Raw genomic sequence first — 56876 nt, 5'->3', positions numbered from 1 at the left:
CCAGCCGGTCAAAGAGGCTGCCGCTGCGCCGGAGACGGCCGCGGCCGGAGGAGGAGAGCTGGCCGCACTGGCCAACCGGGTCCGTACGCTGGAGGAGCGGCTGGCCCAACTGATGCAGGGACAGGCGCACGCGAGCGCCCAGCCGCGAACGGAAGAGCCGCGCAGGGCGGAACCGCGCCGTCCGGCTGCCGCCGCGGGAAGTTCCCGCACGCCGATGAACAAGGTACGAGAGGTGGCCAAGGCGGTTGATGAAGCACTGACCCGGCAGGTGCGCGGGCAGTGGAGCCAGATTTTGGCCGATGTCAAAAAGATCAAGATTCAATATCAGGCCTGGTTGGTGAACGGGCAGCCGGCTGCTGCCGGCAGCGACGCCGTCGTCGTCACCTTTACCAGTCCCATTCACTGTGAGAAAACCATGGAGCCGGAATTGAAGGGCGTCGTGGAGCGGGTGATGCTGGGCGTTCTGGGGCGGCCGCTGCAGCTTCTCTCCGTGATGGAGGAAGAGTGGCAGAGCGTTTGCCAGCAGGCCGGGCAGGGAGAACAGCCCGCCCAGGAAGAGCAGGATCCGTTTGTCGCCGAGGCGATTCGCCTGGTCGGCGAGGGACTTGTCGAAGTGAAAGAATAAGCTGAACCGGCAAAATGAAGGAGGACACCCCGATGAAAAACATGCAACAAATGATGCGACAAGTGAAAAAGATGCAGGAAGAGATGCAAAAGGCGCAGGAGGCCCTGAAGGAAAAAGTGGTGGAAAGCTCTGCGGGGGGCGGTGCGGTAACCGTCAAGGCGAACGGCCACAAACAGATTGTCGACATCGCGATCAAGCCGGAAGTGGTCGACCCGGATGACGTGGAAATGCTGCAGGACCTCGTGCTGACCGCTGTCAACGACGCGCTGCGACAGGCCGATGAAATGATCGCCAAGGAAATGGGCCGATTTACCGGAGGATTGAATATTCCGGGTCTGTTCTAAGGAGTACGAGGCGATGTTCTATCCCGAACCGGTATCCAAATTGATCGAAGGCTTTATGAAACTGCCGGGCATCGGGCCGAAAACGGCCAGCCGCCTGGCGTTTTACGTGCTCAACATGAAAGAGGACGACGTGCTGGATCTGGCCAAAGCGCTGGTCAACGCCAAACGGCAGCTCCACTACTGCTCCGTCTGCAACAACATCACCGATATCGACCCCTGCCACATCTGCCGGGACAAGCGGCGTGACGCTTCCATCATCTGCGTCGTGCAGGAGCCCAAGGACGTGGTGGCGATGGAAAAGACGCGGGAGTACGACGGGTACTACCACGTCCTGCACGGAGCGATTTCCCCCATGGACGGCATCGGGCCGGAGGACATCCGCATCCCTGACCTCTTGAAGCGGTTGAGCGACGATCAAGTAAAAGAAGTGATATTGGCGACCAACCCGAACATCGAGGGCGAGGCCACCGCCATGTACATCTCCCGGCTGATCAAGCCGTTTGGCATCCGCGTGACGCGGATTGCGCACGGACTGCCGGTGGGCGGCGATCTGGAGTACGCCGACGAGGTGACGCTGACGAAGGCCCTGGAAGGTCGCCGGGAATTGTAGGACAAGAAAAAGACGGGGACTCCCTGTCTTTTTTCGTGTTCGCAGGAGATGGGGAGCGCGAGGACTTTTTTGTCCGGACAAGACATAGATTGAAGTAGGAGTGTGAGGAGATGCTGACAGGACCGGGGATGTCGCTGTGGGGCGGGACGGAGAAGCGCAGGTCTGCGCCTTGGGCGATCCCGCTGTTTGTCGGGTACTGGATCGTGTTTGCCGCCGAATTGATGATGCTCCGCTTTGAACGCGGACCGGATGGCCGGTGGATCGTGTCGACTGCAGAGGTTCCTGAGCTGTGGCTGTCGCTGACGGTGCTGGCCGTGGCGGTCTTCAGCTTTTTCGCGGCCATCGGCTTTGCCGTCAACGTCTGGCGGGACAGACGGCGGACGGCCTGGCTGCGGCATCGCCCCGCACCGGCGTGGGCGGATTTGCTGCATGTCGTCGCCTGGCTGCAGGTGTTTCACGCCTGCACGTTGCTGCTGTACGGCCTGGTACTGCCGCACCCCGTGTTTCCCGAGGGATCGGTCGGCAGCTTTTTCGAGTCGGCGTCGCTTCAACTGTTTATCCTGGTCGTGGTGCCTTTGTGGTTTCGCGGCCGGATGGACGAGATCGGCGTCTGCCGTCCCCGCCGCATCGGGCGCATGATCGCCGCGTTGGTGGTGGTGCTGCTGCTGATCACGCGGGTGTTGGACGCGGTCGTCACCACCCCGGTGGCCGACTGGTTCCACCTGTCGCTGGACTCGGAGCGGGAGCAGCAAATCGAACAGGAAATCGTTCAGGCCAAAGACGGCGATATGTGGGCGGTCGCCGCATCCGTGCTGGTCATCGGCATCCTGGTGCCGATTGCCGAGGAACTGCTGTTCCGCGGCGTGATTCAGACCTGCCTGGTTCGGCGCTGGGGCGCGTTTGTCGGCATTGTTCTCAGCAGCCTCTGGTTTGCGTTGATGCATGTGGATGTCGCCCTGCTGGCTCCGCTGTTTGTCATCGGCCTGTGCCTGGGCTACCTGCGGCATCGGTTTCAGTCCATCTGGGGGGCTGTCGTGCTGCATGTGATCAACAATCTGACCGGTGTGCTGCACTACTTTCACTGAAGGGTCGTGGGAGAAGTGAGTTTGTGGGGAAAACCGCGAGCGGCCGTCCATTGGGGGCCGGAGGCGTTGGACGAAGCTGTCGACCGCGCCCGGTTGGATTGGCAGCACGCCCGTCATCTCATGGAAATCAGCGAGCCGGACAACGGGCTGGAGGATGCCATTTACTATTTGCAGTTGACGGAAAAGCGCTACATGTTCCTGCTCGCGCAAGCAAAACGGGAGCGGGAACGCCGGCACGCGCAGGGAGGATGAGTCATGAGTACGGGATGGGTCATCGCCTTGATTGTCACGGGTCTGTTGTTGGTGATTGCCGCGAGCAGGTCGGTCATGGGGCCGATCCGCTGGGCGGGGTTTGTCGCCGTGCAGCTGGTCATCGGCGCGGTGCTGCTGTTTTTCGCCAATCTGGTCGGAGAACTGGCCGACTTCCACATTCCGATCAATCCGGTGACGGCGCTGCTGACCGGGCTGCTGCGGCTGCCGGGTCTGGCCGCGCTGATCATCATCAAACTGTGGGTGATGTAGGCGGTCAGCCGTCGGTCAGCAAAAAGGCGACGCTGCCGCTCTCGTACTTGACCCGGCAGTGCGGAGGCTGGCGCAGCGAGGCCAGCAGCGCAAGCAGGCGGGGCAAGCCCAGCACGGCTGTTCCCCAGAGCAGCGCCATTCCGTACGGCAGCGGCACCCAGACGAAGACGGCGGCCGCCAAAAACAGGCTGCCGGCGAGAACGGTCGCCTCCGCCCCACGGTATGCGCGGAGCGTAACGGGATGGCGGCAGCCGGCGCCCCACCAGGGAGACACGAGCAGGTCCGGCGTGGTTTGCGGGTGGTGCGAACGCAGGCGGGCGTAAAGCCGGAACAGGCAGAGATGGCCTGCGGCGATGGCTGGGAGCACGGCCAGCGTCACCACCAGGCGATCAGCCGGAATCTTCAGCCAGAGAGAGGCGGCGACCGGAAACAGGCCGATCAGCAGGAGCTGGAACAGCCAGCCCGCCAATCGCCAGCGAAAGCGGCGAAGCAGTTTGTAGCTGTAAATGGTTTGCTCTTTCATCACGTCAATGACCTCTGCGATTACATGTGTACGAGCGGGGTCAGACCCGATCCGGGTCCGGGGAGAACCAGGCTTTGTCCAATTGACAGGGCCGTGTTCTCCCTATATAATTCTCGCTGAGAATGATTATCATGATTAGGGATTCTTTTTCGGTTTTCCCCTATTATCTCACAATCTGCGGGCGCCGGAAAAGCTTCCGAACCGGAAGCGCGTTTGCCGTCGCTCGCTCATTCACGAACAGACAAGAACGTTCGAGTCGGTGGCCGTCAGCCATCGGCTTTTTCTGCAAGGAGCCACCTGCCATGAAAAACGTTTTGGTTACGGGCGGAGCGGGCTTCATCGGCTACCACACGTGCCGCTTCCTGCTGGAGCAGGGGTACGCTCTTGCCGTGGTCGATCAGCTCCATCCCTATTACGATCCGTCCCTCAAACGGGCGCGGATCGACGAACTGCGCCGCCACGGCGACTTTTCCTTTTACCGGACCGATATTCTCGATGAAGCGGCCATGCGGGAGGTCTTGTCCCGGCAGAGGCCGGATGCGGTGATTCACCTCGCCGCGATTCCCGGCGTGCGGGGGTCTTTGGAGCAGCCGCTGACGTACGTGGACATCGATGTAAAAGGAACGGTGCAACTGCTGGAACTGGCCCGGCAGTTCGGCGTCGGCCGCTTTCTGTTCGCCTCGTCGTCGTCCGTTTACGGGGAGCGCGCCCTGACCCGCCCGCTGCGGGAAGAGGAGGCGGACCTGGCCGTCTGCTCGCCGTATGCGGCCAGCAAGCTGGCGGCGGAAGTGTTTTGCCGGACGTACGCCCATCTGTACGGGATGGCGGTCACCTGCCTGCGCTTTTTTACCGTGTACGGACCGCACCAGCGGCCGGACATGGCCATCTCCCGTTTTCTGCGGCTGCTCGCGGACGAGCAGCCCTTGCCGCTGTACGACCCGCACTCCATGCGCGATTACACGTATGTGGACGACATTGTGGACGGGATCGGGGCGGCATTGGCACACATGGACGGCTATCAGGTCTACAACCTGGGCAGCGGCCGGCCCGTCGGCCTGCTCGAACTGGTGCAGACGCTGGAGCATGTGACCGGCAAAAAGGCCCGTATTGAGATTCGCGGCGCCCAGCCGGGGGATGTGACCGGCACCTGGGCGGACATCGCCAAAGCGCGCGGGCTGCTGGGATGGACGCCGCAGGTGACGCTGCAGGAGGGCTTGGAACGGTACTACCGGTGGTGGCGAAAACAGTGAGGAAGAAGATCGTTCGGGCGGTTGGCTGGCTGCTGCTGGTTGTTTCCGGTTATCTGATCGCAACCCGCATGGAGGTGTCGGCGCTGATCGACGGCGTCCAAAAGCTGGCCGCCCATCCCGGCCTGCTGCTGACGATGACCGTCTGTTACGGAGCCGCCTTCTGGCTGCGCAGTTGGGCATGGCAAAAGCAGACGGTCCATCGGGTGCCGGTCCTACGCTTGTGGTACTACCATCACATCGGGCTGCTCTTGAACCATCTGCTGCCCGTGAAGGCCGGCGAGCTGGCGCGCATGGCCCTCTTGCGCCGGCGCGAAGGATTTGCGTGGAGCGCGGCGGTCGTCAGCGTGGCCGGCAACCGGTTGATGGACATGGCCGGCCTGGCTGCCCTGGCGGCGGCCGCGCTGCTGTTGATCGCTCCCCGGCAGATCCAGCTCTGGTACGGGGAGAGGCTTGCCTGGGCCGTCGCCGTGTCGGCGGCTGCGGCTGCAGCCGTACTGGCCGGTTCGCGGTACGCGGAGCGCCGCTTTCCGGCTGTCGCCCGCTATCGCCGGGCGTTTTTTCAAGGGCCGCACGGGCTGACCGCCTTTTTCCTGACGGCGGCCGGCTGGCTTTTGGAGGCAGCGGTCGTCTGGTCGGTCGTCAGGGCGCTTGGTGGGCAGTTGGAAACGGCGTCCGCCCTGTTGGTCCACGTGCTGACGATTATCGGGCAGACCTTTCACGTCACGCCGGGCGGCATCGGCACCTACGAAGCGGTCATGGCCTCCCTCCTGCACGAGACGGCGGGCCACTCCCTGGCGTTTGCCCTGCAGGTGGCGATTTTGTCGCACGGATTCAAGTTTTGTTATTCGTTTGTCGCGGGCGGGCTTGCCGCCTGGCGTCTGTCGCTATCGCCCCTGGCGCTGTTCCGGGAGGCCCGCGAGGCGAGTGAGGAGGGTGACCATGAAAAAAGCGTCGACATTTGAAAAGATCGCCGCTCGGTGCTGGAATGTGCTAAATGAAGGAAAGCCGTTTACCCCCGTCTTTGTGACCGGCATCTTTCTCCTGTACCACTGGGAGTCGTGGGGGCTGTCGTCCTTTTGGGCGGATGCGGCACTCGCGCTCCTCTGGACGCTGCCGCTTTTGGCTGTCTACTTTTTGTACGATTTTCCGCTGCGTTTGCGGTTCTTTCTGTGGCTGCCGCTGCTGGCGGCCTGCGCGCTCTTTGCCCAGGCGGGGGTATGGCCGCTCATATGGCTTGCGATCGGCATGTACTTTTTCTTTACGGTCATCTTCTGGGGCACGATCTACTACCATCTGCGCATCGGCACCACGCTGTGGAACTTTACGCGGTTCTGGAAGCTGGTGTTGAAAAACAGCGACTCCACCAGCGGCAACGCGCAGGAACAGATTCCGAAGTTCCTGACGGCCCTGTTGGTGATGGAGTGGTGCTGCCGCTCGGCGGCCGAAGCGGGGATTGCCGGTCCGGGCCTTGCGCCGCTGTTCTTTGCGGCAGCCGTCGGGGTGTACGCTTTTCTCATCCACCGCTGGCTGTTCACCTGGAAACCGGTGGAAATCCCCACCTACACCCACAATGTCCAACCGTCCAAGCCATTGGCGAACAAGGTGTATATGATAGTAATAGACGGCTGCAACAAGGACCGGCTGGCTCAGGCGAAAACGCCGTTTCTGGACTGGCTGAAGCAGACCGGTACCGAATACGCCAACATGGAGACGGTCTATCCGGCGCGCACGGTGGTCTGCTTTTCCTCCATGTTTACCGGCACCTATCCGCGCGAGCACGGCATTTCCAGCAACATGGTGTACAAGCTGGGCGTGAAAACGGAAAGCCTGTTCGACAGTCTGCGCAAGATCGGGAAGAAGGGCGTGATGCTCGCCTGCGCCCATTTGGTCGACGCATTTGGCGAGGACGTGGAGACGTTTACGGCGGTGATGAAAAACGACGTCGCCGATCCGACGATCATGCGCCGGGCGCGGCAAATCGTCGAGGAGAGCGACCCCGACGTACTGGTCGTGCAGCTGATCGCGACCGACCAGACCGGTCACAGCCGGGGCGTCTTTTACGATGAATACCTGGAAAAAATCGCGGAGGCGGACGCGCTGATCGCCTCGTTTTACGAGTGGCTGCGGGAGCGGGGAAAACTGGAAAACGCGGCGTTTATCGTCTGTGCCGACCACGGCCAGTCGGACGGCATCGGCGGTCACGGCCACCTGGACGAAGGAGAGCGCTACGTACCGTTTATCATGCACGGTCCGATGATCAAGCAGGGCGCCGTCATCCGGGAGTGGAACTCGCTGGTGTCCGTCGCTCCCACGATCGCGTATCTGATGGGGGCACCGTATCCGGACAAATCGCGCGGCCCCGTGCTGGTGGACGCCCTCCGCACGCAAGGTTACGACACGGGAGAGAACATCCATGAGGCAGCAGGCCCTTCTATACATTGTGATACCGGCAAAAAATGAAGAGGAAGCGATCGGCGAAGTGATCCGCAACGTGCCGCGCTCCTTTTTCCCCGGATTGACGGTGAAAGTGCTGGTGGTGGACGACGGCTCGACCGACGGGACGGTGGACGTGTCGCTGGCAGCGGGAGCGGACGAAATCTACACGATGCCGATCAATACCGGCCTTGGCGCGGCCGTTCGCGCCGGACTGCGGGAGGCGTACGAGCGGGGCGCCGACTATGCCGTCATGATCGACGCCGACAACGAGTATCCCGCGGAGCAGATTCCCGAACTGGTCGCGCCGCTCCTGGCGGGGGAAGCCGATTACGTCATGGGCTCCCGTTTTATGGGTACGATAAAAGGGATGAAATGGCACCGCCGCCTCGGCAATTACCTGTTTACCGCGCTGCAGATGATCCTGCTGCGCCGGTTTATCTCCGACGGTCAATCGGGGATGCGGGCGTTCAACCGGGCAGCCCTGGCCGATCTGGAAATCATTCACGACTACAACTACGCGCAGGTGATGACGCTCAACCTGGTGCGCAAGGGCTACCGGATGAAAGAGATTCCCATCCGCTATCAGGTGCGGACGACGGGCCGTTCGTTTATCCGCTTTGTGCCCTACGTCACCAAGGTGCTGTCGGCGGTCTGGCGGGAGATGCGCCGGCCGGTCTCTCCCCGCCAGCCTGACTCGTAAACAGAAGGCATGCCCGGATCAGAAGGCATGTCCGGCCTGGCGGGCGCGGTCGAACAGGGGAGCGGCGGCGGGAAAAGGAGGCAGTACATGAGGTGTCCAGCAAAGGTGTGACGGTGCTCGTACAGGTGTCGGAGAAACCGCTCCCTGACGCGCTGGTGCGGGAGTTGGCGGCGATCGGCATATCCGTCGCGCCGGCCGAAAACCGGAGACGGACAGCGGCCGGGGCGTGCGGCTTCCTGGTCGCGGGGGAGTCGGATGCCGCGCGGCTGTCGACGGGCCTGGCCGAGTGGGATCGTCCCGGACTGCTGCTCGTATACGGCGACCGGGTTGCGAACACAGCGGCGGAAGTGCTGGCGGCCCAATATCCCGGCTGGGAAGTGGTGCGCCTGTATCGCTTTGCCGGCGGCGAGCGGGCGCTGGTCGGCGGAGATCCCAACAGCCCCTGGACCCGCATCCTCTGCCGCCAACTGGCGGAGCATGACGTGATCGCGATGGTGTGCGGGATGCGCGAAGCGGAGGAGGTCATCCGCCAACTGCCGCGGTTTCTGGCCTGGAAGGAGAGGTTTTACCTCCGGCTGGGAGAGAGCTGCGACCGGCGCGGCGTCCGGCTGCAGACGGTCGCGCGTGCGTTGGGCATGGACAGCCGCGTCGGCCAGGGCTGGCTGGATCCGCAGCGGAACGATCGTGCGGCGCTGCGAAGGTGGCTGGTCCGCCAGTGCCGCTTCGTCATGAGCAAGACGAACGTGCGCCGCGTCGCCTTGTGGGGGCCGACGAGCCTGTGGCAGCAGATGCCGCCAGGCTGGCTGGCGGACAAGGAGGTGCGGCTGTACATTCCCCGGGACGAGCAAATTCCGAACGGTGAAAGCACTGCAGGGGAGCGGTGCGCCACCTGGCAAACAGCGCTTGCCCAGGCCGATCTGCTGGTCGTCGCCTCGCCTGACCCCGACCTCATGGAACTGCCCCTGTCCGAGCTGATCAGGCAGATGCGCCAACCCATCGTCGTCGATGCCTGCGCCTGCTTTCCGCTGCCGGAAGCGGAGGCGCTGCCGATGATCTACCGAACCATCGGGGAAAAGACGAACGTTTGGGAATGGAGTTGATTATAATGGGGTATAATGGTTGGTAGATTGAGGAAAAGGGCAGGCGTTTGCACAATGGAAAGAGTCGCTCAGCGATGTATCGTCTGTGAAGAGGAACGGACGGACGGAATCGCCATCTGTGAGCAGTTTATCTGTCAGCATTGCGAACAGGAAATGGTCAATACGGACGTGCAGGATAAAAAATACACGTTCTTTATTCATCAGATGCGGCGCATCTGGCTCACGGAAGACGCGTAGACACGTTCGGCCAAAAGGCATCGGCACCCCCGATGCCTTTTTCCGTTCCGCGGGTGCAAATCGTGTTACAATAAAAGGTACTCTGAAAAAAGGACGTGAATGACCGTGCGGGAAAGAAGCGCCGACTTTTGGGAGAGGCAGCGGCGGGCTCCCTTGTACGAACAGTTGGTACGGCACGCCATGCGCCGTCCCCATCCGTTTCACGTGCCCGGTCACAAGATGGGGCGAAGCTTTGACCATCACGGCAGAGAGCGGTTTGGGCCCGTGCTCGAACTGGACATGACGGAGATCACCGGCATGGACGACCTGCATCAGCCGGAGGGCGTGATTGGCGAGGCGCAGGCGTTGGCGGCGGAGGCTTTCGGCGCGGAGGAGACGCGCTTTCTCGTCGGCGGGAGCACGGCGGGCAACATCGCGCTGATCATGACCGTCTGCCGTCCGGGAGACAAGATCCTCGTCCAGCGCAACTGCCACAAGTCCGTGTTTCACGGCATCATCCTGGCGAGGGCGACGCCGGTGTACATCGTGCCGGCGGTGGATCCGGCGACCGGCACCGCCGTCGGACTGCGGCGGGAGGACGTGGAACGCGCCCTGCAGGCCCATCCCGATGCCAAGGCGGTCTTTTTGACCAATCCCACCTACTACGGCATGGGGATTGATGTGGCCAAGATGGCGGCGGCCGTCCACCGGTTTGGCGTGCCGCTCCTCGTCGATGAAGCGCATGGGGCCCACTTCGGCTTTCACCCCGCGTTTCCCCCTTCCGCCATGCAGAGCGGAGCGGATGCCGCCGTGCAGTCCACCCACAAAATGACCGGAGCGCTCACCATGTCGTCCATGCTGCATATTCAGGGCGAGCGGATCGACCGGGAGCGTCTGGCGCGCAATCTGGCGCTGATACAGTCGTCCAGCCCGTCGTATCTGCTGATGGCTTCGCTCGACCTGGCGCGCCGCCACCTGGTGACGGAAGCGGCCCGGGAGTGGGAACGGCTGCTGCCGCAGTTGGACAAGCTTCGAGAGCGGCTGGGTCGCGTCTCGTGGGTGGAGCTGGCGGGGCCAGTGCCAAACAGCGTCTGCGCGACATGGGATCCGCTCAAACTGCTGCTGGTGCTGCGCTCCGCCGACGCGGACGGATTCGAACTGAAGCGGCTGCTGGAGGAACACGGCATCTATCCCGAACTGGCCGAGAGCGGCCTCGTCTTGCTGGCCGCCTCCGCCGGGACCTCCGCGGATGATCTCGACGCGCTGGCCCGGCTGCTGGAATCCGTCTCCCCCGAGAGACGGCCGGGAGCGGTGCGAATGGTGGAGCCGGGCGTGGTGGCGTCCAGCTTTTTGCGCGAACAGGCGATGCCGATGCACGAAGCGATAGACGCCCCCCACGAGGCGGTGGCACTGGAACAGGCGCTGGGACGGATCGCCGCGGAAATGGTGATCCCCTATCCGCCCGGAATCCCGCTGCTGGTGCCGGGTGAGCGCATTGACGCCGATTTGCTGGAGCTTTTGCTGGAGCTTCGCAAGGGACAGACCCGCTTCCACGGGGTGCAGGACGGCCGGCTGCAGACGATACGGGTAATTGATGAGAGACAACGAGTGTGAAAGGAGCATGTGTGTGACAACGAAGGGAAAAGGCCGGTTTATTACCGTCGAGGGAGGCGACGGAGCGGGCAAGTCGACCGTCATCGCCCGCCTGTACGACGAACTGCGGGCGCGGGGACGGGACGTGATCCTCACCCGCGAACCGGGCGGCATCGAGATCGCGGAGAAGATCCGGTCGATCATCCTCAATCCGGAGCACGTCACCATGGACAAGCGGACGGAGGCGCTGCTGTACGCGGCGGCACGGCGGCAGCATTTGGCTGAAAGGGTGCTGCCGGCGCTGGCGGCGGGGAAGCTGGTCCTGTGCGACCGCTTCATCGACAGCAGTCTAGCGTACCAGGGGTATGCGCGCGGCCTGGGCATCGACGAAGTGTTTGCCATCAACCGCTTTGCCGTGGAAGACTGCATGCCCGACCTGACGCTGTTTTTCGACGTGCGGCCGGAAGTGGGTCTGGCCCGCATCAACGCGACCAAGGGGCGGGAGGTAAACCGGCTCGACATGGAAGACCTGCGGTTCCACGAAAAAGTGCGGGAAGGATACCGGTTGGTGATGGAGCGCTTTCCCGAGCGGTTTGTCGTCATCGACGCGGAACAGCCGATGGACCGGGTCTTTGAAGAGGCGCTGGCTGCGCTGGAGGCGCGTCTGCAAGGTTCGCGTCTGTAAGGTTTAAGTACCGTCCGGGTATGTACATGCTGTATACTATGTTTTAGAAGAATATCGTTACACCGTCCAGCCTTTCTTCATACAATGAAGGAAGACAGGTACCCCCAGATACCAAACGCGTGCGGAAAGGGTGAGAGCCGATGAAGATGGTGGTTGCTGTTGTTCAGGACAAAGACAGTGGTCGTCTGTCGCAGCAGTTGGTGAAAAAAGGATTTCGTGCCACGAAGCTGGCCAGTACGGGAAGCTTTTTGCGTGCCGGCAACACGACGTTTTTGATCGGAACGAGCGACGAAAACGTGCCGGAAGTGATCGAGATCATTCAGCAGCACTGCAAGTCCCGCAAACAGATGGTCACGCCTGTCTCGCCGCTGAGCAATGCCGTCGATTCGTTCATGCCGTATCCGCTCGAGGTGCAGGTGGGCGGTGCCGCCGTGTTTGTGCTGGATGTCGAGCAATTCCATTCGTTCTAGGCGTCTGATGGAAGGGGACCCCCCTCCTTTTTCAGCCAGCTTTCGTTTATACTGAAGGAAGAAAACGATCGGACAGGGGACGGAGGGAGCGGCATGAAAATCGGAGACGGGCCCAGGCCAAAGGTGGATCTGCTCAAGGCGGCCGACATGCGCAAAGGGCCGCAGGTGGAAAGAACGAATTTCGGGGAACTGATCAAGGGCGAGGACCAGCGCATGTCGCAGGAGCGGCTGACCCGGCTTTTGCAGGACATTGACAGACAGGGACAGATTTTGGCCCGTTCCCGCTCCATCCGCGACTTCTACCATTACAAAAATCTCGTCAAGCAGTTCATGGAAGAGGCCGTCAAGCACGGCATCGCGCTGGACGACAGGCGGGGTGTAAACCGCCGGGGACGCAGCCGGCTGTACAAGATTGTCAAGGAAGTGGACGCGGAACTGCTCAAGCTTGCCGACGAACTGTTAAGCGATCAGGCGCCGATGATCGACCTTTTGGCCCGCATCGGCGAAATTCGCGGCATGCTGATCAACTTGTACTTTTAGGTGGAACAAGATGACATGGACGATGTTTGCGCAGCAGCCGCGTGCGGCGGAACTGCTGCATCATAGTCTGCAAAACGGGCGGCTGGCGCACGCTTACCTGTTTGCCGGTCCCAAGGGTGCAGGAAAAAAACAGATGGCCCTGCATGTGGCGAAGTCTCTTTTTTGTCCGGAAAGGGAGGCGGACGCCTGCGGGGCCTGTCTCACATGCAGGCGGATCGAGGCGGGCAACCATCCCGACGTGCTGCTGATCGAGCCGGACGGGGCCTCGATCAAGATCGACCAGATTCGCGCCCTGCAAAAGGAGATGGCGATGCGGGCGGTGGAATCGGCTCACAAGGTGTACATCATCGAGCACGTGGACAGGATGACCACCCAGGCGGCCAACAGTCTGCTCAAGTTTTTGGAAGAACCGCCGGCCGGAGTCGTCGCGCTGCTGCTGACGGAGCACAGTCACGCCATTTTGCCGACCATTCTGTCGCGCTGCCAGATTGTCCCGTTCACGCCGCTGTCCGCCGACGTCATCGCCCAGCAGCTGCAGGCGGAAGGCGTGCCGGCCGGGATCGCCCGGGCGGCTTCCCACATCACGACAAATCTGGAAGAAGCTCGTGTGCTCAGCCAGTCAGATTGGTTTGCACAGCTTAGAAATCTAGTGATACAATTGGTGCAGGAGTGCAAACAGCGCAATGCTGCTGCGCTCTATACCATTCACGATTTGTTGCAAAAAAGCGACAAAATAAAGGAGGAACTGCCCCTCTTTTTGGATTTGCTCATCCTTTGGCTGCGCGATATCCTGTACGTGCAAGTAGACAGGCATGCCCATCTCATCAACAGCGACCAACAGGATGTGCTGCAAGGACAAGCCCTGGTCTGGACGAAAGCCGAGCTCTTGCATGGGATCGATCTGGTCATGGAAACGAAAAATCGGATAGAGCGAAACGCCAACGCACAGTTGGCCCTTGAGCGGTTGGTTCTTCAAATCCAGGAGGGATAACCTTTGTATGAGGTTGTGGGCGTCCGCTTTAAAAAAGCGGGCAAAATATATTACTTCGACCCCGACCGACTGCCGATCGAAAAGGATTCGCACGTCATCGTGGAAACGGCGAGAGGGGTCGAATACGGCAAAGTGGTGATCGGCCGCAAACAAGTGGCCGACAAGGATGTCGTACTGCCGCTGAAGAAGGTCATCCGGATGGCGGACGAGCGGGATGCCAAGCAGGTGGAAGAGAACAAGCAGGCCGCCAAAAACGCGTTTTCCATCTGTCAGACCAAAATCAAGGAACACAAGCTGGAGATGAAGCTGGTCGACGTGGAGTACACGTTTGACCGCAACAAAATCATCTTTTATTTTACCGCCGATGGGCGGGTGGATTTCCGCGAACTGGTCAAGGACCTGGCCTCTGTCTTCCGCACCCGTATCGAACTGCGCCAGATCGGCGTGCGCGACGAAGCGAAAATGCTGGGCGGCATCGGGCCCTGCGGCCGGCTGCTCTGCTGCTCTACGTTTTTGGGCGACTTCGAGCCGGTGTCGATCAAGATGGCAAAAGACCAAAACCTTTCGCTGAATCCGGCCAAAATCTCCGGTCTCTGCGGCCGGCTGATGTGCTGTTTGAAATACGAAAACGACAACTACGAAAGCACCCGGGACGAAATGCCGGACATCGGCGCGACGGTGACCACGCCGTTGGGCGAAGGGCGTGTCGTCTCCGTCAACGTGCTCGACCAGTCCGTTCAGGTAGAGCTTTCGGAAAACAAGCGCGTCATCGAATTTGCGCTCGATGAGATTGTCGTGGGTCATCCGACGTTTGACTAACGAGAGAACAGAGCAGGTTAGATTTGGGTAGCGGGGATGAGGTGAGCAAGTGGACAAACGGGAAATCTTCGTCAAGATGGCCAGCATCGAGGAACGAATTGGCGATCTGTATCGGGAAATTGGCGAATTGAAAGACGTCATCGTTGTCTTGATGGAGGAAAACGCCCAATTACTCGTGGAGAACCAACACCTTCGCAATCGGCTGGACAAGAAGACAGCCAGTCCGCCGCCGGAACCAAAAGAAACGGTCAAGCAGGAAACCGCCAAGAAGAAAGTGGTCGGAGAAGGCTATGACAATCTGGCGCGGCTGTATGCGGAAGGTTTTCACATTTGCAACGTTCATTTCGGCAGCCTGCGCAAAGAGGGAGATTGCCTGTTCTGCCTCTCCTTCCTCAGCGGCGGTGTTCACAAATAACAGGATAGCATGGCCTTTTTGTACCGAAGCGACCTGAGCATTGCGGCAGGTCGCTTTTTGCAGACAACGTGCAGAGGCCGTTACAGACTGATGGTGGAAAAAGGAGTATGGAACAACGGATGCAACCGGAAATCAACGTGCCGCTCTACGAGACGGAGCGCATTGACGACCTGCTCACCCATGAAATGAAAATCATCCAGAGCCGTGAAGTATTTTGCTTCTCCATGGATGCGGTGCTGCTGGCCCGCTTTGCGTCGGTGCCCAAACGGGGACGGGTGCTCGACATGTGCACGGGCAACGGCGCGATCCCGCTGATCATGACGACGCGGTCGCCGGAAGCGGTGTTTGAAGGCATCGAGATTCAGGAGCGGCTGTATGACATGGCCAGTCGGAACGTCAAGCTGAACAGGCTGGAATCGCGCATCACGATGCACCACGGCGACGTGAAGGACGCCGTGCAGTTGTTCGGGCACGGCAAGTTTGACCTGATTACCTGCAATCCGCCGTACATGCCGGCGACCAGCGGCGAGAAAAACGTCAGCGAACACTTTGCCATCGCCCGCCACGAAATCTTGCTGTCGCTGGAAGACGTCATTCGGGTGGGCAGCCAACTGCTGAAAAACGGCGGGAAGATCGCCCTGGTGCACCGCTCGACGCGCCTGGTGGACATCATCACGCTGATGCGCCAGTACGGCATCGAGCCGAAGCGGATGCGGCTGGTCTACCCGCGCCGCGACGCCGAGCCCAACATGCTCCTGATCGAGGGGATGCGAAACGGCAGGCCGGAACTGCGCATCCAGCCGCCGCTGATTGTCTACGAAAACGGAGAGGAATACTGTGAAGAACTGCAGGAGATCTATTTCGGAAAGCGGGATTCCCTCGCATAAAAGCCACTTTGTCTACATCCTGCGCTGCGCGGACGGGACCTATTACACCGGGTATGCCACGGAATTGGCCCGCCGCATCCGGGAGCACAACGAGGGCAGAGGGGCCAAGTACACGCGGGGCCGAGGGCCGGTGGAGCTGATGTATTGGGAAGAAGGGACGGACCGCTCGTGGGGAATCAGGCGGGAGGAAGCGATCAAACGCCTGACCCGCTCTCAAAAGGAAGAACTGATCGAGGAAGGTGGTCGTAAGTCATGAACGTCCAGCGCAGTTTCGCCGACGAACAGACGGGAGTCCTCTACCTGGTGGCCACGCCCATCGGCAACCTGGACGACATCACGGTTCGCTGTCTGGAGACGCTGCGGGCCGTCGATGTGATCGCCTGCGAAGACACCCGGCAAACCCGCAAGCTGCTGAACCATTTTCAGATTGAGAAGCGGACGGTCAGCTACCACGAGCACAACAAGGAGGCCAGCGGCAGCGGTCTCTTGCAATGGCTGGCGGAAGGAAAGCGGATTGCCCTGGTCAGTGACGCCGGTCTGCCCGCCATCTCCGACCCGGGGGCCGATCTGGTGCGGGATGCCGTGGCGGCCGGCTTTCCCGTCGTTCCTGTCCCCGGCGCAAACGCGGCGCTGACCGCGCTGATCGCCTCCGGCCTGCCGACGGACCGCTTTGTGTTTTGCGGCTTTTTGCCGCGCGACAACAAAGACCGCCGGGAAGAACTGCAGCGGCTGGAGCGCTATCCGGAGACGCTGCTGTTTTACGAAGCGCCCCATCGCATCGTGAAAACGCTCCAGGCGATCCGGGAAGCCTGGGGCGATCGCCGGGCCGTGCTGGCGCGGGAGCTGACCAAGCGCTACGAAGAGTTTGCCCGCGGCACGCTGGGGGAGCTGATCGACTGGCTGGCGGCGGGGGAGGCGCGAGGCGAGTACTGCCTGATCGTGGAAGGATACCGCGGCGCGCCGGCCGCTCCGGAAGAAGAAGCGGCCTGGTGGCAGCCGCTTGACATCCGGGAGCATGTCGACCGCTACTGCGAACAAGGCATGAGCAAAAAGGAAGCGATCAAGAAGGCAGCGGACGACCGGGGCCTGTCCAGGCGGGACGTCTACAATGAATACCACCGCGATCCGGAAGCGTGATCGCATGAAAAAAGGCCGGGGAGTCATCCCCGGCCTCCATCGTCTTACCGGCAGCGCTTCGTACAAAGCGGCTCTGTATGGTTGAGCGGACGATTAACGCTTGACCGCAGGGAGTTCGTTCAGGCAGTCCTGGCAAATGATTTTGCCTTTGAAATAGGAGACCCGGTCCGCATTGCCGCAGAAAATACATGCAGGCTCGTACTTTTTCAGGATAATGCGCTCTCCGTCCACGTAAATTTCCAGCGCGTCCTTTTCGGCGATGCCCAGGGTGCGGCGCAGTTCAATCGGAATCACCACGCGGCCCAGCTCGTCCACTTTACGTACAATCCCCGTCGATTTCATCATGAATCGTCTCTCCTCTCACAATGTTGCCCAGTGTCGTTTATTGTGCAAATCGGATTATTAATCGTCAATATTCGACAATTTCCGTTGTTCTCATCATACCAGCGATTCCCAAAGGTGTCAATATGATTTTTACAAATCTTTGAAGCCACATCTGGCGCCGGTTTGACAGACATGTACAGCATCATTGTTTGCATGTGCTCGACATCAATATTTATCGGTATATTGGAAAAAAGTAACTGGAAGCGCATAGGGGCGAATTCGTCACTTTATGTCGAATGATAGAGAAGGTGGTTCGACAAAAGTGGCCTTTTTTCCCCTTGATTCCTTTTTTTGCCCTTTTGCCCGTCAAGCGTCTGTCCCGCCACAAAGTTGCAGGCGGGTGGTTTACAAAATGAGGCGGTTGTGTACAATAGAGGGTGAATCAGGTATTTCATAGCGAACGACGATGACGGGAAGAGTAGGCTTGCCATCCTTATGACAGAGAGCCGGGGTAGCTGCGAACCGGTATAAGCGATCAAGCCGAACATGGCCCCCGAGTCTCGCGGATGAACCGCCGTTTCCGGCGCCAAGTAGTCTGCGACGCAAGCCTGCGTTACGGGTGAGTCAGCAGCAGTCTGACTCGACAAGTCCGCTGTTCGCGAGAAGGCGGAGCATTTGGGTGGTACCACGAGAACAAGGCTCGTCCCAATCTGGGGCGGGCTTTTATTTTTTAACGTATGTCAGGAGGGTTTTGTTGCATGAAACCGACGTACTACATTACCACGCCGATTTACTATCCGAGCAACAAGCTGCACATTGGCAACGCCTACACCACCATTGCCGCCGATGCAATGGCGCGCTACAAACGGCTGCGCGGCTACGACGTCTACTACCTGACCGGTACGGACGAGCACGGGCAAAAGCTGCAGGAGCGGGCGGCCGAAGACGGTAAGCAGCCGCTTGAATTTATCGACCCGATTGTCGACTGGATCAAGGATCTGTGGGCAAAGCTGGACATCTCCTACGACGATTTTATCCGTACGACCCAACCGCGCCACAAGGAAGTCGTGCAAAAGGTGTTCAAACGGCTGCTGGACCAGGGAGACATCTACCTGGGCGAATACGAGGGCTACTACTGCGTACCGGACGAGGCGTTCTGGACCGAGACGCAGTGCAAGACGGACAAAGGCTACTTCTGCCCGGACTGCGGCCGCGAAGTGAAAAAGGTGAAGGAGAAAAACTACTTCTTCCGCCTGTCCAAGTACCAGGACAAGCTGCTGAAGTTCCTGGAGGAGAATCCGGACTTCATCCAGCCGGAGTCCCGCCGCAACGAAATGATCAACAACTTCCTCAAGCCGGGTCTGCAGGACCTCTCCGTCTCCCGCAGCAGCTTCGACTGGGGCATCAAGGTGCCGGACGATCCCGAGCACGTCATCTACGTCTGGATTGACGCGCTGACCAACTACATCTCCGCGCTGGGCTACCTGTCCGACGACGACAGCAAGTTTCGCAAATACTGGCCGGCGGACGTCCATCTGGTGGGCAAGGACATCCTCCGTTTCCACACCATTTACTGGCCGATTCTCCTGATGGCGCTGGACGTGCCGCTGCCGAAAAAGGTGTTCGGCCACGGCTGGCTGCTGATGCCGGACGGAAAGATGTCCAAATCCAAAGGCAACGTGATCGATCCGAAGCTCCTGATCGACCGCTACGGCTCCGACGGCGTGCGCTACTTCCTGCTGCGGGAAATCAACTTCGGCCAGGACGGGGTCTTTACGCCGGAGTCGTTCATCCAGCGGCTCAACTATGACCTGGCCAACGACATCGGCAACCTGCTGAGCCGCACCGCGACGATGATTGAAAAATACTTCGACGGCATCGTGCCTGCTCCGCAGGAGGCGGGCGAACCGGACGACAGCCTGATCGAACTCGCCACCAAGACGAAAGCGCTGGTGGAGGAGCACATGGACGAAATGCGCTTCAGCAATGCGCTGGCCCACATCTGGGAGCTGATCGGCCGGACCAACAAGTACATCGACGAGACCATGCCGTGGAACCTGGCCAAATCCGACGAGACCAAAGGCCGCCTGGCCACCGTCATGTACAATCTGGCGGAATGCATCCGCATCGTCTCCATCCTGATTCAGCCGTTCATGACGAAAGCCCCGGCGAAAATCTGGGACCAATTGGGCATCCTCGACAAGCCGGAAGCACTGACCTGGGAGTCCGCCGGCGTCTGGGGAGGCCTGCCGGTCGGCAGCACGGTCAGCCGCAAGGAGCTGCTCTTCCCGCGTCTGGACGTGCAGGCAGAGCTGGCGTTCATCGACGAATCCACGGCGGAAGCGCGCCGTCAGGCAGAAGAGAACAAGCGAAAACAGGAAGCGTTGAAAGGAGAAGCATCCGTGAACGAGACAACCGCGAACCAAACCGAAGCACAGGCAAACGACAAACCGGCGGACGCGAAAGAGGAAATCACGATCGACGATTTTGCCAAAGTGGAACTGCGCGTGGCGCAAGTCGTCGAGTGCGTGAAGCACCCCAACGCCGACAAGCTGCTGGTGCTCCAGTTGGACCTCGGCTATGAGAAGCGCCAGGTGGTTTCCGGCATCGCCAAGTACTACACGCCGGAAGAAATGATCGGCAAAAAGGTGATCCTGGTCGCCAACCTGAAACCGGTGAAACTGCGCGGCGAACTGTCGCAGGGCATGATCCTGGCCGCGTCCGCAGGCGATCAACTGACGCTGGCGACCGTCGATCCGAGCATGCCGAACGGAGCAATCGTGAAGTAGGGAAAGGAAGGTCGATCCCGTGTTATTCGATACGCACGCGCACCTCAATGCCCGGGAGTTTGACGAGGATCGTGAGGACGTGATTGCCCGCGCGCGGGAAAACGGCGTGAGCACCATCGTCAACATCGGCTTCAACGCCGAGACGATCGCCACCTGCCTGGAGCTGGCGGAGCGCTACGACTTCATCTATGCCGTGGTCGGCTGGCACCCGCAGGACGCCAAGGACATGACCGACGAGCATCTGGAGTGGCTGGAGGAGCTGAGCCGCCACCCGAAAGTGGTCGGACTGGGAGAAATGGGTCTGGATTACTACTGGGACACCTCACCGCGGGACGTGCAGGCGGAGGTGTTCCGCAAGCAGATCCGCCTGGCCAAAAAGCTGGGCCTGCCGATCATCATTCACAACCGGGACGCCCACCAGGACGTCATCACGATTCTGAGGGAGGAGAAGGCGGCCGAAGTGGGCGGCATCATGCACTGCTTTTCCGGGAGCTGGGAGACGGCCAAAATGGCGCTCGACATGAACTTCTACATCTCGTTCGGCGGTCCGCTCACGTTCAAGAACGCGAAGCAGCCGAAGGAGGTGGCGGCCAAGGTGCCGCTCGACCGTTTGCTGATCGAGACCGACTGCCCGTACCTGACCCCGCACCCGTATCGCGGAAAGCGAAACGAGAGCGGGTACGTCCGCTACGTCTGCGAGGCAATGGCCGACATCCACGGCCTGTCCTACGAGGAAATGGCCCGGATCACCGCCGAGAATGCCCGCCGGCTGTTCCGGCTGGAGGCCCGTACGGAATAACCGTGTCCAAAGCCGCATCACCATGACGAAAGCCCTTCTGTGATCGCGCATCAGCGCATCGCAGAAGGGCCCTGTTTTTTTCAAAACAAATCCCGGCTTGTTCTTTGCGCACATCCGGCGGCGTTTTCCGGCAGGCGGCTGAGCGTTTCCCGCCAAGCCAGGTTCTCCCGCCGTTTTGCCCTGCATACCATAGTCCATATGTCGAACGATTCCATTCTCCTCGACAGAGATGCTCGACACAAACTTGCTTCCATTCGCCATTCGCTTTTTGCTAGGCTGGTAGCAATCATCATTTGGATCTAGGAAGGGGGCAATTTGACAAACCGGAGAAAGTAGCATACAATCAAGACCGACCTTGTTCAGAACTGGCCAATTTCCAAAATATTGGTGCGATTTCATCACCCTTGCCTGACCAGACAGGAAAAGCCTTGTGCTTTTCTAGGAAAAAGGAGTGTGGGAAATGGAGTTACGCACGGTATGGGAACGGCAGAAGAAGCGAGCGATTGCCGTACTGGGCGGTCTCGCTCTGGTGCTGGTACCCATGATTGGCTATTTTTCTGCCCAAGCAACGCAACCGAAGCAGGTCACGTTTACCTTGGACGGCGTCACCCAAAAGGTGGGGACCAAGGCGCAAACCGTCGAGCAGTTTTTGGAAGAACGACACATTGCGGTGACAGACAGCGATTACCTGCAGCCAGACGCAGACACCAAAATCACCAACGGAACAACCATTACCTTACATACACGCTGGGCAATCCCTGTCCACGTGGACGGGCAGACAAAAGTCGTGCAAACGCTCAGCCGTGACGTCGCCGGCGTCTTGAAGGACGCGGGAATCACGCTGGGCAAACAGGACCGGGTGGAACCGGCACTGACAGCGTCTCTCTCCAAAGACTCGACGATCTCCGTCACGCGCGTCAGCGAACGGATCGTCACGGTGGAGGAGCGCGTGCCATACCAGGAAATTCGCAAAAGCGATGGTTCTCTGACAAAGGGACAGACCCGCGTACTGCAAAGCGGGCAGGAAGGGAAGGCCATCGCGCACTACAGACTGGTCACGGAAAACGGCAAAGAAATATCCCGTGAACTGGTAAAACGAGATGTCATCACACCGAAAAAAGACCGTATTGTCGCGGTGGGAACGGCCGCATCCGTTCAAGCCGACACGTCAAAACGGGTCGTTGCCGCAGCGGGGTTGGTCTCCCGCGGCGGCAAAGTGTTCCGGCCGAAACAGGTACTGAACGGGGTTACTTTGACCGCCTACTCTCCGGCAGGAGGAGGCAAACCCGTCGGCTCGCCGGGTTATGGCCGCACGGCTACCGGTGTCAAGGCGAAAGCCGGGCACACCATTGCCGTCGATCCCAAAGTCATTCCGCTGGGATGGTGGGTGTTTATCGACGGAATCGGGTATCGTCGGGCGGAGGATACGGGCGGAGCGATACACGGTCACAAGATCGATGTGTTCGTCAGCACCGAAGCGGAAGCGGTCCAGTTCGGCCGCAAGCGAAATCGCACGGTCTACATTATCGGACCGCACAAGCCTTAGGGACAGGAGCCTGCGCTCCTGTCTTCTGTTTGCTGTCTTACCAATATGACGGGTGGGGAGCGGAAACGTTTCAGCCACACGGACAGAAACGGAACTTGTTTTTGGTGTACACTAATACCATTCCAACACGGTAGGAAAGCGGGAGCAGCGACATGAAGATCAAAGAAGTCATCGTCGTGGAAGGGCGGGACGACACGGCCGCCATCAAGCGGGCCGTCCAGGCGGACACGATCGAGACGGGCGGGTCTGCCATCAACCCGAAAACGATCGAAAAGATTCGCCTGGCCCAGCAAAAACGCGGCGTCATTATTTTTACCGACCCCGATTACCAGGGAGAGCGGATACGCAAGATCATCAGCCGGGCGGTGCCGGGCTGCAAGCACGCGTTCATCACCCAGGAGGACGGGACGAAAAAAGGGGACATCGGCGTGGAGAACGCTTCCCCCGAGGTGATCGTCCGCGCGCTCTCCGAGGTGCGTACCGAGATGGCCGATCAGGCCGGGGAGATCACGCCCGACGACATGATCGCTTACGGATTGACCTCGGGTCCGGATTCCAAGGAGCGGCGAATCAAACTGGGCGAACGGCTGGGCATCGGGTACGCCAACGCCAAGCAGATGCTGCAGCGCCTGAACGCCTTTCAAATCAGCCGGGCGGAGTTTCTCGCCGCCATGAAGGCCATTGACGAAGGAGGGGAGCAGCCATGACCCGAGCCGTCGGCAAAGATATCGCCACGCCTACGCGGACCAGGGAAATCCTGGAGAAGTACGGCTTTTCGTTCAAGAAAAGCCTGGGCCAAAACTTTTTGATCGACACCAACATTCTGCACAACATCGTGGCGGCGGCCGAACTGGACAAGGGGAAGGCGGCGCTGGAGATCGGTCCCGGCATCGGCGCGCTGACCGAACAGTTGGGCAGAGCCGCCGGCCGTGTCGTGGCGGTCGAAATCGACCAACGGCTGCTGCCCATCCTGGCGGAAACCCTGGCTCCCTATGAAAACGTGGAAGTGGTGCACGGAGATGTGCTGGAGCTGGATCTGCGGGCGCTCCTGGCGGACAAGCTGGCCGGCTACGAACAGGTGAGCGTCGTGGCCAACCTGCCGTACTACGTGACGACGCCGATCCTGATGAAGCTGCTGGAGGAACGGCTGTCGCTGGAGCATATCGTGGTGATGATCCAGAAAGAGGTGGCGGACCGGATCGCTGCCAAGCCGGGTACCAAGGACTACGGCTCGCTCAGCGTCGCCGCGCAGTTTTTCGCGGAGACGGAAGTGGCGATGGTGGTGCCGGCCAGCGTTTTCATTCCCCGGCCCAATGTCGATTCCGCCGTGATCAAGCTGACGATCCGCAAGCAGCCTCCTGTCGAGGTGGACGACGAAGCGCTGTTTTTCCGCGTGGTACGGGCTTGCTTTGCGCAGCGGCGGAAGACGCTGCTCAACAACCTGATGAACGGTTTGTTCGACAAAACTCAAAAAGACGATGTGGTTCGGCTGCTGGCTGAGCTGGGGATCGACCCCGGCCGCCGCGGCGAGACCCTGGGCATCGAAGAATTTGCCCGGCTCGCCAACGCCATCCGTCGCAGCAATCTGATGCCGCATCGAACATGAGGAACGCCCCTTGGAAACAAGGGGCGTTCGGATTGTTGGGACAGTCTCTTTTTTCGTCGAAAGGGGACTGTCTCAGCCATCTGAGGGCACGATGATAATGGGACGGAAGTCGGTCGGGAATTTTTTTGCCGGACGTGCCTGTCCCCGGACAAGCCATGCGACAAAAATCCGCTGATTTCACGAAAAAAACACCGTTGACAAGAACTGATTTTGGTTGCTATAATTTTTTATTTCTTTGACAAAATAAGCATAGACTGTTATAATGGAATCAAGCGAGGTGGATGGAACAATGGCAAGAAACGCGTTACTTGACATTAAACGCAGTTTAGACGAGCACATTGGCGAACGCATCCTGCTGAAAGCCAATGGCGGTCGCCGCAAAACCGTCGAACGGACGGGCATCCTCGAAGAAACGTACCCATCTGTATTCGTTGTAAAGCTTGATGACGACCAATTGTTTGAGCGAGTTTCATACAGCTATGCTGACATCTTGACGGAAACAGTAGAATTGACAGTGTGCCGTGACAACGAGCACATTCGCATTACTTTTGTACAGCAGTAGAGCCCTGGCGGCTCTGCTGTTTTGTTTTTGCCTTCCTGTCGTCCCCGGTCCGGTGTACTCGATATCATATACGTCCGGCGCCATTTCTGTGTCGGTTGAATCGAGACAGCGGCCGGGTTTTTTTGCCCGGCCTCGCGCATACTAAGGCTGTCAACGGGAAAAGGAGGATGTTATGGGTCGCAGACGAGGCATCATGTCTGAAGCGTTCAAGATGGAGTTGGCCAAGGAGCTGGGGTTTTACGACACGGTGAAAACCGAAGGCTGGGGCGCCATCACCACGCGCGATGCCGGGAATCTGGTCAAACGCGCGATTCAGATCGCCGAGGAAGCGTTAGCCAAACAGAATGCCAAATAAACTCGTTGACGGGCCGGGGTAACCCGGCTTCTTCCTGTGTTTTGGTTTCGCGGCGGTTGCTCCGCATTGCCTTTTTGTGATAGAATATTCAGAAAAAATACACGCGTGTCACTAGGCGAACTAGGCATGAGCGAACGGAAGCGGCAAGGGGCGAGTCCTCCTGCTCCGGACGCTCATGCTTTTTTCAGGAGGTGAAAGCGGGCAGCAGACCGGGAACAGGCGAGGGTTACGCACCAAACAGATCGATCAGCGACAGGAGGAATGGGAAGCATGTGGAAAAGAAAGGGAATCGTACGGGGAACAGTGACCGTTCTTGTCATCTCTGCGGCGCTCTATACGCCAGTTTCGGCCCAAACGGAGGCGGTATCTCCCGAGCCGCCGCCATCAGCGTCTGCGGAAGCGCCGGCGAGCGTCATCCAAAACGACGAGCCCACATCCGTCCGCATCAATCAGTTGGTCGACACGGCCATGTACTACTACTGGCACGGCGGCGACCTGCAGCAAGCGGAAAAGGAAATCTTCAAGGGCATCACCCTGAAAGGCAAATACGATGTGGTCGAACACGCCTTTCGGGAAGCGACGATCCTCGATCCGTACAATCTGGATCTGAAGTTTTCACTGGCGTCGACGCAGGTCATCCAGAAAAAGCTGCCCGAAGCCCTGCAGACGTACCGGCAGATCCTGCGCCTGGACCCTGACAATTTCAACGCCACCCTGCTGTTCGCCGTCTACTCCAAGGCGAACGGAGACGAGCGGGCGTTTCAGGAGGCCGTGTCCAGGCTGCGGACGATCGATCCGCAAAGGACGGCCGCCTATCTGGAAAAGCTGCGGGCGACAGACGAGATCCTGGCCGGCAGGCTTAATACCGCGGTTCCGACCGGGCTGCCGCAAACCCGGCACGCGATCGTGATCCTGGGCTACGCGCTGGCGGACGACGGTTCGATGCGCCAGCCGCTCGTGGACCGGCTGAAAACGGGCCTGGCGGTCGCCAGACAATACCCGCTGGCCAACATCATCGTTACCGGCGGAGTGCCGAAGCAGGGCGTCACCGAAGCGGATGCGATGAGCCGGTGGCTGGTCTCTCAAGGGATTGACCAGGACCGCATCCTCCTGGAGAACAAGTCGACGGACACGGTGGAAAACGCCCTGTTTACGACGGCGATCCTGGAGCGGGAAGGGATCCGCGACGTCACGCTGGTGACCAGCGCGAGCCATATGAGACGGGCATTGACCGTCTTTCGCGAAGCCGGCGAATTGTACGCGAAGATGAACGGCGGCAGCGGGAGCGTCAGATTTAGCCATGCGGCCAGCCTGGATTACCCGACGATCGAGGAGGCGCAGCAGGTGACGAAAGACGAGCGGCTGGTCACCTACCGTGACCTGCTGAGAGCGTCGGGCATCTGGGCGTATCCGGGAAAACAGCGATAGAAGGCTTTTCTTCCGTCCAACTGGCATGGCAGAGAACCCCTGTGCTACAATAAGAGACTAGGAAATCTGAACGTAGGCAGAGGTGAACAACATGCGTATCTCGGTCAAAGCGCCCGCCAAAATCAACCTGACTCTCGACGTGCTGGCCAAACGGCCGGACGGTTATCACGAAGTGGAAATGGTGATGACCACGGTGGACTTGGCGGATCGCGTAGACCTGACCTTGCGCCAGGACGGCGCCATTACGCTGGACTGCTCTGCCAGTTTTGTACCGGACGACATACGCAACCACGCCTACAAGGCGGCGGTGCTGCTGCGTGAACGCTATCAGGTGCGCCAGGGCGTACATGTGTATATCGACAAACAGATTCCCGTAGCCGCCGGACTGGCCGGGGGAAGCAGTGACGCGGCAGCCGCCCTGCGCGGCCTGAACAAGCTGTGGAACCTCGGGCTGAGTCTGGACGAGCTGGCCGCCATCGGGGCGGAAATCGGATCCGATGTGCCGTTTTGCGTCTACGGCGGTACGGCACTCGCCAGGGGGCGGGGCGAGCAGATCACCCATCTGCCGGCTCCCGCTCCCTGCTGGGTCATTTTGGCGAAACCGCCGATCGGGGTCTCCACCGCTGACGTGTACGGCCAGTTGCGCGTCCAGGAAATCGCCCGTCATCCTTCGACGGAACAGATGATCAAGGCGATTCGCGAACAGGATTTTTCGCTGATGTGCCGCTCCATGGGCAACGTGCTGGAAGAGGTGACGCTGGCCATGCACCCGCAAGTGCGGCAGATCAAGGAGCTGATGGAGCAGTCGGGAGCGGACGGCGTGCTGATGTCGGGGAGCGGCCCGACCGTGTTTGCTCTCGTACAAAAGGAAGCGAAGGTGCACCGTATCTACAACGCGCTGCGCGGGTTTGTCAAAGACGTGTTCGTCGCCCGCATGCTGGGGATGCCGGATGGGGAAATGCTTGCATGAACCCGTATGGAAATGATACATTAGCACCATAATATTCGGTTTTTTGGAGGAAGAATCATGAAGAAAATGCGCAGAAGTGCGCGTCTGGTCGACATGACGCAGCACTTGCTCGCCCATCCCCACACGTTGATTCCACTCACCATGTTTGCCGAACAGTACGGGGCAGCCAAGTCGTCCATCAGCGAAGACCTGTCCATTATCAAGGAAGCGTTTGAGAGCCAGGGTGTGGGCGCGCTGCGAACGGTAGCGGGAGCGGCCGGCGGAGTGAAGTACATTCCCCAGATGAAGACGGAACACGCCCTTCACTTCATGCGCGAACTGATCGGCCATTTGGAAAATCCCGACCGCCTGCTGCCGGGCGGCTACCTGTACATGTCCGACATCCTCGGTCATCCGGCCACCATGGCCCGGATCGGCAAGCTGTTTGCCACCGCCTTTGCGGAAAAGAACGTGGAAGTGGTCATGACGGTGGAAACCAAGGGGATTCCGCTCGCCTACGCGACGGCCGCTTATCTGAACGTGCCTGTCGTGATCGTCCGGCGCGACAACAAGGTGACGGAAGGGTCCGTGGTCAGCATCAATTACGTGTCCGGCTCGAGCAAGCGCATTCAGACGATGTCGCTGGCCCGCCGCGCGCTGGCCGAACAGTCCCGCGTCCTGATCGTCGACGATTTCATGAAGGCCGGCGGCACGATTCGCGGCATGATCGATCTCCTGCAGGAGTTCCGCGCCACCGTGGTGGGCTGCGGCGTGTTGGTGGAGACGGCTGACGTCACGGACCGCCTCGTGGACGAGTACGTCTCGCTGGCCAAGCTGCGCGATGTGGACGTCAAGGGCAAGCAGATCGAGATCGAGCTGGGCAGTTATTTTCACGAGAGAGAGGAGTAATGGACAGATGGCGATTTCATTTGTTTCGACGGACAAGGCGCCGGCGGCAATCGGTCCGTACAGTCAGGCGGTCAAGGCAGGCCCGTTCCTGTTTGCTTCCGGCCAAATTCCGCTGCGCCCGGACGGCACCCTGGTCGAAGGGGATATCGTGGAACAGGCGCACCAGGTGTTCGCCAACATCAAGGCGATCCTGGCCGAAGCCGGGCTGACGCTCTCCGACGTGGTGAAAGCGACCGTGTTTATCAAGGACATGAACGATTTTGGCCGGCTGAACGAAGTGTACGCCGAATACTTCGGCGATCACAAACCGGCCCGCTCCACGGTGGAAGTGGCCCGTCTGCCGCGCGATGTAAAGGTGGAAATCGAAGTCGTTGCGTACACGGGAAAATAAAAAACAGGGATGAGAAGCCCGACACCAGGCAGTGTCGGGCTTGTTTTTTCCAGTTTATTCGGCAGGGGAGATAAAATTATAGTTTTTTTTGCAAAAATTCGGTAACCCAGCAGGAATATTTACCCAGAGCGTGGAATTACTCCTAAACGCTTTGATAGATAAAGGGAGTGAACTTGATGGAAGTAACAGACGTCAGACTTCGCCGCGTGAATACGGATGGTCGAATGAAAGCCATTGCGTCCATTACGATTGACCATGAATTCGTGGTTCATGATATCCGTGTCATTGACGGGAACAATGGCATGTTTGTTGCGATGCCCAGCAAACGCACCCCGGATGGGGAGTTCCGCGACATCGCACATCCGATCTCCTCTGCCACGCGCGAAAAGATTCAAGCTGCTGTACTGGCTGAATACGAGCGTGTAGGCCAAGAAGAGGAGAATACCATCGAAGCAGGCGCTTGATTCAAGCCCAACAAAAGCACCCGGTCGCGACGACTGGGTGCTTTGTTCTTGCCTGAGCGGCCGGCAGAGAGAGCCAGGCACGGCTGTTCGGCCGGTCCCGGCCCGGCTGTCGACCCGCCGCCGGCCAAGAGCCGGACGGCAGCGGCCCACCGCTAATAGCAGGCCTCCAGATCAGCTATGATTTTTTCCCTGTCCAACCCTTCGCCGATAAAGACGGCGACCATCTTCGGGCCGAAGTTTTCGAAGGGAAACAGGTTCACCTGATTGTCGGTGTGCTGAAACGAAATCAGTTCCTCCCGCCCTTTAAACAGCACGTATCCTTTGGCGCGGTAGACGTTTTTCGGCAGATCCCAGAGAAAATCCTCAAACTTTTTTGCGTCCACCGGTCCAGTAAAATGGTAGGAAAAGGTCTCAATGCTGTTGTACAGCGACGGCTGACCGGCTGAAATGCCGAGCGATCGTTTCACTTTTTCCAGGGCGGACATTCGTCCTATGCTTTTTTGCACAGGAGAGCCGGCCGCCTTGTCCCGGGCCCGTTCCGCCGCGCTGCGTTCGGCGGCGCGCTTGACGCTCAACAGTTCCCGCAGGTCCATGTCGCTCTGGATTGTCTGGTGGATCGGGGCGTGCGGATTCAGCTCAAGCAGCTTGGCCTTTACTTTTTCCAACACCTCCGGGGTGACCAGATCGATTTTATTTAATAGAAGCAAATCGGCGTACTTCACCTGGTTGCGGATCGTCTTGACCAGCGAGCCGCTCGACTGGAAGCGGGAGTTGAGGTCGCGGAAGCGGGAAGCGTCCACGACGCTTATGATTCCCTTGAGCTCCATCCTGTCGTACAGCTCCGGATGGGTAAGCGCGTCCACCACGTCAACCGGATCGGCCACGCCGGTGGTTTCGATCAGGATGTGGTCAGGCTCGAAGGAGGAGAGAACGTCCTTCAGTCCATCCGTCAGCTCCCCGCGAATGGAGCAGCAGATGCAGCCGTCCAGCAGCTTTTTCACCGGAAAGCCGAAGCCCTGAATCTGCTCGCCGTCGATGTCTTCTTCGCCCATCTCATTCATCAGGACCACGACCCGGCCGTCCTCGTTCCGCAGATAGGCCAGCAGTTTCTGCAGCAGCGTCGTCTTGCCGCTGCCCAGATACCCGGTCAAAATGTATACGCCAGCGCTCAACGCGTCCATCCCCCTTGCCTTTTCATGTAACGGTGAGAACACGGAGGGCGGAGGTGGGGAGTCCGGTTTTCTTTTTCGGAAAAGACCGACGATTCCCGCGGCGATCCGCTCTCGGTTCCCCTCCCATCATAATCCAGGCGGGAAACAGGCGTCAAACGTCTAAAAATCGCCATCGGAAACCAGTGCCTACCGTCTTGAAATCACCATTTGATTAAGATATAGTCATTGTGGAACTTATACGCTGGAGGGTTGACATGTCTAAGATCCATGCCGTGGTACTGGCTGCGGGCCAGGGAACACGGATGAAATCGAAGCTGTACAAGGTTCTTCACCCCGTCTGCGGCAAGCCCATGGTCCAGCATGTGGTGGACACGCTGGCTTCCATGCGGGTGGAAGATGTCATTGTCGTCGTAGGTCACGGTGCTGACGCTGTCCGTTCCACGCTGGGCGAACGCGTCACGTACGCTTTGCAGAAGGAACAGTTGGGTACGGCCCATGCCGTCCAGCAGGCGGTACCGTTTTTGCAGGCGAAAGAAGGAACTACGTTTATTTTGTACGGAGATGTACCCCTCCTGTCCGAGGAGACGCTCACTGCTCTCTTGCGCTATCACGAAGAGCAGCAGGCAGCCGCGACCGTACTGACTGCCGTCGTCCCCGACCCGACCGGTTACGGACGCATCGTGCGCAGTGAAACGGGCGAGGTGCTGCGCATTGTCGAGCACAAGGACGCTACTCCAGAGGAACGGGCGATCAGAGAAATCAACACAGGCATATACTGTTTTGACAATCAAAAATTGTTGAAAGCCTTGGCACAAGTGAAAAATGACAACGCCCAAGGCGAATACTATGTGACGGACTGCATCGGCATTCTGCGGCAGGCGGGCGAAAAGGTGGCCGCCTTCGAAGCGGTGGACCCGGATGAAACGATGGGCGTCAACGACCGCGCGCAGTTGGCCGAAGCCGAAGCGTACATGCGCAGGCGCATCGCCGTGCGCCATATGAAAAACGGCGTGACAATTGTCGATCCGGCATCCACGTACATCGAAGCGGACGTGGTGATCGGTGCGGATACGGTGATTCAGCCCGGAACGTTTTTGCGTGCAGGGACAACCATTGGCGCCGATTGCGTGATTGGTCCGCAGGCGGATTTGACCAATGTGCAGGTGGCGGACCGCGTCACCATCTCCTACTCCGTCATGGTCGACGCACGTGTGGAGGCAGACTCTACGGTCGGACCGTTTGCCTATGTGCGGCCGGGAACGGAAATCGGCCCGCATGTCAAAATCGGCGACTTTGTCGAACTGAAAAATGCGAAAATCGGCAAAGGCACCAAGGTGCCGCACCTCAGCTACGTGGGCGACGCCGAGATCGGCGAGGGCGTCAATATCGGCTGCGGTACGATTACGGTCAACTATGACGGCGCCGTCAAACACAAAACGGTCGTGATGGACGGCTCCTTTATCGGCTGCAACACCAATCTCGTTGCGCCGGTTACTGTGGGACAAAACGCGTACGTGGCCGCAGGTTCCACCATTACGCAGGACGTGCCGGACGAAGCGCTGGCCATCGCTCGTGAGCGTCAGGTAAACAAGCCGGGTTATGCCAACAAACTGCCGCGCAAAGGCAAGAAGGATTAACAACGGGGGGTTTTCTTAAATATCATGGCTAACTACCGCGATCCTAAACTGAAGGTCTTTACGTGCAACGCAAATCGCCAACTGGCGAAAGAGATTGCGGAGCACATCGGCGTGCCGCTGGGCAATGCGGAAGCAGTCCGCTTCAGCGATGGCGAGTGTCAAATCAAACTGAACGAAAGCGTTCGCGGTTGTGACGTGTTTGTGATTCAGCCAACATGTGCTCCCGTTAACGAACACCTGATGGAACTGCTGGTGATGGTCGATGCGCTGAAACGCGCCTCCGCCAAGAGCATCAACGTCGTGATTCCGTATTACGGTTACGCCCGTCAGGACCGGAAAGCCCGCGCGCGCGATCCGATCACGGCCAAGCTGGTCGCCAACCTGATCGAGACCGCAGGGGCGCACCGCGTCATCACGATGGACCTGCACGCGACGCAGATCCAGGGCTTCTTCGACATCCCGGTCGACCACCTGTTGGGCGTGCCGATTCTGGGGAAATACTTTTCCGAAAAAGGCCTGCAGGACATTGTCGTCGTCTCGCCGGACCACGGCGGCGTAACCCGCGCCCGCAAGCTGGCGGAGCGCCTGGAAGCGCCGATCGCGATCATCGACAAGCGCCGTCCGGAACCAAACGTGGCGGAAGTGATGAACATCGTCGGGAACATCGAGGGCAGAACGGCAATCATCATCGACGACATCATCGATACGGCCGGCACGATCACGCTGGCGGCCAACGCGCTGGTGGAAGCGGGTGCGCGTGACGTGTACGCGTGCTGCACGCATCCGGTGCTGTCCGGCCCGGCCATCCAGCGGATCAACGACTCCAAGATTCGCGAGTTGGTGGTGACCAACACCATTCCGTTGAGCCAGGACCGGATAATCGACAAGATCAAGGTGCTGTCCGTGGCGCCGATCATCGGGGAAGCGATCATCCGCGTTCACGAGGAGCTGTCCGTCAGCAAGCTGTTTGATTAGTACAACCCGGTCAGGGGATTGAAATACGCCTCCGCTGGACAAGCTAGGGAGTAGGAAGAATCTGCTAGCTGTCCAGAGGAGGTTTTTTTGTGGAAACGATCAAGGCGATCATCCGCCGCAAGGGAGAACAGCCGACGAACAACGAGCTGCGCCGCCAGGGCTGGGTCCCGGCCGTCGTCTACGGAAGCGACGTCCAGAACCTGCCGATCCAGGTGAATGGACGGGAGCTGGATCAGGCCCTGCGCCATCAGTCGACCAACAAGCCGTTCAAGCTGGTGATCAACGGCAACGAACATCCCGTGATGGTCTACGAACTGCAGCGTCATCCCGTGAAGGGCAGCATCCTGCACGCCGACTTCAAGAAAATCAGCATGAATGAAAAAGTGCACACCAGCGTCCCGGTGCTGCTGTCGGGCGACCCGGAGCTGGGGGTGGCCACCCTGGTCCGCCACAGCGTGGAAATCTCCTGCCTGCCCGGGAGCATCCCCGAATCGTTTACCGTCAACGTCGACGGCCTCAACATCGGGGACGTGGTGCTGGCCAAAGATCTGGAGATCCCGCCCGATGTCGATCTCGGGATTGACGAGATGGAAGTGATCGTCAGCGTGCTGCCGGTGAAGGCCCAATCGGACGAATCGGTGGAGGCGGAACAGTCGGCCGAGGCTGTGGCCGAAGAGGCGGGATCGCTGACAGAGGAAGCCAAAAACGCATAGAGGCTCCTGCCCCGGGACGTTCGGGGCTTTTCTTATGGCCGCGACACCTCCTTGGCGTTGACGCAGGAAAGGCGGAGCGGGAAAACGGCCCGCGCCGGCCGATGTGGACGGATGCCGCACCGCGGGGCACCGCATCGGCTTGGCGGAGCGGGGTTTTCTATGTACAATGAGGGGAGGTTAGGAGGGAACAACCGTGAAAGTGATCATCGGACTGGGCAACCCCGGCAAAAAATATGAAGATACAAGACATAATGCAGGGTTTATGGCCATAGATAAAATTAGCGACAAGTGGAACATTCCCGTACAGCAGAACAAGTTTCGCGCCATCGTCGGCGAGGGACGGATCGAAGGGGAAAAGGTGCTGCTGGTCAAACCGCAGACCTACATGAACCTGTCCGGAGAGTCCGTAGCCGAGGTGCTGAAGTTTTACAAGCTGACTCCGGACGATGTCGTGGTCATTTACGACGATCTGGATCTGCCTCCGGGCCAGCTTCGCCTGCGGTTAAAGGGCAGCGCAGGCGGACACAACGGCATCAAATCGCTGATCCAGCACATGGGCACCCAGGAGTTCAAGCGAATCAAGGTGGGCATCGGCCGTCCCGAACCGGGAAGGAGTGTAAGCGATTACGTCCTGCAGTCTTTTTCCGCCGCCGAGCGTCCGGTGATTGACGCCGCCGTGGAGCAGGCGGCCGACGCCGCCGCGATGTGGGCGAGAGAACCGTTTGAGATCGTGATGAACCACTACAACAGTCGGAAGTAACGCGGATAAGCGCCCGAGAGCCAAAGGACCCGCTTGCGCCAGGCGGCGGGTCTAGTATGTTTTTCCACCCCCTCGGCCATACTAAGCGGTAGAATGGCCGGGGGGTGTAATGCGAGTGAGCTTTCGCTATGTCTGCCGCTGCTGCGGCATCAGGATTGCGGAATTTGACGACACGCGGGTGACGGAAGCACAGTTGGGGTTGGATTCCTTGACCCCGGAAGAACGTGCTCTTATAATAACCAAAGAACCAGAGGGGGACACGGTTGTCAGCATCACGTGCGCCTACTGCCGTGAGGCGCTGGATCTGCACCCGGAACTTTCCCTGGTCGGCAATCCGCTCCAATAACATAGGAAACGAAAGGCTTTCGGTGGAAGGCTTGCAAGGACAAGGCCTTGGCTTCTTGAGCTAAGGCTTCTTTTCGCATGACAGAAAAACCAGAGAGGGGACTAATGGATGCAAGTCATCATTAACCCGATGAAACAGGACGCCAACATCGGGACAATTGTCGCCGGCCTGGAAAAGGGGCTGCACGAACAGCTCGTCGCCGGTTTGGCCGGTTCCGCCCGGCAGGCGCTGATGGTCGCGCTCAAACAGATGGCGGGCCGTCCGATGTGCGTCATTACTCATAACATGTTTCAAGCGCAAAAGGTGTACGAGGACCTGATCGAACTCCTCCCCGCCGACGAGGTGCTGCTCTACCCCGGAAACGAATTGATCGGCTCCGAATTGGCGATCGCCAGTCCCGAGATGCTGGCGCAGCGCATTCACGTGTTCAACCGTTTAGCCAAGGGCTTTACGGGTATTTTGGTTGCGCCATTTGCCGGCGTGCGCCGTCTGGTCGTGCCGCCTCACATCTGGCGGGACGCGCAGATCGAACTGCGGGTCGGCGAAGAACTGGACATCGACACGTTTTTGCTCCGCTGTGTGGAGCTGGGCTACGAGCGCGTCGACATGGTGGAGCGAAAAGGCGAATTCAGCGTGCGCGGCGGGATCATCGACCTCTACCCGATCGACTCGGAATGGCCGGTGCGGATCGAGCTGTTTGACGTGGAAATCGACTCGATCCGCACGTTTGACATGGGGACGCAGCGTTCGCTGGAGTCCGTCCAGTCGTTTACGATCGGGCCGGCCAAGGAGGTCATCGCCACGACTGCGCTGCTGCAGGAGGCGGCTGTCCGGCTGGAGCAGAAGCTGGGCGAAACGGTGGCCAAGCTGAAGGACGGGGCGGCCAAGGAAAAAGTGGTGCAAAAAATCGGCGCCGACGTGGAGCGAATGATGCAGGGACAGCGGTTTTCCCATCTCTACTCCTACATCTCGGTCATCTACCCGACAAACGACACGCTGCTCTCCTACATGCCGTCCGACACGGTGCTGATCGTGGACGAACCGTCCCGCGTGCTGGATACGGCGGCGCAGCTCCAAAAAGAGGAGGCGGAGTGGCTGACCGGCCGGATCGCCGAAGGGGAGTACATGGCCAACCTGAGCCTGTCCCGCTCCTACGAGGAGACCGTGGGCGCGAAAAAGCGGCAGATCGTCTACCTGTCTTTGTTTTTGCGCCAGTCGCCGAAGACGCAGCCGCAAAACATCGTCAATCTCACCTGCCGGACGATGCAAAACTTCCACGGCCAGATGAACGTGCTGAAAACGGAGCTGGCCCGCTGGAAAAAATCGCAGGACCAGATCGTCTTCGTGGCCGCCGATCTGGAGCGGGCCAAGCGTCTGGAACGGGTGCTGCACGATTACGAGATGGAGGCGGACCTGTTGACGGAGCCGGTGGAATCAGTCCCGCCCGGCCGTCCGACCATCATTCTCGGCAACCTGCAAACCGGGTTTGAACTGCCGCTGAACAAGCTCGTCGTCATCACCGAGGGGGAAGTCTTTACCCCGAAACAGCGCAAGGCGCGCAAGGTCCAGCAGACGATGACCAACGCCGAGCGGATCAAAAACTACCTGGAGCTGAAGCCGGGCGACTACGTCGTGCACGTCAATCACGGGATCGGCAAATACCTGGGGATTGAAACCAAAGAAATTCTCGGAATTCATAAAGATTACTTGCATATTCAGTACGCCGGCGGAGACAGCCTGTTTGTGCCGATCGACCAGATTGACCACGTGCAGAAATACGTGGGCAGCGAAGAGGCGGAGCCGAAAATCTACAGCCTCGGCGGCAGCGAGTGGAAGCGCGTCAAGAACAAGGTGAAGTCCTCCGTCAAGGACATTGCAGAAGACCTGATCAAGCTCTACGCGGCCCGGGAAGCGGCCGTGGGCCACGCGTTCTCGCCCGACACGGAGGAACAGCGGGAGTTTGAGGCGATGTTTCCCTACCAGGAGACGCCGGACCAGCTCCGGGCGATCGCCGAGGTCAAGGCGGACATGGAAAAGCGCCGGCCGATGGACCGGCTCGTCTGCGGCGACGTGGGCTACGGCAAGACGGAGGTGGCGATCCGGGCGGCGTTCAAGGCGGTCATGGACGGCAAGCAGGTGGCCGTGCTTGTGCCCACCACCATTTTGGCGCAGCAGCATTACGAGACCTTCCGCGAGCGCTTTGCCGACTACCCGATCCGCGTCGAGGTGCTCAGCCGGTTCCGCTCGCGCAAAGAGCAGAACGCCGCGCTGAAAGGGCTGAAGGAAGGCACGGTGGACGTCGTCATCGGGACGCACCGTCTGCTGTCCAAGGACGTTCAGTTTCGCGATCTCGGGCTGCTGATCGTCGATGAAGAACAGCGCTTTGGCGTCAGCCACAAGGAAAAACTGAAGCAGATGAAGACCAACGTGGACGTGCTGACCCTGACCGCGACGCCGATTCCGCGGACGCTGCACATGTCGATGATCGGCGTGCGCGACCTGTCCGTGATCGAGACGCCGCCGGAAAACCGGTTCCCGGTGCAGACGTACGTCATGGAGTACAGCCCGGCGCTGGTGCGGGAGGCGATCGAGCGGGAACTGGCCCGCGGCGGCCAGGTCTTTTTCCTCTACAACCAGGTGCAGGGGATCGAGCAGATGGCGGAGCAAATCGCCGCGCTCGTGCCGGACGCCCGCGTCGCCGTGGCGCACGGCCAGATGAACGAGAGCGAGCTGGAAGGCATCATCCTGGACTTTTTGGAAGGCAATTACGACGTGCTGGTCAGCACCACGATCATTGAAACGGGCGTCGACATCCCCAACGTGAATACGCTGATCATCTACAAAGCGGACAAAATGGGCCTGTCCCAACTGTACCAGCTCCGCGGACGGGTCGGCCGGTCCAACCGGATTGCCTATGCCTACTTTACCTACCAGCGGGACAAAGTGCTGACCGAAGTGGCGGAGAAGCGCCTGCAGGCGATCAAGGAGTTTACCGAGCTCGGCTCCGGCTTCAAGATCGCGATGCGCGACCTCTCCATCCGCGGCGCCGGAAACTTGCTGGGCGCCGAGCAGCACGGCTTCATCAACTCGGTCGGGTTTGACCTGTACAGCCAGATGCTGAAAGAGGCGATCGACGAGCTGAAAGGGGAAGTGAAGCAGGAGAGCGTCTCCCCGGTGGAGATCAACCTGCAGTTGGACGCCTACATCCCGTCGCTCTACATCACCGACAGCCGGCAGAAAATCGAGATGTACAAAAAATTTGTGGCCGTCTCCTCCCTGGAGGACGTGGACGACCTGGCGGAAGAGCTGCTGGACCGCTTCGGCCCCGTGCCGAAACCGGTGGAGAACCTGCTCACCATCTCCCGCCTGCGCGTCTACGCGCTGAAACACCGCATCACCGAGATCAGCCAGAAAAATCCGGACGAGATCAAACTGTATCTGCACCCCAGCCAGAACAACAACATCGACGGCGGCGCGTTGTTCGCGCTAGCCAGCAATTGGAGCAGGCGATTGGGTCTCTCGGGTGGACAACAGATCGTCATTACTGTTAAAGTAAAAGGGTTACAGGAAGATGAAGGCGTGCAGCTTGTAGAAAAGCTGCTGCGTCAATTTCACTTGGTGCGCAAGGACACCAGTACGGAAAGCACCGTCTCCTGAGGGGGAACGGGCTTTTCGGGAAGGGAGAGCCATTCCATGAAACGATCTGTAGCCATTTTGTCTTCCGCCGTCCTGGTCGTGGCGCTGCTGACCGGATGCGGAAAAGGAGACGACAACGCGGAGGCTTCCAAACCGACCAACCAGAACCAACCGGCACAAGCGGGTGATCAAGCCAATGCCAACGATCCGCTGGCGCAGTTTCCCAAGCTGAACCTGCCGTTCAGCGTCGATCCCAACGCCGCCGTCGTCGAGTACCAGGGAGGCACCCTGAGCGGGAAAGAGTTTGAGACGTTCCTGCGGGTGATCAACTTCCTCAATCCGATGCAGGGCCAAATGATTGAGGTGGCCGACCAGGAGATGCTGAAAACGTTCGCCCGCGAATTCACGGCGACGAAAATCCTGGCCGCCAAAGCCGACGCTGCCATCGAGAAAGAGTCCAGGGAGACGGCCGAGAAAAGCTTCGACAAGATCAAGGGGCAGTACCTCAGCCTCTTGGGCAAGGACGAAGCCAAGTTTGACAAGCTGATGGAGAACCAGGGCGTTTCCAAGGATGTCGTGATCGATCAGATGACGCTCATCAACAACTCGATCAACGTGCTGAAAAAGAACATTGATGACGCGATGCTGAAAAAGATGTACGACGGGATGAACAAGGAATCGCTGACCGTCGCCTCTGTCCGCCACATCCTGATCTCCACCGAGAAACGGAAGCCGGAAGAAGCGCTCAAACTGGCCAACGATCTGGCGGCCCGCCTGAAAAAAGGGGAGGATTTCGCCAAACTGGCCAAAGAGTACAGCGACGACCCGGGCAGCAAGGACACCGGCGGTCTGTACGAAGACGCCGACGTGAGCCAATGGGTGCCGGAGTTCAAGGACGCCGCCCTGAACCTGCCGATCGGCCAAATCAGCGAACCGGTGAAAACCGATTACGGCTACCACGTGATGAAGGTGGAAAGCCGCAAGCAAAAGAGCTTCGACGAGATGAAAGAACAGCTTCGCGCGCAGGCGTTGGAGCAGGAGTACGACAAATTCGGCAAAACCGAGCTGGACAAGCTGATCACCAAGTACAACCTTCCGGAGCCGAAACCGGCTGCGGGACAAGCCAAAAAGTGACGGGGTCCTTCGACGTCCCGTCCCTTCACCGATGGGGGACTCGTTCGCCCATGTCCGTCGAACAGACAGGGAACCTGAGTTCCCTGTTTTTTCGTTTTCTCGCATATTCTTGAAGCACCGGCGAATACTATAGTCACTCGCTACCGCCCGGGGGAGAGTAACGGAAACAAGCTGGAAAATGTTGCAGTCGTCACCCGTCGTTAAAATGAGAATCGGAGGAAAAAATACAGGTAACCACCAACCCTTTCACAACCCACTTCTCACGAAAGCGAGGCAACATGACATGAAAGCAACTGGTATTGTTCGTCGCATCGACGACCTCGGCCGGGTCGTGATACCGAAGGAGATTCGTCGCACCCTGCGCATTCGCGAAGGCGATCCGCTGGAGATCTTCGTGGACCGCGACGGGGAGGTTATCCTGAAGAAGTATTCGCCCATCGGAGAACTGGGTGATTTCGCCAAGGAATATGCTGACTCGCTGTACGAAAGCCTGAACCATATCGTCCTGATTTCCGACCGCGACAGCGTCATTGCCGTGTCCGGCGCATCCAAGAAGGAGTACCTGGAGAAGGCGATCGGCAGCATCGTGGAAAAATGTCTGGAAGAGCGGAAAACGCGCGTCGAGAAGAATACGGGCACGTATGAAATCTGCCGCGACCTGAACGAAACGTACGGGTCCTTTGTAATCGCGCCGATCGTGGCCGGCGGCGACCCGATCGGCTCGGTGATTCTCCTCACGAAAAACGAGGGGACCAAGATGGGCGATCTGGAAATGAAAATGGCGGAGACAGCGGCCGGTTTCCTGGCCAAGCAGATGGAGCAGTAACGCTTCAAACAGCCTCGCGCGGCGGGGCTGTTTTTTTACGTCCGGATGCGGGGCGCGCGCGTGAATCCCCGGCTTTTCTTCCCGTTGATCGGTTGTGATATAATGGACGCAGTTTGTGTTTGGAGAGGAGAACATCACGCGCATGGCTCAGGAAAAGGCATCCGTCCAATTTGTGAAAGGAGCGGCCATATTGGGGGCAGCCGGGCTGGTCTCCAAGCTGCTGGGGGCAGTGTACCGCATCCCGTACCAAAACATTGCCGGCGACATCGGCTTGTATGTCTACATGCAGGTGTATCCGCTGTACACCACGCTGCTGATCCTGGCGACGGCCGGGTTTCCCATCGCCATCTCCAAGATCGTCTCCGAACGCGTCGCGGTCGGGGATGTGCTCGGCGCGCGCAAGGCGTTTCGCGTCGCCAGCGTCACGCTGGTGGTGCTGGGGTTCTTTTTCTTCGCGCTGCTGTACGGCGGGGCGCCGCTGATCGCCAGGTTGATGGGGGATGAACACCTGGTCACCCCGCTCCGGGCGGTCGCCTGGTCGCTGCCCATCGTGCCGATGGCAGCCATTTTGCGAGGGTACTTTCAAGGTCATCAAAACATGATGCCGACCGGGGTATCGCAGGTGATCGAACAGCTTATCCGGGTCGTTTTCATTCTGCTGGCCGCCTACTGGGCAATGAGCGTCTACCAGGACGCCTATTTGGCCGGGACGGGCGCGGTCTTTGCCGCATTTCCCGGGGCGGTGGCCGCGGTGCTTGTCCTGTTGTGGTACTGGAAAAAGGACAAGCAGGCCGGACCGATCGGGGAGGGCGTGACGCAATCGGCCGACGTGGCGGTCTGGGGCAACCGGCAGGTGCTGAGAAGCCTGGTGTTTTACGCCCTGCCGATCTGCATGGGGGCGCTGGTGCTGCCCTTGATCCCGCTGGTGGACTCGCTGACCGTCGTCAACATGCTGCAGTGGAGCGGCATGGAGGAAGGATTGGCGAAAGTGGCAAAGGGCGCCTTTGACCGGGGGCAGCCGTTGATTCAGTTCGGCACGTTTTTCGCCACCTCCCTCTCGCTGGCGCTGGTTCCGGCGATCAGCGAGGCGGCGGCACAGCGGCAGTACCGGCTGATCGCCGGCCGTTCGGAAGTGGCGATCCGGCTCACCTTTTTGCTGGGACTGCCGGCTTCGGTCGGACTGGCGCTGCTGGCGGAACCGATCAACGTCATGCTTTACGGCGACGACAAAGGGACGGAAGCGCTGGCCATCCAGGCCTTTACCATCCTGTTTGCCACGCTGAGCATTGCCAGCGCCGGCATCCTGCAGGGATTGGGACGGGTGATGCGCCCGGCCCGCAACCTGTTGATCGGAGTGGTGGTCAAACTGGTGCTGAACCTGGCGCTGGTGCCGTTCTGGGGCATTGCCGGCGCGGCGTTTGCCACCGTGATGGCGTATCTGGTCGCCATGGGGCTCAACGTGCTGGGTGTCGTCAAGTACACCAAGGCGCGAATCTCCTGGCGGCAAATCGCCGGGAAGCCGTTTTTGTCGGTGCTGATCATGTCCGTCGTCGTGCTTGTGGTGGAATGGGGATGCATGCTGCTGCTGCACGACACGATCCCGTCCAGCCGGCTGGCTTACACGCTGGTGGGCCTGGCGGCGGTCGGTTCCGGCGCGGTGGTCTATCTGCTGGCGCTGTTGAAAACGGGCGGATTGACGCGGGCCGATATCCGCTTTTTGCCGAAGGGGGCGCGCATCGCCGCGCTGCTGGAACGGTTTGGTTTGCTACGCGAACCATGAGACGAGATGGAAAACAAGGAGGGACGGCGCATGAGTGATGCGGCGGGCACGATTACGGTCGTCGGACTCGGCGCGGGCGACCTGGAACAACTGCCGTACGGGGTCTACCGTACGCTGAAGCAGGCAAAACGGCTCTACCTCAGGACCCGGGAGCACCCGGTGGTGGCCAGTCTGGCCGCGGAGGGTGTCGCCTACGAGTCGTTCGACGAGATTTACGAACAGCACGGGACGTTTGAAGAGGTGTACGAACGGATTGTCGAGACGCTGTTGGCAAAAACGGCGGAGGAGGGCAGCATCGTCTACGCCGTGCCCGGTCATCCGCTGGTGGCGGAGCGGACCGTCCAACTGCTGCTGGAGCGGGAGGCGAAGGGAGAGATCCGCGTCGTGATCGGCGGCGGACAAAGTTTTCTCGACCCGCTGTTTGCCCGCCTGCAGATCGATCCGATCGAGGGGTTTGCCCTGCTGGACGGCACGGACATGCGGGCCGATCAGGTAAATCCGGCGCTGCACACCATTATCGCCCAGGTGTATGACACGTTTGTGGCCTCCGACGTCAAGCTGACGCTGATGGAGGTGCTGCCGGACGAGTATCCGGTCACGGTGGCGACCGCGGTCGGCGTAGCCGGACAGGAGCGGATCGAAACGGTGCCGCTGTACGAGCTGGACCGGTTGGATCACTTCGGCAACCTGACGTTGGTCTACGTGGCGCCGACGCAGGAGGAGCGGGCGCGCTACCGGCAGTTCTCCTATCTGAAGGAGATCGTCGCCATCCTGCGCAGCCCGGATGGCTGTCCGTGGGATCGGGAGCAGACGCACCAGAGCATCCGCAAGAATCTGCTCGAAGAGACGTACGAGGTGCTGGAGACCATCGACGACGACGATCCCGACGCGATGTGCGAGGAGTTGGGAGACCTCCTGATGCAGATCATGCTGCATGCCCAGATGGCGGCGGAGGACGGCTACTTTACCGTGGACGACGTCGTCGCCGGACTGAACGAAAAGCTGATTCGCCGTCACCCGCACGTGTTTGGCGACAAAAGCGCGGGCAACGCGGAGGAAGCGCTGGCCAACTGGCAGGAGATCAAGGCCCGGGAAAAGGCGGCCAAAGGCATCGAGCCGGGCTCCCGGTCGCAGTTGGACGGCATCCCGCGCGACCTGCCGGCGTTGATGTACGCCTACAAGCTGCAGAAAAAGGCGGCGGAAGTCGGGTTTGACTGGGACGACATCGCCGACGTCTGCCGGAAAGTGGAGGAAGAGTTCCGGGAGCTGCGGGAGGCCGCGCCGGAAGAGCGCGCCGGCGAACTGGGCGATCTGCTGTTTGCCGTCGTCAACCTCGCCCGCTTCCTCAAGCTGGACCCGGAGGAAGCGCTGGCGAAGACCAACCGCAAATTCAAGCGCCGCTTTGCCTACATCGAGGAGAAACTGCGCCAGGCGGGCCGTACCTTTGCCGAGACCAATCTGCAGGAGATGGACGCCTGGTGGGAGGAAGCGAAACATCACGAATAAAAGAAGGGGGGAACCGTGACCATGAGGCTGGACAAATACCTGAAAGTGTCGCGGCTGATCAAGCGCCGCACGCTGGCCAAGGAAGTGTGCGACCAGGGGCGCGTGGAGATCAACGACCGGCCCGCGAAAGCCTCCAGCACCGTCAAGATCGGCGACAAGCTGGCGATCCGCTTCGGCCAGAAGATCGTCGTGGTCAAAGTGGAGGACATCAAGGAAAACCCGCGCAAGGAGGAGGCCGCTTCGCTCTACACCGTAGTGGGCGAAGTGCCGGTGCCGCGCGACGAAAAGGAAGAGGAAGACTACCTGAGAGGGTAGTCTTTTCTTTTTCTCACAAAAATTGACAATGATCGGGGAGCCTCTTATAGTAAAAGCGAACAACACACGCGAAGAATAGAGGGAGAAACCGTGGGGAAAGTCTTCTTGTTTTCGATCTTGTGGTGGCTGACCGGCAACCCGTTTGCGGCCCTGATCATCATTTTGCTTCTTTTGTATCTGCTTGATCTTCGCTTTGTCCGGCTGCTGCCCGACATTACCAAACCGTTTCGCCAAAACCGGCGTCTGGCCGCGCTCAAGCGTCAGGTGGCGCTCAATCCGCACGACACCTCGGCAAAGCTGGAGGCCGCCCGGCTGCTCATGGAGAGGCGGCGGTACCAGGAGGCATTGGCCTACCTGGAAGAGATCGCGCCGTTGATGGGAGAATCGGCCGAGTATCTGAGCGATCGCGGCATCTGCTGCCTCAAACTGGGTCGGGTGGAGGAGGGAGAGCGGCTGCTTCAGCAAGCTCTGACGCTCAATCCGCGCGTCAAATACGGGGAACCGTACCTCCGGCTGGGCGAAGCCTATGCCGCCCACAACCAGCGCGAAAAGGCGCTGGGGTTCCTGGAAGAGCTGGCGTCCATGCACACGTCGTCGTGCGAGGTCTATTACAAGCTGGGGAAGCTGTACGCGGAGCTTACGCAGAAGGAACGGGCCAAGCAGGCGTTTCGCGAGGCGGTTGAGGTCTATCGCGGACTGCCGGCCTACAAGCGGCGCACGGAACGGCGGTGGGCGCTGCTGGCGTGGCTGAATCGATGAAGATGGACACGTGAATGGCGGCCTCCTGGCCATCAGGGTGTCGAGAACACGGCTGCGGGAAACAAGCCGGAACAAGCGGTTCGCAAGGATTTGTTACCTGTTTGTAACGACTTCCTTCCCACTCATTTCCTATCATGGAGAGAGTTGCAGGAAAAGGAGGCGTTTATGGTGAACAAAAGCGCGAAAACAGGCTTGTCCGCGCTGTTGGCCGCCACGGTGTTGACCGGGCCGTTCGCGGCGGTTCCGCAGGCCGCCCATGCCTTGACCGTGGAGGACGTATCCGCCGACGATACGGACACGGATGAGGAGACCGAATACACGATCGAGTTTGAAATCGACAAAGAGCTGAAGGCCGGAGACGAGATCATCGTCAAGTTTCCTGCCGAGTACAAGGTTTACAAAAGTCTGAAACGGTCGGACGTCAGCCTGGAGGATGACCGGGGCGGCACGATCGACATCAAGAGCGTGTCGGTGAGCAAGACCACCGTCTACGTAACAGTGGATGAACGGGTGAAGGCGGGCACCACGCTGACCCTGACAGTCGACAAGATCACCAACCCGAAAAGCAAGGACGACTACACCATCAAAGTGGAAACCTCAAACGAGTCGTCGAAAAGCCACAAGATTTCCATCGGCAAATCCACAAGCAGCAGCAAGACTTTCGAGGTCGGCCAAAGCAGCCATGAAGCAGGAGCGGCCACCTCGCTGACGCTGGGCAAAATCAGCCTGTCCTCGTCAGACAAGTTGAAAAAGGGCAAGTACATCTACGTCGACTTCCCGGCCAAGGACATGCTGCCGAAGAGCATCGACCGAGCCGACGTCAAGGTAAACGGCTACAAGGCCCAGAACGTCTCCGTCACGGACAGCGACACCGTGCGGATCGAAGTGCCCAGCGGCGCGGACGGAGACAACTACATCAAGCTGGAGTTCGCCACATCGGCGGATATTCAGAACCCGTCCGAGGCCGGCACCGGATACGTGTACAAGGTGTCGTACAACAGCCGTACCTACCAGTCGGAGAAGGTCGAAGTCAAGGCTTCCAAACGGGCGTCCTTTGACGTTGCCCTCTCCGACAAGGCCCCGGGAGCCCGCAGCAGCTACCGGATGGACCTGGATCTGGACGCCAAGGTGAGCGCCGGCACCGATATCACGGTGGAGTTCCCCAGTGCGGACATGGTCCCGCCCTTCATCTCCGACTACGCGGTCACGGTGAACGGCGAACAGGCGTCCAACGTCGGCGTCAGCGGCGGCAAGGTCTCATTTCGCACGCCCAGCCGGTTCACCAGCAGCAGCAAGCTGAGCATCGTGTTTGGCCTGGAGGCGTTTGTGACCAACCCGAAAACAGCGGGAACGTACGAGATGGTCGTCACGGTGGACAAGAAAAAGTACTGGTCCAAGCCGTTCGACATCACCGGTTCGGCAGCTCCCGCCACGCCGGTGGCAGTGGACAACAGCACGGCGACGGTGGGACTGACCAAAACGGCGGCGCAGGCGGTCACCGGCCTGCAGGTCGGAATCAAGGCGCTGGGCGTGCCGCTGGTGCGAAACAAGGACTTTGTCGAAATCGTGCTGCCGCTCGAATTCCGCGTACCGGCGTACATCCAGCCGAACAGCGTGACGGTCAACGGGGTCGCCGCCGCGTACGTCGGCGTTCGCGGGCAGAACCTGCTCGTCTACCCCGCGCAGGACATTCCGGTCGGCGTGCCGGTTCAGGTCAACGTGCTGGAGTCGGCGGGCATCGCCGCACCGGCGGCGCCGGGCACCTACAGCATCGGGGTCTATTCGTCCGAAGAGCCGGGGCTGCTGTTCGCCCGCCCGGTTACCGTCGTGTCGCCAAACGGGGTCAGCTTCAAGGCGAACGTGGCGTCGTTTACCAAACAGGGCAAGACGCAAGCCCTGGCGGCTGCGCCGTTCACCGTAAACGGCCACACGCTGATGCCCGCGTCTTTCTTCCGCGACGCGCTCGGCATGTCCGTGACCTGGACCAAGACCTCCGCGCGGATCGTCAGCGGGGGCACCACCATCCAGTTCACGGTGGGATCCAAGACAGCGACGGTCAACGGCAAGGCAGTGACGCTGCCGGTCGCCGTACAGGCGCGCAACAACATGCCGGTGGTGCCGCTCCGGTTCGTCGCCGAGCGGACGCAGTACAAGATCACCTACTACAACGGCAACTACACCGTGTACAAGTAACAGCACGTCAGCACGGTCCGAGCCTGCCCCGTTTCCGTGGAAACGGGGCTTTGTTTTGTGCATGCCTGCGTCAACGTCCGCTTTCGCCTGCTCCCGTTTCCGTCCAAGCCCGCAGCCATGCCAGACGTGCCGACCGGCAGCCTCACCGTCATCGCGGTGGGGCTGTTTTTTGGTCTAAAAGGACATCCCCCTCCATACGATGGTACAAGAAGCGGTACGTTAGGAGGGAGCACGATGAACGACCAGATGAAGCGGCCTCGCCACGAAGTCGTGATGATTAACCGCCGCAGCCTGGCGATTTCCGGAGTGAAAAACGTCGAAAGCTTTGACAGCGAGGAGTTTTTGCTGGAAACGGAAGGCGGCTTTTTAACCATACGCGGCCAGAACCTGCATATGAAAAACCTGAGTCTGGAGACCGGAGAAGTGGCGATTGAAGGCCTGGTTCACGAGATGGCCTATCTGGAACAGGGGCAGGCCGGCGATCGGTCCAGAGGATTCTTCGGGAAGTTGTTCAAGTGAGCATTGCCGTTCAGTTTCAAACGGTTCTGGTCATGTCGGCGTGCGGGGCGTTGATGGGGATGGGGTACGACACCTACCACGTCTTTACGGGAAGAAGCAGGCTCCCGGCGTGGCTGTTGTTTGTTTTTGACGTGTTGTTCTGGCTGGGCAGCATGGGGCTCGTCTTTTTCATCCTGGTCAAGGTGAACGACGGCATTGTGCGGTTTCCCATCTTTATCGGCATGCTGTTCGGGGCCTGGGTGTATTTTGTCATAGGAAGTAAGAAGTATATCCAATTCCTGAGGGCCGTGATAAAATTTTGTAAGTGGTTATATCGAACCATATTGCGGGTGATCGACCTTCTCGTCATCCGGCCCATCCTGTTTGTCTACCGCCTGGTCTTCATGCTGCTCGCGTTTCTGTACGCGGCCGTGATGACCGTGTTCGGGTTTGGGTGGAAGCTGGCGCGCTTTGCCGCGTCTCCTTTTGCCAGATGGGGTCGGCATTTGGGGAAAAAAATGTACCGGAAATCAACAGGATTTTGGACCAATTGGAAGAATTGGTTTCACTCTAAGAAGAAGCAGGAGTAACGACATCCGAGGTGGCCTGACATGACTACACCATCCCCCTCTCACGTCAACAGAAAAGGGCAAAAGCGGAGAATTCGTCTCTTTCTGTTCTTCGTCCTCTGCCTGTTTGTCTGGATCGGCTACACGCTCTACCTGCAGGGTGGAATGCTGTCCGAGAAGGAAGCAGAGCTGGAAACCCTGAAGAAGGAAGCGGCCGAGGTACAGCAGCAGCAAGCGGAGCTGGCGTACAAGGCAAGCCGTCTGTACGACCAGGAGTACATCGCCGAACTGGCGCGGAAAGAGTGGTTTTTCACCAAGCCGGGGGAGAGCATATACGTGATTCCGGAATAGTCGCACAGGATATCTACATGCAGAGGGAGGCTTTCCACTTTCATGGGAGTCGAGGTAGGGAGCAAGCTTGAAGGAAAAGTGACTGGCATCACGAAATTCGGCGCGTTTGTGGAGCTGCCCGGCGGCGTGACCGGTCTCGTGCACATCAGCGAAATTGCGGACACGTATGTGAGGGATATTCACCAGTACCTGAAAGTGGGCGATGTCGTGACGGTGAAGGTATTGCACGTCCGTGACAGCAAGATCGGCCTGTCCATCAAAAAAGCCCAGGACAAGGAGCGGGGGCCGCGTCCCCAGCGGGAGCGTGGAGACGGGTTTGAAGAGAAGCTGAGCCGCTTTCTCAAGGACAGCGAAGACCGCCAGTCGTCCCTGCGCAAAAACCGGGACAAGAGAGGACGAGGGCGTTAGATAAAAGTTTTGACTTTTCCTACTTTTCTTTCTAACAAAAATGCGCAATTTGACGATAAATTGAGGAAGGGCATTTTAAAAACGTGACGAATGGTAATAATAAGCCCGTTTCGCTAAGCGCGAATCACCTGTCAGCCGACGTTGACCGCCAAAAACGTCGGTTTTTTTTTGTCCCATTGCGTCAATGAATTTGTCGCACGATTCTGTGAATACGCCAAGGTATTTTGACAAAATTTACAAGGCCGCCTCCGTATAATGGTAACCACATTGAAGCCAGAACGGGGTGGTGTAACGATGATCGCAAACAAGAACATAACCGGCACGGGCCATGTATGGACGCGCCGCGTCTCACATCAATGGAGTGCGGCGACGGTAAGCTGGGGAGAGAAGGTCGCCGATACCGCGCAAAAATGGAATGTCCTTCCGCTGCTGATGGGCTTTTTGCTCGGACGGGCCCTGATCCTGGAGGAGCTGTCGCCGTTTGTTGTGCCGTATCTCATGGTGATGTACTACCTGCGGCGGGATTGCGTGATCATTTCGGCCGCGGCGCTGATCCTCGGCGCGTTTACGCAGACGATCCCGCTGGGCCTGCAGGCGGCCGTCAGCGTCGCGCTCAGCCTGTTCGTTTGCAAATGGAGCGAACGGTTCCGGCGCAAGGATTTTTCCCGGACGCCCCTCCTGGTGTTCGTGACGGTGTTCGTCAGCCATCTGCTGTTTGCCGCCATCACCAATCAGGTGACCACGTACAAACTGGTGATGGTGGCGGTGGAGGGCGTGCTCAGCTTCGTGCTGACGCTGATCTTTATCCAGTCGCTGTCGATCGTCCACTTGGCCAAACCGTACGAACCGCTGAAAAATGAAGAAGTGGTGTCGCTGGTCATCCTGCTGGCGTCGCTGATGACGGGGACGGTGGACTGGATCATCGAGGGCGTCTCCATGGAGCACGTGCTCACCCGCTACCTGCTGCTGCTGTTTGCCTTCACCGGGGGCGGGACGATCGGGGCGGCGGTGGGGGTCGTCACCGGCCTCATCCTCAGCCTGGCCAACGTCAGCGCGCTGCTGCAAATCAATCTGCTCGCCTTTTCCGGGCTGCTGGCCGGACTGCTCAAGGAGGCGGGCAAGGCGGGGGTCTCCGCCGGGCTTTTGATCGGCACGGCGATTCTGGCGATTTACGGCGGGGCGGAGGACACCCTGTACCTGTCGCTGGTCGAATCGGGATTGGCGATCCTCCTGTTCGTCCTGACGCCGGCGGCCGTGTGGAAAAAAGTGGCCCGGTTTATCCCCGGCACGCCGGAAAACCTGCAGTCCCATCAGGAGTACATGCGGCGGGTGCGGGACGTGACGGCGGGGAAAATCCAGCAGTTCTCCGAGCTGTTCACGCAGCTTTCCAAAAGCTTCGCCCAGACGTCCGACGGCGAGGAGCGGGAAGAACAGGCGGACGTGTTCCTGAGCCGGGTGACCTCGTTTACCTGCCAGAAGTGCTGGAAAAAGGAACAGTGTTGGGAAAAGGAAACGCAGGCCACGTATCAGGGGATGCGCTGGCTCGCGGAAAAACTGTACGAAACCGGCACGCTGGCCGGCGTGACCCCGCCGCGTGACTGGGAGCGCAAATGCGTCAAGGTGGAAAAGGTGCTGACCGTGATGGAACAGGAGTTCGACCGGGAGCAGTCCTTTGAGCAGTTGAAGCGGCAGGTGCGGGAAAGCCGGAAGCTGGTGGCCGACCAACTGTCGGGCGTCTCCCGGGTAATGAGCGATTTCGCCCGCGAGATTCAGCGGGAGGGCATGGAGCTGACCCTGCAGGAAAAGCAGGTGTCGCAGGCGCTGGAAGGACTGGGGCTGTCCGTGCGCCGTGTGGAAATCCATAATCTGGAAGAAGGCAAGGTGGACATCGAGATCAGCCAGCCGACCTGCTACGGACGGGACGAGTGCGCCAAAATCGTCGCCCCGATGCTGACGGAGATCCTGGGCGAGAACATCGTGGTGAGGGAGCGGCACTGCGAGCCGCAAAAGGACGGGACGTGCCGGATGTGCCTCGCTTCCGCCAAAGCGTTCGACATCGACATCGGCGTGGCCGGCGCCGCCAAGGACGGCAAGCTGCTGTCCGGCGACAGCTTCCGCACGATGGATCTGGGCAACGGCAAGATGGCCTTGGCGATCAGCGACGGCATGGGCAACGGCGAGCGGGCGTTTCTGGAGAGCCAGTCGGCGCTGGACATGCTGCAGCAGCTTCTCCGGTCGGGAATCGACGAGAAGCTGTCGATCAAGACGGTCAATTCCGTCCTGGCGCTGCGCTCCACCGACGAGATGTTCGCCACGGTCGATCTCGCGCTGATCGACCTGCAGACCGCCCATGCCAGGTTTGTCAAAATCGGCTCCACCCCCAGCTTCATCAAACGGGGCGACGACGTCATCACCGTGACCGCCAGCAACCTGCCCGCCGGCATTTTGGAGGAGATCGAGGTGGATGTGGTCTCGCGGACGATGAAGCCGGGCGACCTGCTGATCATGATGTCCGACGGCATCTACGAGGCGCCCCGCCACATCGAAAACAGGCAGGCCTGGATGAAGCGGTTGATTTCCGAACTGCAGACGGACGACCCGCAGGAAGTGGCCGACCTGCTGCTGGAGCGGGTGATCCGGCAGCACTCCGGCAGCATCGTCGACGACATGACTGTGCTGGTGGCCCGCCTCGACCGCTTCGTGCCGCAGTGGTCGGCCATCCAGGTGCACGGCATGCCCAAACTGGAACGGCCGCGGGTCGTGAGCTGAAAGGTATGATTCTCTCCCCCCCTGTCGATACTGGTACCAAAATACAAATATAGGCAGAATGGGGAGATTTTTGTGAAAGAAGCTACACTGCGGCAGATTCTGGTCGTCACGGACGGCTGCTCCAATGCCGGCATGAGCCCGGTGGCAGCAGCGGCGCTGGCCAGGGAACAAGGGATAACGGTAAACGTCATCGGCGTCATTGACAAAGGAGAAATGGGCGAGCAGGGGGAAAAGGAAATCCGCGAGATCGCGGATGCGGGCGGAGGCCTGTACGACATCGTCTACCCGCAGCAGTTGGCGCAAACGGTGCAGATGCTGACGCGAAAAGCGATGACCCGAACGATCCATCATGTCGTCAACAAGGAATTGAAGGAGATTTTGGGCGATTCCGCCATGGACGTGCTGGCGCCGGAAAAACGGGTCCAGGTAGCCGGCATGGTGGACGAGCTGGGGGAACGAAGCCGCCTGGACGTGGTCATGCTTGTCGATACCTCCGGCAGCATGAAGCCGAAGCTCAGCGCCGTTCAGCAGGCGATCCACGATTTCAGCATCAGCTTGCGCTCGCGCAGTGGACAGAGCCGCATGGCCGTTTGTTCATTTCCTGGGAAACAAAAGCATCTGGATGTGCGCATTCCGTGGACGGATCAGGTGGATCAGGCGCATCAATTGACGTCAGGGCTGACCATGAGCGGAATCACGCCTACCGGCCCGGCGATCGTGGAAGCGATTGCGCTCTTTGAGCACGTCCAGCTCCCGGCCCCGCTGTCCGACCGCTACCGCGCCGAAGCGGAAGACGACGACGGCAGCCTGCGCGACCATGTCTTCTAACAAACCGGCGATACCCGACCTGCCCCTGCAGTTTTGCGGAAAATGGAACCAAAAGTCGTACCGCGTCCTGCGGGAGCTGGGACGCGGGGCGAATGGCGCCGTTTATCTGGCCGCTCAGGGAGGCGTGCGCCGGGCCGTCAAAATCGGGGCGGAAGGCATGGATCTTTTAATGGAAGTGAACGTGCTGAAAAGCGTGCAGCAGGGGCGGGACGTCCGCGTGGCGCCGCTGGTGAGCGACGTGGACGACCTGGTCATCAACGGCAGGACCTTCACCTTTTACGCCATGGAGTACCTGGAGGGGGAGCAGTTGGATCGCTATGTCAAGCGGATGGGGACCGAATGGGTGCCCATCCTGATGATCCAACTGCTGGCCCGGCTGGAGATTCTGCATCGGCACGGCTGGGTGTTTGGCGACCTGAAACCGGAAAACGTGATGGTCACCCATGCGGACAAGCAGGTCCGTCTGATTGATTTCGGCGGAGTAACCAAGCTGGGGAACGCGGTCCGCCAGTTCACCGAGGAGTACGACCGCGCCGCCTGGCAGGCGGGTGACCGGCGGGCGGACATCGCGTACGACCTGTTTTCCCTGGCGGTGATGGCCGTGCGTCTGTCGGCCGATCCGGAGGTGTGGAAAAGCAGGCGCCAGGAACCGCGTCAAACCGGTCTGCTCTGTGATATAATACGGAACAGCGACAGCCTGTACCCGTACCGGGTGTCCCTCGTAAAAGCGTTTCACGGCAAGTACGCGTCGGCGGGGGAGATGCGGTCGGAGATGCTCGCCATCGTGCGCGAGCGTACGACCGGCCATCGGGGCAAACAGGCGTCCGACTCTGCAGGCAAGCTGGTGGGAGGGCTGTTTGTCGCCTCCTTGCTGCTGCTTGCGGGGACTCTGTATTACGCATGGATGATGTGAAGGGTGTGACTTGTCGGTGTCCCCAGACCTGGTTATGGATACGTGCCTGTTGGCAGGCGAAATCATGTTGAAGAACGGCGGCGAGACGTACCGCTCGGAGGAGACGATGACGTTGATCGCGCGGGCGGCCGGCATGGATTCGGTCAACAGCTCGGCGACGCCGACCAGCATTATTCTTTCGTTCCGCGCCAACGGGCAGGACCATACGCGCATGATCCGCACCCCCCACCGGACCATCGATCTGAACAAGGTGACGCTCGCCAACGACGTGTCCCGCCGCTTTGTCTCCGGGCAAATCACTCTGGAGCAGGCGTATCGGATGCTTTGCGAAATCGATCGAAAAAAAACCATCTATCCGCAGTGGCTGCAGCTTGTGGCGGCTGGCGTTGCCAGCGGCTCTTTTGCCATGCTCACCGGCGGATTTTGGTACGAATTGCTGCCGGCGGCGTTGGCGGCATTAACGGTCAAGATCAGCTCGGATTTTTTTGAACAGTTTTTACGGGTAAAATTTTTCTTTGAGTTTGTCTCCGCGCTGTTGGGCGGAATGCTGGCGCTGCTGTTCGTTGCGCTGTTTCCCGAACTGCGCATCAGCGTCCTCATCATCGGGGCGATGCTGCCGCTCTTTCCCGGGATTGCCATTACCAACTCGCTTCGGGACCTGATGGCCGGCGACCTGGTGGCCGGCGTGTCCAGAGGAGCGGAAGCGCTGCTCACGGCACTCTCCGTGGCGGCGGCGACAGCGGTTACCCTGTGGTTTACGAGGTGAGGTGCGATGGTACTGTTGAAAGGCCTGGGATTGAGCTTGTTCTCTTCGATCGCGTGGGGGATGCTGTTTAACGTGCCCGTCCGCACGCTGTTGGCCTGCGGCTTGGCCGGCGTGACGGGGTGGCTGGTCTTTTCCCTGCTTCCGCTAGGGGGTGCGGAAGTGATCCTCTCCACGTTTGCCGCGGCGACGGCAGTTTCGCTCTTGAGCCAACTGCTCTCCATCTTTTTGCGCGTCCCGTCGACCAACTTCAGCGTGGCCGGCATCATTCCCCTGGTGCCCGGTTCGCTGGCCTACAAGGCGATGCTTGCGTTCGTCAACGGTCAGACCATGGAGGGGATTTCGCTGGCGACGCAGACGGCGATGGTGGCCGGAGCGATTGCGTTCGGGCTGATTTTTGGCATGTCGCTCGTGACCATCTGGAAAGGAGTCCGCCATGCTGGAAAACGTGCGCAGCGACATTGAGCGGGACGGCCTGTTGAAACCGGGCGACACCATCGTGGTCGGCCTGTCCGGCGGAAACGACTCGACGGCGCTTCTGCATATCTTGTGGTCGTTAAATCAACACTATCCGTACGGCTGGACGCTGCACGCGGTGCACCTCAACCACGGCTTTCGCGGGGAGGAAGCCAGGGAGGACGCCCGCTGCGCGGAGGCCCTCTGTCGGCGGCTCGGGGTCGCGTTTCACCTGTTTGAGCGGAATGTCCCCGCTTATATGGAAGAAACGGGGATGGGGGCGCAGGAAGCCAGCCGGGCGATTCGCTACGAGCTGTACAGACAGGTGGCAAAACGTCACGGCGCGGGCAAAGTGGCGCTGGCGCACCACGCCGACGATCAGGTGGAGACGATCCTGTTTCGGCTGCTGCGCGGAACGAGGCTGCACGGCTTGGCGGGCATGCCGCGGCGCCGCTGGCTTGAGGAGGGCAGAATCGAGCTGGTGCGGCCGCTGCTCGGGACCAGCCGGGCCGACCTGGAGCGCTACTGCCGCGAGAACGGCCTTGCGCCGCGTGAGGACAGCAGCAACCGCTCGCGAAAATACAAGCGCAACCTGCTCAGGCTGGACGTCATGCCGCTGTTGGAGCAGGTGAACGAGCGCTACCGCGAACACATCCTGTCGCTCGCGGATGCCGTGCGGCAGGACGAGGCGTATCTGCAGCGGGAAAGCGAACGGCGGCTGGAACAGGTGGTGACCCGGAGGAAACAGGACGCTGTAACGGTTGATATTGACAAGTTTCAAACTTGTGACGTTGCTTTACAAAGGAGAATGATTACTCTAATATTAAGTTATCTCTCAAGGCAAACCGAATGGTCTTCGCAGCATGTGGAGGCCGTTTTGCACATGATAGAGGGAAACCGTCCATCGGCCGAGCTGCATTTGCCCGAACAGGTGACCGTACAGCGGATGTACGGGCAGGTCCGTTTTCAGCGGGATGGACGGAATCGACACATACACGGTTTTTGTTATCCGCTCGCTGTCCCGGGGACGACCTTGATCGCGGAGAGCGGAGCCAGGATACATACGTTTTTTCGTGAAAGCCCAGTCGATTGGGCACAACTGCCGGACAATGCGGCCGTTTTTGATGCGGATCGGCTTCCCGGGCCGCTGTTCGTACGCAGCCGAACCCCGGGCGACCGGTTCACCCCGTTTGGTGCGAAACGTGCCAAAAAGCTGAAAGAGCTCTTGATCGACGCCAAGGTTCCGCAGGCGTGGCGGGACAAACTGCCGCTTGTGGCGTCGGGGGAGGAGCTGATCTGGGTGCCCGGCGTCCGCCGTTCCGCCATTGCGCCTGTCGATGATCAGACCAGGCGGGTTTTGTACATGGAAGTTGAGTTTGGAGAAGATTGGCGGGAGGTTTTATCATGAATCAGGACATCAAGAAGATCTTGCTCACGCAGGAAGAAATCGCGGCAAAAGTAAAAGAGCTGGGCGAAATTCTCAGCGAGGAATACAGGGACAAAAACCCGCTGGTCATTTGCGTGCTGAAGGGGGCCGTTTTGTTCATGGCTGATCTGGTCCGGCAGATGAACATCCCCTGCGAAATGGACTTCATGGCCGTGTCCAGCTACGGCAGCGGCACGGAGTCGAGCGGCATGGTCAAAATCCTGAAGGACCTGGACACCTCCGTACAGAACCGGCACGTGCTGGTCGTCGAGGACATCATGGACAGCGGCCTCACCCTGAGCCGTCTGGTGGAGCTGCTCCGCCACCGGGAGGCGGCTTCGGTCAAAGTGGTGACGCTCCTGAACAAGCCGGAGCGGCGCAAAGTGGACATTTCGCCGGACTACAGCGGCTTTACCATTCCGGACGAATTCGTGGTCGGCTACGGGCTGGATTACGCCGAGCACTACCGCAATTTGCCGTACATCGGCGTGTTGAAGCCGGAAGTTTACACCAAGTAGCTTTGTTGTGAAGACCCTGCTTCCTATGGTAAAATGTGAAAAGTGTCTGTTCGTGAGAGGAGGTAAGGAATGAATCGCTTTTTTCGTAACACCGGGTTCTACCTACTAATATTTCTTGTCACGGTCGGGATCGTGAATTTTATCCTCTCCGGTACTGATAAGGTTGGGAAACTTACATATCAGGAATTCCGGGTACAACTGCAAGCCAACAACATCAGCGAGCTCTCCCTCCGTCCCGAGGGCAGCACCTATCGCGTGGAAGGTACGTTGGTGAAAGCAGTTCCGGGACAGGAAAGCGGTAAGTTCGTTACGTATGTGCCGTTGTACGATTCGGATATGATCGCGCTGCTGAACGAAAAGATTGATGAACAAAAGGTGAAACGGGTGGAGTTTGGCCCGCAGGAAGGAAACAGCATCTGGCTGACGTTCCTGACCTCGATCATTCCTTTTGTCATCATCTTCATCCTGTTCTTCTTCCTCTTGAATCAGGCCCAGGGCGGCGGCAGCCGGGTGATGAACTTCGGCAAAAGCCGCGCGAAGCTGTATAACGAAGAG

62 protein-coding genes and 1 other annotated feature (2 of these 63 cut by a window edge) are annotated in these 56876 nt (G+C 59.6%); of the genes, 59 read left to right on the top strand and 3 right to left on the bottom strand.

The window, feature by feature from the left end:
* The 6 genes from dnaX to M516_RS0104455 form a co-directional block, all read left to right on the top strand.
* Positions 1-625, top strand: partial view of a DNA polymerase III subunit gamma/tau gene (gene dnaX, locus M516_RS0104480; RefSeq protein WP_029098063.1) — the 3' end only. The gene continues 1073 nt to the left of window position 1, outside the view; the window shows 625 of its 1698 coding nt (coding positions 1074-1698); its start codon lies off the left edge, out of view; it ends in the stop codon at positions 623-625.
* Between the two features lie 32 nt (positions 626-657).
* Positions 658-969: a YbaB/EbfC family nucleoid-associated protein gene (locus tag M516_RS0104475; RefSeq protein WP_029098062.1), complete on the top strand. Its 312-nt coding sequence runs from the start codon at positions 658-660 to the stop codon at positions 967-969.
* Positions 970-982: 13 nt separating this feature from the next.
* Positions 983-1579, top strand: a complete 597-nt coding sequence (gene recR, locus M516_RS0104470) for a recombination mediator RecR (protein WP_029098061.1) — start codon at positions 983-985, stop codon at positions 1577-1579.
* Between the two features lie 110 nt (positions 1580-1689).
* The gene (locus M516_RS0104465; RefSeq protein WP_029098060.1) at positions 1690-2664 is read left to right on the top strand and encodes a CPBP family intramembrane glutamic endopeptidase; all 975 of its coding nucleotides are present in this window, start codon (positions 1690-1692) and stop codon (positions 2662-2664) included.
* Positions 2665-2679: 15 nt separating this feature from the next.
* Positions 2680-2916, top strand: a complete 237-nt coding sequence (locus tag M516_RS0104460; protein ID WP_029098059.1) for a DUF2508 family protein — start codon at positions 2680-2682, stop codon at positions 2914-2916.
* Between the two features lie 3 nt (positions 2917-2919).
* Entirely contained in the window at positions 2920-3186 is a 267-nt protein-coding gene (locus M516_RS0104455) for a pro-sigmaK processing inhibitor BofA family protein (protein ID WP_029098058.1), read from the top strand.
* A 4-nt stretch (positions 3187-3190) separates the two neighbouring features.
* On the opposite strand, the gene M516_RS0104450 is transcribed toward M516_RS0104455, so the two are convergent.
* On the bottom strand, positions 3191-3709 hold the full coding sequence (locus tag M516_RS0104450; protein ID WP_029098057.1) for a hypothetical protein: 519 nt from the start codon (positions 3707-3709) through the stop codon (positions 3191-3193).
* Between the two features lie 302 nt (positions 3710-4011).
* Here M516_RS0104450 and M516_RS0104445 point away from each other — a divergent pair, with 302 nt between their 5' ends.
* The 16 genes from M516_RS0104445 to rsmI all read left to right on the top strand — a co-directional run bounded on the left by M516_RS0104445 (position 4012) and on the right by rsmI (position 16948).
* Positions 4012-4959: an NAD-dependent epimerase/dehydratase family protein gene (locus M516_RS0104445; RefSeq protein WP_029098056.1), complete on the top strand. Its 948-nt coding sequence runs from the start codon at positions 4012-4014 to the stop codon at positions 4957-4959.
* The gene (locus M516_RS0104440; RefSeq protein WP_029098055.1) at positions 4956-5921 is read left to right on the top strand and encodes a lysylphosphatidylglycerol synthase transmembrane domain-containing protein; all 966 of its coding nucleotides are present in this window, start codon (positions 4956-4958) and stop codon (positions 5919-5921) included. The genes M516_RS0104445 and M516_RS0104440 overlap by 4 nt, the downstream gene beginning before the upstream one ends.
* Positions 5899-7419 (top strand): alkaline phosphatase family protein, encoded by a 1521-nt coding sequence (locus M516_RS22715; protein WP_081656441.1) that lies wholly within the window; start codon positions 5899-5901, stop codon positions 7417-7419. Before M516_RS0104440 ends, M516_RS22715 begins: the two co-directional genes overlap by 23 nt.
* Positions 7373-8095, top strand: a complete 723-nt coding sequence (locus M516_RS0104430; RefSeq protein WP_029098054.1) for a glycosyltransferase family 2 protein — start codon at positions 7373-7375, stop codon at positions 8093-8095. Before M516_RS22715 ends, M516_RS0104430 begins: the two co-directional genes overlap by 47 nt.
* 92 nt (positions 8096-8187) lie before the next feature.
* A complete protein-coding gene (locus tag M516_RS22710) occupies positions 8188-9195 on the top strand; it encodes a Rossmann-fold NAD(P)-binding domain-containing protein (RefSeq protein WP_051188098.1) in 1008 nt (335 codons plus the stop codon).
* A 54-nt stretch (positions 9196-9249) separates the two neighbouring features.
* Entirely contained in the window at positions 9250-9432 is a 183-nt protein-coding gene (locus M516_RS0104420; RefSeq protein ID WP_029098053.1) for a sigma factor G inhibitor Gin, read from the top strand.
* Positions 9433-9537: 105 nt separating this feature from the next.
* Positions 9538-11025 carry an aminotransferase class I/II-fold pyridoxal phosphate-dependent enzyme gene (locus tag M516_RS0104415; protein WP_029098052.1) on the top strand — a complete coding sequence of 496 codons (1488 nt, stop codon included), beginning with the start codon at positions 9538-9540 and terminating at the stop codon, positions 11023-11025.
* 7 nt (positions 11026-11032) lie between these two features.
* Positions 11033-11689 carry a dTMP kinase gene (gene tmk / locus M516_RS0104410; protein WP_029098051.1) on the top strand — a complete coding sequence of 219 codons (657 nt, stop codon included), beginning with the start codon at positions 11033-11035 and terminating at the stop codon, positions 11687-11689.
* Positions 11690-11829: 140 nt separating this feature from the next.
* A complete protein-coding gene (locus M516_RS0104405) occupies positions 11830-12159 on the top strand; it encodes a cyclic-di-AMP receptor (RefSeq protein ID WP_029098050.1) in 330 nt (109 codons plus the stop codon).
* Positions 12160-12252: 93 nt separating this feature from the next.
* On the top strand, positions 12253-12699 hold the full coding sequence (locus M516_RS0104400; RefSeq protein ID WP_029098049.1) for a YaaR family protein: 447 nt from the start codon (positions 12253-12255) through the stop codon (positions 12697-12699).
* A gap of 10 nt (positions 12700-12709) precedes the next feature.
* Positions 12710-13690, top strand: coding sequence for a DNA polymerase III subunit delta' (gene holB, locus M516_RS0104395; RefSeq protein WP_029098048.1), 981 nt, complete (start codon positions 12710-12712; stop codon positions 13688-13690).
* A gap of 3 nt (positions 13691-13693) precedes the next feature.
* Positions 13694-14509 carry a PSP1 domain-containing protein gene (locus M516_RS0104390; RefSeq protein WP_029098047.1) on the top strand — a complete coding sequence of 272 codons (816 nt, stop codon included), beginning with the start codon at positions 13694-13696 and terminating at the stop codon, positions 14507-14509.
* Positions 14510-14558: 49 nt separating this feature from the next.
* The gene (gene yabA, locus M516_RS0104385; RefSeq protein ID WP_029098046.1) at positions 14559-14924 is read left to right on the top strand and encodes a DNA replication initiation control protein YabA; all 366 of its coding nucleotides are present in this window, start codon (positions 14559-14561) and stop codon (positions 14922-14924) included.
* Between the two features lie 119 nt (positions 14925-15043).
* Positions 15044-15811 (top strand): tRNA1(Val) (adenine(37)-N6)-methyltransferase, encoded by a 768-nt coding sequence (locus M516_RS0104380; protein WP_029098045.1) that lies wholly within the window; start codon positions 15044-15046, stop codon positions 15809-15811.
* A complete protein-coding gene (locus M516_RS0104375; protein WP_081656440.1) occupies positions 15762-16067 on the top strand; it encodes a GIY-YIG nuclease family protein in 306 nt (101 codons plus the stop codon). Before M516_RS0104380 ends, M516_RS0104375 begins: the two co-directional genes overlap by 50 nt.
* Positions 16064-16948, top strand: a complete 885-nt coding sequence (gene rsmI, locus M516_RS0104370; RefSeq protein ID WP_029098043.1) for a 16S rRNA (cytidine(1402)-2'-O)-methyltransferase — start codon at positions 16064-16066, stop codon at positions 16946-16948. Before M516_RS0104375 ends, rsmI begins: the two co-directional genes overlap by 4 nt.
* A gap of 93 nt (positions 16949-17041) precedes the next feature.
* Here rsmI and M516_RS0104365 read toward each other — a convergent pair whose 3' ends face one another.
* Positions 17042-17293: an AbrB/MazE/SpoVT family DNA-binding domain-containing protein gene (locus tag M516_RS0104365; RefSeq protein WP_029098042.1), complete on the bottom strand. Its 252-nt coding sequence runs from the start codon at positions 17291-17293 to the stop codon at positions 17042-17044.
* A gap of 436 nt (positions 17294-17729) precedes the next feature.
* Positions 17730-17983: a binding site (T-box leader), on the top strand.
* Between the two features lie 47 nt (positions 17984-18030).
* Between M516_RS0104365 and metG the strand changes: the two genes are divergently transcribed.
* From metG to spoVG, 12 genes are all read left to right on the top strand, one after another.
* A complete protein-coding gene (gene metG, locus M516_RS0104360) occupies positions 18031-20061 on the top strand; it encodes a methionine--tRNA ligase (RefSeq protein ID WP_029098041.1) in 2031 nt (676 codons plus the stop codon).
* Between the two features lie 19 nt (positions 20062-20080).
* On the top strand, positions 20081-20860 hold the full coding sequence (locus tag M516_RS0104355) for a TatD family hydrolase (protein ID WP_029098040.1): 780 nt from the start codon (positions 20081-20083) through the stop codon (positions 20858-20860).
* A gap of 460 nt (positions 20861-21320) precedes the next feature.
* Positions 21321-22406, top strand: a complete 1086-nt coding sequence (locus M516_RS0104350; protein ID WP_029098039.1) for a 3D domain-containing protein — start codon at positions 21321-21323, stop codon at positions 22404-22406.
* Positions 22407-22558: 152 nt separating this feature from the next.
* Positions 22559-23113, top strand: a complete 555-nt coding sequence (gene rnmV, locus M516_RS0104345) for a ribonuclease M5 (RefSeq protein ID WP_029098038.1) — start codon at positions 22559-22561, stop codon at positions 23111-23113.
* Positions 23110-24012, top strand: a complete 903-nt coding sequence (gene rsmA / locus M516_RS0104340) for a 16S rRNA (adenine(1518)-N(6)/adenine(1519)-N(6))-dimethyltransferase RsmA (RefSeq protein WP_029098037.1) — start codon at positions 23110-23112, stop codon at positions 24010-24012. Before rnmV ends, rsmA begins: the two co-directional genes overlap by 4 nt.
* Before the next feature lie 289 nt (positions 24013-24301).
* A complete protein-coding gene (veg, locus tag M516_RS0104335; protein ID WP_029098036.1) occupies positions 24302-24574 on the top strand; it encodes a biofilm formation stimulator Veg in 273 nt (90 codons plus the stop codon).
* A 172-nt stretch (positions 24575-24746) separates the two neighbouring features.
* A complete protein-coding gene (locus tag M516_RS0104330) occupies positions 24747-24929 on the top strand; it encodes a small, acid-soluble spore protein, alpha/beta type (protein WP_029098035.1) in 183 nt (60 codons plus the stop codon).
* 270 nt (positions 24930-25199) lie between these two features.
* The gene (locus M516_RS22705; RefSeq protein WP_081656439.1) at positions 25200-26357 is read left to right on the top strand and encodes a YdcF family protein; all 1158 of its coding nucleotides are present in this window, start codon (positions 25200-25202) and stop codon (positions 26355-26357) included.
* 91 nt (positions 26358-26448) lie between these two features.
* Entirely contained in the window at positions 26449-27327 is an 879-nt protein-coding gene (gene ispE / locus M516_RS0104320) for a 4-(cytidine 5'-diphospho)-2-C-methyl-D-erythritol kinase (RefSeq protein ID WP_029098034.1), read from the top strand.
* Positions 27328-27384: 57 nt separating this feature from the next.
* Positions 27385-28215: a pur operon repressor gene (gene purR / locus M516_RS0104315; protein WP_029098033.1), complete on the top strand. Its 831-nt coding sequence runs from the start codon at positions 27385-27387 to the stop codon at positions 28213-28215.
* Between the two features lie 7 nt (positions 28216-28222).
* The gene (locus M516_RS0104310; RefSeq protein ID WP_029098032.1) at positions 28223-28606 is read left to right on the top strand and encodes a RidA family protein; all 384 of its coding nucleotides are present in this window, start codon (positions 28223-28225) and stop codon (positions 28604-28606) included.
* Positions 28607-28782: 176 nt separating this feature from the next.
* On the top strand, positions 28783-29070 hold the full coding sequence (spoVG, locus tag M516_RS0104305) for a septation regulator SpoVG (protein ID WP_029098031.1): 288 nt from the start codon (positions 28783-28785) through the stop codon (positions 29068-29070).
* Between the two features lie 152 nt (positions 29071-29222).
* Here spoVG and M516_RS0104300 read toward each other — a convergent pair whose 3' ends face one another.
* Entirely contained in the window at positions 29223-30242 is a 1020-nt protein-coding gene (locus M516_RS0104300) for a CobW family GTP-binding protein (RefSeq protein ID WP_029098030.1), read from the bottom strand.
* Between the two features lie 254 nt (positions 30243-30496).
* Here M516_RS0104300 and glmU point away from each other — a divergent pair, with 254 nt between their 5' ends.
* The 25 genes from glmU to ftsH form a co-directional block, all read left to right on the top strand.
* Positions 30497-31879 carry a bifunctional UDP-N-acetylglucosamine diphosphorylase/glucosamine-1-phosphate N-acetyltransferase GlmU gene (glmU, locus tag M516_RS0104295; protein WP_029098029.1) on the top strand — a complete coding sequence of 461 codons (1383 nt, stop codon included), beginning with the start codon at positions 30497-30499 and terminating at the stop codon, positions 31877-31879.
* A 24-nt stretch (positions 31880-31903) separates the two neighbouring features.
* Positions 31904-32854, top strand: coding sequence for a ribose-phosphate diphosphokinase (locus tag M516_RS0104290; protein ID WP_029098028.1), 951 nt, complete (start codon positions 31904-31906; stop codon positions 32852-32854).
* Between the two features lie 89 nt (positions 32855-32943).
* Entirely contained in the window at positions 32944-33567 is a 624-nt protein-coding gene (locus M516_RS0104285) for a 50S ribosomal protein L25 (protein WP_029098027.1), read from the top strand.
* Positions 33568-33760: 193 nt separating this feature from the next.
* Complete coding sequence (pth, locus tag M516_RS0104280) at positions 33761-34327, top strand: aminoacyl-tRNA hydrolase (protein ID WP_029098026.1); 567 nt, start codon at positions 33761-33763, stop codon at positions 34325-34327.
* Between the two features lie 115 nt (positions 34328-34442).
* Positions 34443-34673, top strand: coding sequence for an anti-sigma-F factor Fin (locus M516_RS0104275; RefSeq protein ID WP_029098025.1), 231 nt, complete (start codon positions 34443-34445; stop codon positions 34671-34673).
* Between the two features lie 108 nt (positions 34674-34781).
* Positions 34782-38330 (top strand): transcription-repair coupling factor, encoded by a 3549-nt coding sequence (gene mfd / locus M516_RS0104270; protein ID WP_029098024.1) that lies wholly within the window; start codon positions 34782-34784, stop codon positions 38328-38330.
* A gap of 36 nt (positions 38331-38366) precedes the next feature.
* Positions 38367-39443, top strand: coding sequence for a peptidylprolyl isomerase (locus M516_RS0104265; RefSeq protein WP_029098023.1), 1077 nt, complete (start codon positions 38367-38369; stop codon positions 39441-39443).
* A 283-nt stretch (positions 39444-39726) separates the two neighbouring features.
* Complete coding sequence (gene spoVT / locus M516_RS0104260) at positions 39727-40269, top strand: stage V sporulation protein T (RefSeq protein WP_029098022.1); 543 nt, start codon at positions 39727-39729, stop codon at positions 40267-40269.
* A 142-nt stretch (positions 40270-40411) separates the two neighbouring features.
* Complete coding sequence (locus tag M516_RS0104255; protein ID WP_029098021.1) at positions 40412-42049, top strand: putative polysaccharide biosynthesis protein; 1638 nt, start codon at positions 40412-40414, stop codon at positions 42047-42049.
* Positions 42050-42079: 30 nt separating this feature from the next.
* Positions 42080-43555: a bifunctional methyltransferase/pyrophosphohydrolase YabN gene (gene yabN / locus M516_RS0104250; RefSeq protein WP_029098020.1), complete on the top strand. Its 1476-nt coding sequence runs from the start codon at positions 42080-42082 to the stop codon at positions 43553-43555.
* Positions 43556-43576: 21 nt separating this feature from the next.
* Complete coding sequence (locus tag M516_RS0104245; protein ID WP_029098019.1) at positions 43577-43870, top strand: RNA-binding S4 domain-containing protein; 294 nt, start codon at positions 43577-43579, stop codon at positions 43868-43870.
* Positions 43871-43960: 90 nt separating this feature from the next.
* Positions 43961-44629, top strand: coding sequence for a tetratricopeptide repeat protein (locus M516_RS0104240; protein ID WP_029098018.1), 669 nt, complete (start codon positions 43961-43963; stop codon positions 44627-44629).
* Between the two features lie 165 nt (positions 44630-44794).
* Positions 44795-46822, top strand: coding sequence for a copper amine oxidase N-terminal domain-containing protein (locus M516_RS0104235; RefSeq protein ID WP_238550911.1), 2028 nt, complete (start codon positions 44795-44797; stop codon positions 46820-46822).
* A 234-nt stretch (positions 46823-47056) separates the two neighbouring features.
* On the top strand, positions 47057-47341 hold the full coding sequence (gene yabP, locus M516_RS0104230) for a sporulation protein YabP (RefSeq protein ID WP_029098016.1): 285 nt from the start codon (positions 47057-47059) through the stop codon (positions 47339-47341).
* A complete protein-coding gene (yabQ, locus tag M516_RS0104225; protein WP_029098015.1) occupies positions 47338-47910 on the top strand; it encodes a spore cortex biosynthesis protein YabQ in 573 nt (190 codons plus the stop codon). Before yabP ends, yabQ begins: the two co-directional genes overlap by 4 nt.
* A 21-nt stretch (positions 47911-47931) precedes the next feature.
* Complete coding sequence (locus M516_RS0104220) at positions 47932-48240, top strand: FtsB family cell division protein (RefSeq protein ID WP_029098014.1); 309 nt, start codon at positions 47932-47934, stop codon at positions 48238-48240.
* A gap of 42 nt (positions 48241-48282) precedes the next feature.
* A complete protein-coding gene (locus M516_RS0104215) occupies positions 48283-48648 on the top strand; it encodes a S1 RNA-binding domain-containing protein (protein ID WP_029098013.1) in 366 nt (121 codons plus the stop codon).
* A gap of 294 nt (positions 48649-48942) precedes the next feature.
* A complete protein-coding gene (spoIIE, locus tag M516_RS0104210; RefSeq protein ID WP_029098012.1) occupies positions 48943-51417 on the top strand; it encodes a stage II sporulation protein E in 2475 nt (824 codons plus the stop codon).
* 72 nt (positions 51418-51489) lie between these two features.
* Positions 51490-52245 carry a VWA domain-containing protein gene (locus M516_RS0104205; protein ID WP_029098011.1) on the top strand — a complete coding sequence of 252 codons (756 nt, stop codon included), beginning with the start codon at positions 51490-51492 and terminating at the stop codon, positions 52243-52245.
* Positions 52235-53158, top strand: coding sequence for a serine/threonine protein kinase (locus tag M516_RS0104200; protein ID WP_029098010.1), 924 nt, complete (start codon positions 52235-52237; stop codon positions 53156-53158). The genes M516_RS0104205 and M516_RS0104200 overlap by 11 nt, the downstream gene beginning before the upstream one ends.
* A gap of 16 nt (positions 53159-53174) precedes the next feature.
* Positions 53175-53924 (top strand): threonine/serine exporter family protein, encoded by a 750-nt coding sequence (locus M516_RS0104195; protein ID WP_029098009.1) that lies wholly within the window; start codon positions 53175-53177, stop codon positions 53922-53924.
* Positions 53925-53930: 6 nt separating this feature from the next.
* Complete coding sequence (locus M516_RS0104190) at positions 53931-54386, top strand: threonine/serine exporter family protein (protein ID WP_035288859.1); 456 nt, start codon at positions 53931-53933, stop codon at positions 54384-54386.
* Positions 54358-55785: a tRNA lysidine(34) synthetase TilS gene (tilS, locus tag M516_RS0104185; RefSeq protein WP_029098007.1), complete on the top strand. Its 1428-nt coding sequence runs from the start codon at positions 54358-54360 to the stop codon at positions 55783-55785. Before M516_RS0104190 ends, tilS begins: the two co-directional genes overlap by 29 nt.
* Positions 55782-56321, top strand: coding sequence for a hypoxanthine phosphoribosyltransferase (gene hpt / locus M516_RS0104180; protein ID WP_029098006.1), 540 nt, complete (start codon positions 55782-55784; stop codon positions 56319-56321). Before tilS ends, hpt begins: the two co-directional genes overlap by 4 nt.
* A gap of 69 nt (positions 56322-56390) precedes the next feature.
* Positions 56391-56876, top strand: the 5' portion of a protein-coding gene (ftsH, locus tag M516_RS0104175) for an ATP-dependent zinc metalloprotease FtsH (protein ID WP_029098005.1). 1440 nt of this gene lie beyond the right edge of the window; only the first 486 of its 1926 coding nucleotides appear in the window; its start codon is at positions 56391-56393; the stop codon falls past the right edge of the window.

Origin of the sequence: Brevibacillus thermoruber 423 (genome assembly GCF_000454065.1) — a bacterium.
GTDB classification, from domain to species: domain Bacteria; phylum Bacillota; class Bacilli; order Brevibacillales; family Brevibacillaceae; genus Brevibacillus; species Brevibacillus thermoruber.
Note: the sequence above shows the minus strand (reverse complement) of the source record. Positions and strands in the feature narration are given on the sequence as shown.

Bases quoted from the DNA above. Each gene is read 5' to 3' on its own strand.
- M516_RS0104475 (WP_029098062.1), top strand. From the start codon at position 658: ATGAAAAACATGCAACAAATGATGCGACAAGTGAAAAAGATGCAGGAA.
- recR (WP_029098061.1), top strand. From the start codon at position 983: ATGTTCTATCCCGAACCGGTATCCAAATTGATCGAAGGCTTTATGAAA.
- M516_RS0104465 (WP_029098060.1), top strand. From the start codon at position 1,690: ATGCTGACAGGACCGGGGATGTCGCTGTGGGGCGGGACGGAGAAGCGC.
- M516_RS0104455 (WP_029098058.1), top strand. From the start codon at position 2,920: ATGAGTACGGGATGGGTCATCGCCTTGATTGTCACGGGTCTGTTGTTG.
- M516_RS0104450 (WP_029098057.1), bottom strand. From the start codon at position 3,709: ATGAAAGAGCAAACCATTTACAGCTACAAACTGCTTCGCCGCTTTCGC.
- M516_RS0104445 (WP_029098056.1), top strand. From the start codon at position 4,012: ATGAAAAACGTTTTGGTTACGGGCGGAGCGGGCTTCATCGGCTACCAC.
- M516_RS22715 (WP_081656441.1), top strand. From the start codon at position 5,899: ATGAAAAAAGCGTCGACATTTGAAAAGATCGCCGCTCGGTGCTGGAAT.
- M516_RS0104430 (WP_029098054.1), top strand. From the start codon at position 7,373: ATGAGGCAGCAGGCCCTTCTATACATTGTGATACCGGCAAAAAATGAA.
- M516_RS0104420 (WP_029098053.1), top strand. From the start codon at position 9,250: ATGGAAAGAGTCGCTCAGCGATGTATCGTCTGTGAAGAGGAACGGACG.
- tmk (WP_029098051.1), top strand. From the start codon at position 11,033: ATGTGTGTGACAACGAAGGGAAAAGGCCGGTTTATTACCGTCGAGGGA.
- M516_RS0104405 (WP_029098050.1), top strand. From the start codon at position 11,830: ATGAAGATGGTGGTTGCTGTTGTTCAGGACAAAGACAGTGGTCGTCTG.
- M516_RS0104400 (WP_029098049.1), top strand. From the start codon at position 12,253: ATGAAAATCGGAGACGGGCCCAGGCCAAAGGTGGATCTGCTCAAGGCG.
- holB (WP_029098048.1), top strand. From the start codon at position 12,710: ATGACATGGACGATGTTTGCGCAGCAGCCGCGTGCGGCGGAACTGCTG.
- M516_RS0104380 (WP_029098045.1), top strand. From the start codon at position 15,044: ATGCAACCGGAAATCAACGTGCCGCTCTACGAGACGGAGCGCATTGAC.
- rsmI (WP_029098043.1), top strand. From the start codon at position 16,064: ATGAACGTCCAGCGCAGTTTCGCCGACGAACAGACGGGAGTCCTCTAC.
- M516_RS0104365 (WP_029098042.1), bottom strand. From the start codon at position 17,293: ATGATGAAATCGACGGGGATTGTACGTAAAGTGGACGAGCTGGGCCGC.
- metG (WP_029098041.1), top strand. From the start codon at position 18,031: ATGAAACCGACGTACTACATTACCACGCCGATTTACTATCCGAGCAAC.
- M516_RS0104350 (WP_029098039.1), top strand. From the start codon at position 21,321: ATGGAGTTACGCACGGTATGGGAACGGCAGAAGAAGCGAGCGATTGCC.
- rnmV (WP_029098038.1), top strand. From the start codon at position 22,559: ATGAAGATCAAAGAAGTCATCGTCGTGGAAGGGCGGGACGACACGGCC.
- rsmA (WP_029098037.1), top strand. From the start codon at position 23,110: ATGACCCGAGCCGTCGGCAAAGATATCGCCACGCCTACGCGGACCAGG.
- veg (WP_029098036.1), top strand. From the start codon at position 24,302: ATGGCAAGAAACGCGTTACTTGACATTAAACGCAGTTTAGACGAGCAC.
- M516_RS0104330 (WP_029098035.1), top strand. From the start codon at position 24,747: ATGGGTCGCAGACGAGGCATCATGTCTGAAGCGTTCAAGATGGAGTTG.
- M516_RS22705 (WP_081656439.1), top strand. From the start codon at position 25,200: ATGTGGAAAAGAAAGGGAATCGTACGGGGAACAGTGACCGTTCTTGTC.
- ispE (WP_029098034.1), top strand. From the start codon at position 26,449: ATGCGTATCTCGGTCAAAGCGCCCGCCAAAATCAACCTGACTCTCGAC.
- purR (WP_029098033.1), top strand. From the start codon at position 27,385: ATGAAGAAAATGCGCAGAAGTGCGCGTCTGGTCGACATGACGCAGCAC.
- M516_RS0104310 (WP_029098032.1), top strand. From the start codon at position 28,223: ATGGCGATTTCATTTGTTTCGACGGACAAGGCGCCGGCGGCAATCGGT.
- spoVG (WP_029098031.1), top strand. From the start codon at position 28,783: ATGGAAGTAACAGACGTCAGACTTCGCCGCGTGAATACGGATGGTCGA.
- glmU (WP_029098029.1), top strand. From the start codon at position 30,497: ATGTCTAAGATCCATGCCGTGGTACTGGCTGCGGGCCAGGGAACACGG.
- M516_RS0104290 (WP_029098028.1), top strand. From the start codon at position 31,904: ATGGCTAACTACCGCGATCCTAAACTGAAGGTCTTTACGTGCAACGCA.
- mfd (WP_029098024.1), top strand. From the start codon at position 34,782: ATGCAAGTCATCATTAACCCGATGAAACAGGACGCCAACATCGGGACA.
- M516_RS0104265 (WP_029098023.1), top strand. From the start codon at position 38,367: ATGAAACGATCTGTAGCCATTTTGTCTTCCGCCGTCCTGGTCGTGGCG.
- spoVT (WP_029098022.1), top strand. From the start codon at position 39,727: ATGAAAGCAACTGGTATTGTTCGTCGCATCGACGACCTCGGCCGGGTC.
- M516_RS0104255 (WP_029098021.1), top strand. From the start codon at position 40,412: ATGGCTCAGGAAAAGGCATCCGTCCAATTTGTGAAAGGAGCGGCCATA.
- yabN (WP_029098020.1), top strand. From the start codon at position 42,080: ATGAGTGATGCGGCGGGCACGATTACGGTCGTCGGACTCGGCGCGGGC.
- M516_RS0104245 (WP_029098019.1), top strand. From the start codon at position 43,577: ATGAGGCTGGACAAATACCTGAAAGTGTCGCGGCTGATCAAGCGCCGC.
- M516_RS0104235 (WP_238550911.1), top strand. From the start codon at position 44,795: ATGGTGAACAAAAGCGCGAAAACAGGCTTGTCCGCGCTGTTGGCCGCC.
- yabP (WP_029098016.1), top strand. From the start codon at position 47,057: ATGAACGACCAGATGAAGCGGCCTCGCCACGAAGTCGTGATGATTAAC.
- M516_RS0104220 (WP_029098014.1), top strand. From the start codon at position 47,932: ATGACTACACCATCCCCCTCTCACGTCAACAGAAAAGGGCAAAAGCGG.
- M516_RS0104215 (WP_029098013.1), top strand. From the start codon at position 48,283: ATGGGAGTCGAGGTAGGGAGCAAGCTTGAAGGAAAAGTGACTGGCATC.
- spoIIE (WP_029098012.1), top strand. From the start codon at position 48,943: ATGATCGCAAACAAGAACATAACCGGCACGGGCCATGTATGGACGCGC.
- M516_RS0104200 (WP_029098010.1), top strand. From the start codon at position 52,235: ATGTCTTCTAACAAACCGGCGATACCCGACCTGCCCCTGCAGTTTTGC.
- M516_RS0104190 (WP_035288859.1), top strand. From the start codon at position 53,931: ATGGTACTGTTGAAAGGCCTGGGATTGAGCTTGTTCTCTTCGATCGCG.
- tilS (WP_029098007.1), top strand. From the start codon at position 54,358: ATGCTGGAAAACGTGCGCAGCGACATTGAGCGGGACGGCCTGTTGAAA.
- hpt (WP_029098006.1), top strand. From the start codon at position 55,782: ATGAATCAGGACATCAAGAAGATCTTGCTCACGCAGGAAGAAATCGCG.